Origin of the sequence: Streptomonospora sp. PA3 (assembly GCF_009728995.1) — a bacterium.
Taxonomy (GTDB): domain Bacteria; phylum Actinomycetota; class Actinomycetes; order Streptosporangiales; family Streptosporangiaceae; genus Streptomonospora.
Window position 1 is genome coordinate 516,970 of record NZ_VTZW01000003.1, and the last position, 56,270, is coordinate 573,239.

53 protein-coding genes (2 of these 53 only partly in view) are annotated in these 56,270 nt (G+C 72.6%); 43 read left to right on the forward strand and 10 right to left on the reverse strand.

Going from position 1 to position 56,270, the window contains the following annotated elements; all coding sequences use genetic code 11:
- From FZ103_RS02590 to FZ103_RS02650, 13 genes are all read left to right on the forward strand, one after another.
- Positions 1-780, forward strand: the 3' portion of a protein-coding gene (locus FZ103_RS02590) for an L-threonylcarbamoyladenylate synthase (RefSeq protein ID WP_186355705.1). The gene continues 84 nt to the left of window position 1, outside the view; only the last 780 of its 864 coding nucleotides appear in the window; the start codon falls outside the window, past its left edge; its stop codon occupies positions 778-780.
- Positions 781-2,871: 2,091 nt separating this feature from the next.
- Complete coding sequence (locus FZ103_RS02595) at positions 2,872-4,026, forward strand: MraY family glycosyltransferase (protein WP_186355706.1); 1,155 nt, start codon at positions 2,872-2,874, stop codon at positions 4,024-4,026.
- A 336-nt stretch (positions 4,027-4,362) separates the two neighbouring features.
- Positions 4,363-4,770 carry a hypothetical protein gene (locus FZ103_RS02600; RefSeq protein ID WP_155998393.1) on the forward strand — a complete coding sequence of 136 codons (408 nt, stop codon included), beginning with the start codon at positions 4,363-4,365 and terminating at the stop codon, positions 4,768-4,770.
- A 337-nt stretch (positions 4,771-5,107) separates the two neighbouring features.
- On the forward strand, positions 5,108-5,965 hold the full coding sequence (gene atpB / locus FZ103_RS02605; protein ID WP_186355707.1) for a F0F1 ATP synthase subunit A: 858 nt from the start codon (positions 5,108-5,110) through the stop codon (positions 5,963-5,965).
- A gap of 93 nt (positions 5,966-6,058) precedes the next feature.
- Entirely contained in the window at positions 6,059-6,271 is a 213-nt protein-coding gene (gene atpE / locus FZ103_RS02610) for an ATP synthase F0 subunit C (protein ID WP_155998395.1), read from the forward strand.
- A gap of 39 nt (positions 6,272-6,310) precedes the next feature.
- Entirely contained in the window at positions 6,311-6,853 is a 543-nt protein-coding gene (gene atpF / locus FZ103_RS02615) for a F0F1 ATP synthase subunit B (protein WP_155998397.1), read from the forward strand.
- On the forward strand, positions 6,853-7,659 hold the full coding sequence (locus FZ103_RS02620; RefSeq protein ID WP_155998399.1) for a F0F1 ATP synthase subunit delta: 807 nt from the start codon (positions 6,853-6,855) through the stop codon (positions 7,657-7,659). The genes atpF and FZ103_RS02620 overlap by 1 nt, the downstream gene beginning before the upstream one ends.
- 77 nt (positions 7,660-7,736) lie before the next feature.
- Positions 7,737-9,380 carry a F0F1 ATP synthase subunit alpha gene (atpA, locus tag FZ103_RS02625; RefSeq protein ID WP_155998401.1) on the forward strand — a complete coding sequence of 548 codons (1,644 nt, stop codon included), beginning with the start codon at positions 7,737-7,739 and terminating at the stop codon, positions 9,378-9,380.
- Between the two features lie 3 nt (positions 9,381-9,383).
- Positions 9,384-10,304, forward strand: coding sequence for a F0F1 ATP synthase subunit gamma (locus tag FZ103_RS02630; protein WP_155998403.1), 921 nt, complete (start codon positions 9,384-9,386; stop codon positions 10,302-10,304).
- Positions 10,305-10,308: 4 nt separating this feature from the next.
- A complete protein-coding gene (gene atpD, locus FZ103_RS02635; protein ID WP_186355708.1) occupies positions 10,309-11,751 on the forward strand; it encodes a F0F1 ATP synthase subunit beta in 1,443 nt (480 codons plus the stop codon).
- Positions 11,752-11,827: 76 nt separating this feature from the next.
- Positions 11,828-12,235: a F0F1 ATP synthase subunit epsilon gene (locus FZ103_RS02640; protein ID WP_186355709.1), complete on the forward strand. Its 408-nt coding sequence runs from the start codon at positions 11,828-11,830 to the stop codon at positions 12,233-12,235.
- A gap of 38 nt (positions 12,236-12,273) precedes the next feature.
- Positions 12,274-12,759, forward strand: a complete 486-nt coding sequence (locus FZ103_RS02645) for a DUF2550 domain-containing protein (RefSeq protein ID WP_186355710.1) — start codon at positions 12,274-12,276, stop codon at positions 12,757-12,759.
- 79 nt (positions 12,760-12,838) lie between these two features.
- On the forward strand, positions 12,839-13,138 hold the full coding sequence (locus FZ103_RS02650) for an MTH1187 family thiamine-binding protein (protein WP_155998407.1): 300 nt from the start codon (positions 12,839-12,841) through the stop codon (positions 13,136-13,138).
- A gap of 101 nt (positions 13,139-13,239) precedes the next feature.
- Here FZ103_RS02650 and FZ103_RS02655 read toward each other — a convergent pair whose 3' ends face one another.
- From FZ103_RS02655 to nucS, 3 genes are all read right to left on the reverse strand, one after another.
- Complete coding sequence (locus FZ103_RS02655) at positions 13,240-13,839, reverse strand: cob(I)yrinic acid a,c-diamide adenosyltransferase (RefSeq protein ID WP_155998409.1); 600 nt, start codon at positions 13,837-13,839, stop codon at positions 13,240-13,242.
- A 337-nt stretch (positions 13,840-14,176) separates the two neighbouring features.
- On the reverse strand, positions 14,177-15,706 hold the full coding sequence (locus FZ103_RS02660) for a M20/M25/M40 family metallo-hydrolase (protein ID WP_394350067.1): 1,530 nt from the start codon (positions 15,704-15,706) through the stop codon (positions 14,177-14,179).
- A gap of 229 nt (positions 15,707-15,935) precedes the next feature.
- Positions 15,936-16,613, reverse strand: coding sequence for an endonuclease NucS (gene nucS / locus FZ103_RS02665; RefSeq protein WP_186355711.1), 678 nt, complete (start codon positions 16,611-16,613; stop codon positions 15,936-15,938).
- A 302-nt stretch (positions 16,614-16,915) separates the two neighbouring features.
- Between nucS and FZ103_RS02670 the strand changes: the two genes are divergently transcribed.
- From FZ103_RS02670 to FZ103_RS02685, 4 genes are all read left to right on the forward strand, one after another.
- Entirely contained in the window at positions 16,916-17,302 is a 387-nt protein-coding gene (locus FZ103_RS02670; protein WP_155998411.1) for an SCO5389 family protein, read from the forward strand.
- A gap of 127 nt (positions 17,303-17,429) precedes the next feature.
- Positions 17,430-18,620, forward strand: a complete 1,191-nt coding sequence (locus tag FZ103_RS02675; protein WP_155998413.1) for a 3-hydroxybutyryl-CoA dehydrogenase — start codon at positions 17,430-17,432, stop codon at positions 18,618-18,620.
- A 73-nt stretch (positions 18,621-18,693) separates the two neighbouring features.
- On the forward strand, positions 18,694-19,011 hold the full coding sequence (locus FZ103_RS02680) for an ATP/GTP-binding protein (RefSeq protein WP_186355712.1): 318 nt from the start codon (positions 18,694-18,696) through the stop codon (positions 19,009-19,011).
- 71 nt (positions 19,012-19,082) lie between these two features.
- The gene (locus FZ103_RS02685; protein WP_155998415.1) at positions 19,083-19,820 is read left to right on the forward strand and encodes an alpha/beta hydrolase; all 738 of its coding nucleotides are present in this window, start codon (positions 19,083-19,085) and stop codon (positions 19,818-19,820) included.
- Between the two features lie 138 nt (positions 19,821-19,958).
- On the opposite strand, the gene FZ103_RS02690 is transcribed toward FZ103_RS02685, so the two are convergent.
- Together FZ103_RS02690 and mce are read right to left on the reverse strand one after the other, a co-directional pair.
- Positions 19,959-21,302 (reverse strand): DivIVA domain-containing protein, encoded by a 1,344-nt coding sequence (locus FZ103_RS02690; RefSeq protein WP_155998417.1) that lies wholly within the window; start codon positions 21,300-21,302, stop codon positions 19,959-19,961.
- Between the two features lie 551 nt (positions 21,303-21,853).
- On the reverse strand, positions 21,854-22,309 hold the full coding sequence (gene mce, locus FZ103_RS02695; RefSeq protein WP_255429690.1) for a methylmalonyl-CoA epimerase: 456 nt from the start codon (positions 22,307-22,309) through the stop codon (positions 21,854-21,856).
- A 133-nt stretch (positions 22,310-22,442) separates the two neighbouring features.
- On the opposite strand from mce, the gene FZ103_RS02700 reads away from it, so the two are divergent.
- The 4 genes from FZ103_RS02700 to meaB all read left to right on the forward strand — a co-directional run bounded on the left by FZ103_RS02700 (position 22,443) and on the right by meaB (position 26,205).
- Entirely contained in the window at positions 22,443-23,636 is a 1,194-nt protein-coding gene (locus FZ103_RS02700; RefSeq protein ID WP_155998419.1) for an acetyl-CoA C-acetyltransferase, read from the forward strand.
- A 97-nt stretch (positions 23,637-23,733) separates the two neighbouring features.
- Positions 23,734-24,303, forward strand: a complete 570-nt coding sequence (locus FZ103_RS02705) for a nitrilase-related carbon-nitrogen hydrolase (protein WP_255429691.1) — start codon at positions 23,734-23,736, stop codon at positions 24,301-24,303.
- A gap of 227 nt (positions 24,304-24,530) precedes the next feature.
- Entirely contained in the window at positions 24,531-25,100 is a 570-nt protein-coding gene (locus FZ103_RS02710) for a DinB family protein (protein ID WP_343233340.1), read from the forward strand.
- 160 nt (positions 25,101-25,260) lie between these two features.
- On the forward strand, positions 25,261-26,205 hold the full coding sequence (meaB, locus tag FZ103_RS02715) for a methylmalonyl Co-A mutase-associated GTPase MeaB (RefSeq protein WP_155998421.1): 945 nt from the start codon (positions 25,261-25,263) through the stop codon (positions 26,203-26,205).
- Positions 26,206-26,290: 85 nt separating this feature from the next.
- On the opposite strand, the gene FZ103_RS02720 is transcribed toward meaB, so the two are convergent.
- A complete protein-coding gene (locus FZ103_RS02720) occupies positions 26,291-27,964 on the reverse strand; it encodes a glycosyl hydrolase family 18 protein (protein ID WP_155998423.1) in 1,674 nt (557 codons plus the stop codon).
- Positions 27,965-28,340: 376 nt separating this feature from the next.
- Between FZ103_RS02720 and FZ103_RS02725 the strand changes: the two genes are divergently transcribed.
- Positions 28,341-28,916, forward strand: coding sequence for a MarR family transcriptional regulator (locus FZ103_RS02725; RefSeq protein WP_186355713.1), 576 nt, complete (start codon positions 28,341-28,343; stop codon positions 28,914-28,916).
- Positions 28,917-28,943: 27 nt separating this feature from the next.
- Here FZ103_RS02725 and FZ103_RS02730 read toward each other — a convergent pair whose 3' ends face one another.
- Positions 28,944-29,954 (reverse strand): hypothetical protein, encoded by a 1,011-nt coding sequence (locus FZ103_RS02730; RefSeq protein WP_155998425.1) that lies wholly within the window; start codon positions 29,952-29,954, stop codon positions 28,944-28,946.
- A gap of 214 nt (positions 29,955-30,168) precedes the next feature.
- On the opposite strand from FZ103_RS02730, the gene FZ103_RS02735 reads away from it, so the two are divergent.
- From FZ103_RS02735 to FZ103_RS02790, 13 genes are all read left to right on the forward strand, one after another.
- The gene (locus tag FZ103_RS02735) at positions 30,169-31,896 is read left to right on the forward strand and encodes a methylmalonyl-CoA mutase (RefSeq protein ID WP_155998427.1); all 1,728 of its coding nucleotides are present in this window, start codon (positions 30,169-30,171) and stop codon (positions 31,894-31,896) included.
- A gap of 155 nt (positions 31,897-32,051) precedes the next feature.
- A complete protein-coding gene (locus FZ103_RS02740; RefSeq protein ID WP_155998429.1) occupies positions 32,052-32,996 on the forward strand; it encodes a co-chaperone YbbN in 945 nt (314 codons plus the stop codon).
- A 346-nt stretch (positions 32,997-33,342) separates the two neighbouring features.
- Positions 33,343-34,068, forward strand: a complete 726-nt coding sequence (locus tag FZ103_RS02745; RefSeq protein ID WP_155998431.1) for an AAA family ATPase — start codon at positions 33,343-33,345, stop codon at positions 34,066-34,068.
- Between the two features lie 332 nt (positions 34,069-34,400).
- Positions 34,401-35,846 carry an NAD-dependent malic enzyme gene (locus FZ103_RS02750; protein WP_186355714.1) on the forward strand — a complete coding sequence of 482 codons (1,446 nt, stop codon included), beginning with the start codon at positions 34,401-34,403 and terminating at the stop codon, positions 35,844-35,846.
- Between the two features lie 73 nt (positions 35,847-35,919).
- The gene (locus tag FZ103_RS02755; RefSeq protein ID WP_155998433.1) at positions 35,920-36,507 is read left to right on the forward strand and encodes a YqgE/AlgH family protein; all 588 of its coding nucleotides are present in this window, start codon (positions 35,920-35,922) and stop codon (positions 36,505-36,507) included.
- 54 nt (positions 36,508-36,561) lie between these two features.
- Positions 36,562-36,807 (forward strand): DUF3039 domain-containing protein, encoded by a 246-nt coding sequence (locus FZ103_RS02760; RefSeq protein WP_155998435.1) that lies wholly within the window; start codon positions 36,562-36,564, stop codon positions 36,805-36,807.
- A gap of 414 nt (positions 36,808-37,221) precedes the next feature.
- The gene (locus tag FZ103_RS02765; protein ID WP_155998437.1) at positions 37,222-38,022 is read left to right on the forward strand and encodes a class E sortase; all 801 of its coding nucleotides are present in this window, start codon (positions 37,222-37,224) and stop codon (positions 38,020-38,022) included.
- A 7-nt stretch (positions 38,023-38,029) separates the two neighbouring features.
- Entirely contained in the window at positions 38,030-38,200 is a 171-nt protein-coding gene (locus FZ103_RS24805; protein WP_186355715.1) for a hypothetical protein, read from the forward strand.
- 119 nt (positions 38,201-38,319) lie between these two features.
- The gene (locus tag FZ103_RS02770) at positions 38,320-40,038 is read left to right on the forward strand and encodes a DEAD/DEAH box helicase (RefSeq protein WP_155998439.1); all 1,719 of its coding nucleotides are present in this window, start codon (positions 38,320-38,322) and stop codon (positions 40,036-40,038) included.
- 2,339 nt (positions 40,039-42,377) lie between these two features.
- Positions 42,378-43,439, forward strand: a complete 1,062-nt coding sequence (locus FZ103_RS02775; protein ID WP_255429692.1) for a zinc metalloprotease — start codon at positions 42,378-42,380, stop codon at positions 43,437-43,439.
- A 243-nt stretch (positions 43,440-43,682) separates the two neighbouring features.
- Complete coding sequence (locus tag FZ103_RS02780) at positions 43,683-45,608, forward strand: serine/threonine-protein kinase (protein ID WP_155998441.1); 1,926 nt, start codon at positions 43,683-43,685, stop codon at positions 45,606-45,608.
- A 91-nt stretch (positions 45,609-45,699) separates the two neighbouring features.
- Positions 45,700-46,710, forward strand: coding sequence for a tryptophan--tRNA ligase (locus FZ103_RS02785; RefSeq protein WP_155998443.1), 1,011 nt, complete (start codon positions 45,700-45,702; stop codon positions 46,708-46,710).
- 220 nt (positions 46,711-46,930) lie between these two features.
- Positions 46,931-47,707, forward strand: a complete 777-nt coding sequence (locus FZ103_RS02790; protein WP_155998445.1) for an FkbM family methyltransferase — start codon at positions 46,931-46,933, stop codon at positions 47,705-47,707.
- Between the two features lie 87 nt (positions 47,708-47,794).
- Here FZ103_RS02790 and FZ103_RS02795 read toward each other — a convergent pair whose 3' ends face one another.
- The gene (locus tag FZ103_RS02795; RefSeq protein WP_155998447.1) at positions 47,795-48,370 is read right to left on the reverse strand and encodes an isochorismatase family protein; all 576 of its coding nucleotides are present in this window, start codon (positions 48,368-48,370) and stop codon (positions 47,795-47,797) included.
- Positions 48,371-48,500: 130 nt separating this feature from the next.
- Entirely contained in the window at positions 48,501-49,817 is a 1,317-nt protein-coding gene (locus tag FZ103_RS02800; RefSeq protein ID WP_155998449.1) for a nicotinate phosphoribosyltransferase, read from the reverse strand.
- Positions 49,818-50,047: 230 nt separating this feature from the next.
- On the opposite strand from FZ103_RS02800, the gene clpS reads away from it, so the two are divergent.
- The 7 genes from clpS (at position 50,048) to FZ103_RS02835 (ending at position 54,845) form a co-directional block, all read left to right on the forward strand.
- Positions 50,048-50,338, forward strand: coding sequence for an ATP-dependent Clp protease adapter ClpS (gene clpS / locus FZ103_RS02805; RefSeq protein WP_155998451.1), 291 nt, complete (start codon positions 50,048-50,050; stop codon positions 50,336-50,338).
- Positions 50,339-50,415: 77 nt separating this feature from the next.
- Positions 50,416-50,979: a DUF2017 domain-containing protein gene (locus FZ103_RS02810; RefSeq protein ID WP_155998453.1), complete on the forward strand. Its 564-nt coding sequence runs from the start codon at positions 50,416-50,418 to the stop codon at positions 50,977-50,979.
- A 64-nt stretch (positions 50,980-51,043) separates the two neighbouring features.
- A complete protein-coding gene (locus tag FZ103_RS02815; RefSeq protein WP_155998455.1) occupies positions 51,044-51,466 on the forward strand; it encodes a Mov34/MPN/PAD-1 family protein in 423 nt (140 codons plus the stop codon).
- A gap of 201 nt (positions 51,467-51,667) precedes the next feature.
- Positions 51,668-51,946, forward strand: a complete 279-nt coding sequence (locus FZ103_RS02820) for a MoaD/ThiS family protein (RefSeq protein ID WP_155998458.1) — start codon at positions 51,668-51,670, stop codon at positions 51,944-51,946.
- An 8-nt stretch (positions 51,947-51,954) separates the two neighbouring features.
- The gene (locus FZ103_RS02825; protein WP_155998461.1) at positions 51,955-52,902 is read left to right on the forward strand and encodes a PLP-dependent cysteine synthase family protein; all 948 of its coding nucleotides are present in this window, start codon (positions 51,955-51,957) and stop codon (positions 52,900-52,902) included.
- A gap of 136 nt (positions 52,903-53,038) precedes the next feature.
- Positions 53,039-53,848, forward strand: a complete 810-nt coding sequence (locus FZ103_RS02830) for a thioesterase family protein (RefSeq protein ID WP_155998464.1) — start codon at positions 53,039-53,041, stop codon at positions 53,846-53,848.
- 226 nt (positions 53,849-54,074) lie between these two features.
- The gene (locus FZ103_RS02835; protein ID WP_186355716.1) at positions 54,075-54,845 is read left to right on the forward strand and encodes an MBL fold metallo-hydrolase; all 771 of its coding nucleotides are present in this window, start codon (positions 54,075-54,077) and stop codon (positions 54,843-54,845) included.
- 114 nt (positions 54,846-54,959) lie between these two features.
- On the opposite strand, the gene FZ103_RS02840 is transcribed toward FZ103_RS02835, so the two are convergent.
- On the reverse strand, positions 54,960-55,745 hold the full coding sequence (locus FZ103_RS02840; RefSeq protein WP_155998467.1) for a hypothetical protein: 786 nt from the start codon (positions 55,743-55,745) through the stop codon (positions 54,960-54,962).
- Between the two features lie 201 nt (positions 55,746-55,946).
- Here FZ103_RS02840 and rph point away from each other — a divergent pair, with 201 nt between their 5' ends.
- Positions 55,947-56,270 carry the 5' portion of a ribonuclease PH gene (rph, locus tag FZ103_RS02845; RefSeq protein ID WP_155998470.1) on the forward strand. Its footprint extends 396 nt past the window's final position, so 324 of the gene's 720 nt are visible here — the first part of the coding sequence; it begins with the start codon at positions 55,947-55,949; its stop codon lies beyond the right edge, outside the window.

Below are 56,270 nucleotides of genomic sequence, written 5' to 3' on the forward strand. Positions count from 1 at the left end.
CTGGTGGTGCTGCCCACCGACACGGTCTACGGCATCGGAGCCGACGCGTTCAGCCCGGGAGCCGTGTCGGGGCTGCTGGAGGCCAAGGGGCGCGGCCGCGACATGCCGCCGCCCGTGCTCGTGGGTTCCGTGCGCGCGGCGCACGCGCTCATCGAGGACCTGGGCAACTACGGCCAGGACCTCATCGAGGAGTTCTGGCCGGGCCCGCTGACCATCGTCTGCACCGCGGCCCCGAGCCTGTCCTGGGATCTCGGCGACACCAAGGGGACGGTCGCGGTGCGCATGCCGATGCACCCGGTCGCCTTGGAGCTGCTCAAGGAGGTCGGCCCGATGGCCGTGAGCAGCGCCAACCTCTCGGGGCACCCGGCGGCCACGACGGCGCAGGAGGCCGAGAAGCAGCTCGGCGACAGCGTGGCCGTCTACCTCGACGGGGGCGCGTGCGACGACGACACCCCCTCCACGATCGTCGACCTGACCTACGCGGTGCCGCGCGTGCTGCGCGACGGCGCGATCTCGGTGCAGCGGCTGCGCTCGGTCTGCGGCACGGTGATCGGCGTGCCCAAGCGGCGCTCGGAGACCGGCGAGGACGCGGCCGAGGAGGGCGCTGAGGGGCCCGAGGGCGCCGACGCGGGCGAGCCCGCGGAGACGGCCGAGGGGCCTGTCGGCGAGCCGGCCGACAAGGCCGGCACGGCCGAGGGGAGCGCCGGGCAGGACGAGACGCCGGAGGCGCCGTCCGCGGAGGCCGCGAACCCGGACCCCGAGCGCCGCGACACCGCCTGAGGCCGCGGTCCGCAGCGGCGCCACAGCGAGGAACCCCCGGGATCCACACGAAACGGCCACCACGGGCGGCTGCGGCAATGGGCGTGTCTCGCGTAGCGCGGCCCGCCCGTCAGCCCGCCGCCGCCCCATCGGAGACGCTGCGCGTCACGTGTTTGCTTGCCGCCGAGCGCACGCGATCCTTTCCAGGTGGAGCCGTGCCACCGGTGGCGGGTCTCAAGCGCAAAGGTGCACCGCCGCTCGGCGGCAAGCCGGCTCTGAACAGGTACGTGGCGCGCAGCGCCTCCGTTAGGGGCGGTGGCGGGTGACGGGTGGGATTCGCGCATCCCGGCCCCATTGCCGCAGCCTCTCGGGTTCCGGCTGCGCGTGGTTCTCGGGGGTTCCACAGCGGCGCCACAGCGAGGAACCCCCGGGATCCACACGAAACGGCCACCACAGGCGGCTGCGGCAATGGGCGTGTCTCGCGTAGCGCGGTCGCAGCTTGCCGCCGAGCGCACGCGATCCTTCCCAGGTGGAGCCGCACCACCGGTGGCGGGTCTCAAGCGCAAAGGTGCGCCGTGCGCTCGGCGGCAAGCTGGCGCACAGCGCTTCGCGCATCCCGGCCCCATTGCCGCAGCCTCTCGGGTTCCGGCTGCGCGTGGTTCTCGGGGGTTCCTCAGCGGCGCCACAGCGAGGAACCCCCGGGATCCACACGAAACGGCCACCCCAGCGGCTGCGGCAATGGGCGTGTCTCGCGTAGCGCGGCCCGCCCGTCAGCCCGCCGCCGCCCCATCGGAGACGCTGCGCGTCACGTGTTTTCTTGCCGCCGAGCGCACGCGATCCTTTCCAGGTGGAGCCGTGCCACCGGTGGCGGGCCTCCGGCACACAGGTGCACCGCCGCTCGGCGGCAAGCTGGCGCGCAGCGCTTCGCGCATCACAGCCCCATTGCCGCAGCCTCTCGGGTTCCGGCTGCGCGTGGTTCTCGGGGGTTCCTCAGCGGCGCCACAGCGAGGAACCCCCGGGATCCACACGAAACGGCCACTCCAGCGGCTGCGGCAATGGGCGTGTCTCGCGTAGCGCGGTCGCAGCTTGCCGCCGAGCGCACGCGGTTCTTCCCAGGCGGAGCCGCACCACCGGTGGCGGGTCTCAAGCGCAAAGGTGCGCCGTGCGCTCGGCGGCAAGCCGGCCCGGAACAGGTACGTGGCGCGCAGCGCCTCCGTTAGGGGCGGTGGCGGGTGACGGGTGGGATTCGCGCATCCCGGCCCCATTGCCGCAGCCTCTCGGGTTCCGGCTGCGCGTGGTTCTCGGGGGTTCCTCCTTGGTCCTTCCCCGGCTTTGCCACCGGCGCCCGGGAGTGGCCCGCTGTGTGCCGGACTAACGCGGCCGGGCGCTAAGAAAGCGCAAAAAATGGCCGTCCTGCACTGGGCGGCGGCTACGGAGCGCGTCCACTGCCGGCGGGGCGCTGCCGCGGTGGGCGGCCTCCGTTCTACGTCCGGCGGCGGCGTGCAGCAGCGGCGGCGACTGGGGGCCGAGCCCGCCCGCAGTGACGCCGGCGCCATGCCGCGCCCGCGGACAGGCCGGGCGCGCTCGTGGGCGCGCGGCGGCCGATCGACCTGCTGTGCAGCGGCTGCGCCGCCGTCCGCCGTGCTGTACTCTGCGGTCCCACCGCGTCGCCTGCATCCCTCCGTCGAAAGGCGGACGCCGATGCGGCCGAGCAGCGCGCGGCCCGGCGATCCCGGGCCGCTCCCGGCTCGTGCGGCGGGGCGCCCGGGTACGGCCGCCCTCCGGATCCCTGGGGCGGGCCGCACATTTCTTACTCTGCGTAGTCGAGTCGTATTGCCGCGGCCGGCTCGCGGGTAGTGCTAGTTTCGACTGCACCGCGGTCTGTCGAAGCGGCAACCGTGTCCGACATCGCTCGCACCGCGGTCGCGACCACCCGCCCGCGCTCGCGCCGAGCGGCTGGTGGCAGACCGCCGTCCCGCCGATCGCCGGTTCGCGGCAGCCCATCCGGCGGCCGCCGCAGCAGAGAAGTCGCCAGTCCAGCGCCGAGACGCCGACCGCCCCCGCCGGCTCCCCGCCGTCGGCGCGCAATCCGAGGAAGGCACCAGACACGCTGTGCGTGAGTACGCGCTCACCTTCGTCATCGCCGTGGCGGTCACCTATCTGCTGACCCCCTTCGTGCGGCGTTCGGCGATCGCCTTCGGCGCTGTGCCCCCGGTGCGCGACCGCGACGTGCACACCGAGCCCATCCCGCGCATGGGCGGGATCGCCATCTACGGCGGCTTCGCGGCGGCCCTGCTGATCTCCTACCGGCTGCCGCACCTGCAGGACGTCTTCATCTACAACACCTGGCGCGGCCTGCTGCTGGCCGGCGGCGTCATCCTGGTCATCGGCATCATCGACGACCGGTGGGGTATGGGCCCCATCCCCAAGCTCGCCGGCCAGACGCTGGCGGCCGGGATCATGGTGTGGTCGGGCGTGCAGATGCTGTGGCTGCCGGTGCCGGGCACCCAGCTCTCCCTGGGACCGTGGCTGGGAGCGCTGATCTCGATCCTGCTGATCGTGGTCACGATCAACGCGGTGAACTTCGCCGACGGGCTCGATGGCCTCGCCGCCGGGATCGTGGCCATCTCCTCGTTCGCGTTCTTCGCCTACTACTACGTGGCGGCCGTCGACCAGGGGTTCGAGCGGCAGTCCTACCCCGCCATGATCGCCATCATCCTGGCCGGGGTCTGTATCGGCTTCCTGCTGCACAATTTCAATCCCGCGCGGGTGTTCATGGGCGATACCGGCGCGATGCTGCTCGGGCTGCTGCTGACCTCCATCACCATCACGGTGACCGGCCAGTTCTACCCCGACGGCCGCACCAGCGTGCACGGCGTCGCCCTGTTCCTGCCCGTGGCCCTGCCGCTGCTGGTGATCGCGCTGCCGCTGGCGGACCTCGTACTGGCCGTGGTGCGCCGCACGATGGCCGGCAAGTCGCCCTTCGCCCCCGACAAGAAGCACCTGCACCACCGGCTGCTGGAGCTGGGCCACTCCCACGCCCGGGCGGTGCTGCTGATGTACCTGTGGGCCGCGATCATCGCGTTCGCCTCGGTGTCGCTGTCGATCTTCGATACCCCGCTGGTGGTCCTGACGGTGACCCTGCTGGTGGCGGCCTGCGCAGTGGGCCTCATCACGCTGCCGCGGCTGCGCCGCCGTGCGCGGGCCCGCGCACGCGCCTCCGGCGGGCGGAAGTCCGCCGCCGCGGGTGCGCCGCCCCCGTCGTAGCCGGAGCGGGTCGCAGGGGCGCGGCGCCGTCTGGACTGACGAGCGAGGGAGCGAGGAGGGAAGACGGCGCGTCTAAGCGCCCCGAAGGCCCGCGGAAAAACACGCACCCCACCGAGAACCCGCCTGAACCCGGAGGTCGAATCCAGCCGAACGGAACATGACCCGCGGCCGAACGGCCGTGGTGACAAACGCGACAACCTGCGCGGTCAGTCGGTGAACACGACTTCGCGGGAGGTGCGGGGGTGGCCGCAAGGGCCACCCGTGCTCGGATGCCCGAATCCTTGTGATAGCTTTCACGAGCAAGCACCCCCCACGTTCACTACCGGAGCCGAACCAATGCAGGGACACGACGCCCGGATCCTCCGCGGCGCCGCGATTCCAACCGCCGTCGCGGGTGTGGCGGCCATGGCCGTCGCGGGAGCCGCGGCGGGACTGCAAGCGCTCCTGGGCGCCGCGCTGGGGGCCATCCTGGCCCTGGTCTTCTTCGGACTGAGCTTCCTCGTGGTCACGTGGGCGGGCAACAGGAGGCCCAAGCTCATGTTCCCCGCGGCCATGGGCACCTACGCCGGAAAGATCGTGCTGCTCGGCGTGCTGCTCGTGGCCTACGGCGACACCGCCGTGCTCAGCAGTACCGCGTTCGCGATCACCGCCTCGGCATGCACCGCGGTGTGGATGGGCGCCCACCTGTGGGCCCTGAACACGGCGAAGATCGTCTATGTCGAGCCGGCGGAGGAGGGGACGTGAGCGCCGCCGGCGTAGCGATACGCGGATCGTCCCCCGTCTCCCGTGCGTACCGGGGCGGAGCCCACCGGGACGCAGGCGGCCGCCCCGCGTCGATCATGGGCTTTTCGCACGGTATGTTCGTCTCGGTTGGCATCGGCCGGGCCGCCGATTGGGCCGCCGTTCTGCGGGCGCTGTCCTTATCAAGCGGTGATGCGCCCGGATCAGCGCAAGCGGAGTAGGCGCCGGCCGCCCGCGAGCTGCCATCCTGACCAACCACTCCGGTGCTCCGCCGCGCAGGGACGGCGCGACACCGCCAACCACGAACGAGGTTTGAGTTGTCACGACGAAAGGATTCGCCGTGAGTGCTGAAGCGCGCCTCCTCGCCGCCGGGGAGGAGAGCTGCCATCTCTTCGGAGAGAACAACTGCGGGTTCGGTGAGGTCGTCCCCGGCGCGGAGATCTTCTTCCCGGAGCCGTGGTTCAGCTTCGGCATCCCCGGCACTTCCGGCTTCACCAAGTACACGGTGCTGCTGATCATCTGCGTCCTGCTGGTGCTGGCCTTCAGCTACTTCGTCCTGCGCCGGGCCAGCGTGGTCCCCGGGCGCGTGCAGGCCGCGGGCGAGCTGGTCATCGAGTTCATCCGCAGCAACGTGGTGCGCCAGCAGATCGGCAAGCGCGGCGACAAGTACATGCCGCTGATGATGACGCTGTTCCTGTTCATCTTCGCGATGAACATCATGGCGATCATCCCCGGACTGCAGCTGCCGGTCACGAGCCATCTGGCCTACCCCATCGTGCTGGCGGTCTACATCTACGTCGTGTGGAACTACATCGGTTTCCGCGAGCACGGCTTCCGCGGCCACGTCATCGCCAAGCTCGCGCCCCCTACGGTCCCCAAGTGGGTCCTGCCGATCTTCGCGCCGATCGAGTTCTTCTCGACCTTCCTGATCCGGCCGTTCACCCACGCGGTCCGGCTCTTCGCCACCATGCTGGCGGGCCACCTGCTGCTCGCGGTGTTCGCGGCGGCCGGGTGGTACATGCTCAACCTCAACGCGGGCGGGGTCCTCACCGTCGTGTCGGTGGCCTACTCCGCGCTCGCGCTCGTGGCCTTCCTCGTCTTCACCGCCCTGGAGCTGTTCATCATGGCGCTTCAGGCGTACGTGTTCGTGACGCTCGCCTCCAACTACATCGGCGAATCCATCGAGGGCGGGCACTGATCGCGCCTCCTCTCGACCACCCCAGCCCGGTAACCAACGTCAGTTCGACGGCGCGAATGCCCGTCGGCGGGTTCTAAGTAAAGGAAAGCAGTAATGGACATCACCGGTAACCTCAACGTCATCGGCTACGGTCTCGCCGCCATCGGCCCCGGCATCGGTGTGGGTCTGGTCTTCGGTCTGGGCGTGCAGGCCATCGCCCGCCAGCCCGAGGCCCGCGGCATCCTGCAGGGCCAGATGATCATCGGTTTCGCCCTGTCCGAGGCGCTGGCCCTCATCGGCCTGGTGCTCGCCTTCGCGCTGCAGTAACCGGCGGTTGTCAATGGAAACAGCGAAGGGAAGCCAGCCATGATGTTCTTGGCCGCCGAGGAACCGAACGTCCTCCGCGTCCATTGGGACGAGGTGGTCTTCGGGGCCATCGCCTTCTTCCTGCTCCTCGCCGTCATCCGCCGGATGTGGCCGCGCTTCACCGCCATGCTCGACGAGCGCACCAACCAGATCGAGGGCGGCATCGAGCGGGCGCAGAAGGCCGAGGCCGAGGCGGAGGAGATCCGCCAGCAGTACCGCGAGAAGCTCGACGAGGCGCACCGCGAGTACGCCCGCGAACTGGAGAAGGCCAAGGAGCAGCGGGCCGCCATCATCGCCGAGGCGCGCGAGGAGGCCCAGGCCGAGGCGCAGCGGGTCCTCGACGCCGCGCACGCCCAGATCGAGGCCGACCGCCAGCACGCCTTCGCTCAGCTGCGCGGTGAGATCGGGGCCCTGTCCACCGATCTCGCCGAGCGGATCGTCGGCGAGACGCTCGGCGACAGCGCCGCCCAGAACCGCGTCATCGACCGGTTCCTGGAGGAGCTGGAGCAGAGCGAGAGCGCTTCCCAGGCCGAGGTGCGCTGATGCGGGGCATCAGCCGCGCCTCTCTGGAGGCGGTCACCGAACGGCTCGGCACCGTGCTGGAGTCGGCCGACACCGCCGCGCTGGGCCGCGAGCTCTTCGAGGTCGTGGCCCTGCTGGAGCGCGAGCACACGCTCCGGCGGTGGCTGGCCGACCCGGCCAACCCGGCCGAGGCCAAGTCCGGGCTGATCGGCGAGCTGCTGGAGTCCCAGGCGTCGCCCTCGACCGTCATGGTGGTCGGCGACGTCGTCCAGGCCCGCTGGTCGCGGCAGCGCGACCTCATCGACGCCGTCGAGCGGGCGGCCGTCTTCGCGACGATCGCCCGGGCCGAGACCGAGCAGCGGCTCGGCGAGCTGGAGGACGAGCTCTTCCGGTTCGGCCGGGTGCTCGCCGGCGAGGGCGAGCTGCGGGCGGCGCTGACCGACGAGGCGGTGTCCGCCGAGAGCAAGAGCGGCATCGTCCAGGCGCTGCTCGGCGACAAGGCCGACCCGGCGACGACCACGCTGGTCACGCAGCTCGTAACACACCCGCGGGGCCGTACCCTGGAAGACGGCCTGGAGTACTACGGGCAGCTCGTGGCCGAGCGCGCCCAGCGCTACGTGGCGCTGGTCCGCACGGTCGTCGCGCTGAGCGAGGACCAGCAGGAGCGGCTGCGCTCGGCGCTGGCCCGGATCTACGGGCGGCCGATCCACCTGAACATCGACGTCGACCCCTCGATCATGGGCGGCCTGTCCATCCGGGTGGGCGACGAGGTCATCGACGGCACGATCGCCGGGCGGCTCAGCGAGGTCCGGCGTCGCCTGGCCTGAGGCGACGATCCACCCCCAAGCAGAATGCACCGGCGCCGGGGAACGCGGCGCCATACGAGAGCAAGGACTTACGTGAGATGGCGGAGCTGACGATCCGGCCGGATGAGATCCGGAACGCGCTGCAGCGCTTCGTCCAGTCGTACGAGCCCGACGCCGCCGCGCGCGAGGAGATCGGCACCGTCACCTACTCCGGTGACGGGATCGCGCGCGTGGGCGGCCTTCCCTCGGCGATGGCGAACGAGCTGCTGCAATTCGAAGACGGCACGCTGGGCCTGGCCCAGAACCTGGAGATCGGCGAGATCGGCGCGATCGTCCTCGGCGAGTTCTCCCAGATCGAGGAAGGCCAGTCGGTGCGGCGCACCGGCCAGGTGCTCTCGGTGCCGGTGGGCGACAACTACCTGGGCCGGGTCGTCGACCCCCTGGGCAACCCCATCGACGGCCAGGGCGAGATCGAGACCACCGAGCGCCGCGACCTGGAGCTGCAGGCCCCCTCGGTCATGCAGCGCCAGCCGGTCGGCGAGCCGATGCAGACCGGCATCAAGGCCATCGACTCGATGACCCCCATCGGCCGCGGCCAGCGCCAGCTGATCATCGGTGACCGCCAGACGGGCAAGACCGCCATCGGCATCGACACGATCATCAACCAGAAGAGCAACTGGGAGTCCGGCGACCCCGCGAAGCAGGTCCGCTGCATCTACGTCGCCGTCGGCCAGAAGGGCTCCACCATCGCCGGCGTGCGGGGCGCGCTGGAGGAGGCCGGCGCGATGGAGTACACCACCATCGTCGCGGCCCCCGCCTCCGACCCCGCCGGGTTCAAGTACCTCGCGCCCTACACCGGTTCGGCCATCGGCCAGCACTGGATGTACGACGGCAAGCACGTGCTGATCGTCTTCGACGACCTCACCAAGCAGGCCGAGGCCTACCGAGCGGTCTCGCTGCTGCTGCGCCGCCCGCCGGGCCGCGAGGCCTACCCCGGCGACGTCTTCTACCTGCACTCCCGCCTGCTGGAGCGCTGCGCCAAGCTCTCCGACGACATGGGCGCGGGGTCGATGACCGGCCTGCCGATCATCGAGACCAAGGCCAGCGACGTCTCGGCCTACATCCCGACCAACGTCATCTCCATCACCGACGGCCAGGTGTTCCTGGAGACCGACCTGTTCAACCAGGGCCAGCGCCCGGCCATCAACGTCGGCGTCTCGGTCTCCCGTGTCGGCGGTTCGGCCCAGACCAAGGCGATGAAGAACGTCACCGGTTCGCTGCGGCTGGGCCTGGCCCAGTACCGCGAGCTGGAGGCATTCGCCGCCTTCGGTTCGGACCTGGACGCGGTCTCCAAGGCCCAGCTGGAGCGCGGCCAGCGCCTCATGGAGCTGCTCAAGCAGGGCCAGTACGCGCCCTTCCCGATGGAGAAGGAGGTCGTCTCCATTTGGGCCGGCACCACCGGCCAGATCGACGACGTCCCCGTCGAGGACGTGCGCCGCTTCGAGGGCGACTTCCTGGACTACCTCTCCCGCGAGCACTCCAAGATCCTCGACAACATCCGCGAGAGCGGGAAGTTCGAGGACGAGACGGAGGCCGCCCTCAAGGAGGCCGTCGCGGAGTTCAAGCGGACCTTCCAGACCTCGGCCGGCACCGTGCTGGGCACCGAGGAGGAAGCCGAGGCCCTGGATGAGAGCCAGGTCGGCCAGGACACCATCAAGGTCGCAAAGAGCACCGGGAAGTAGCCCATGGGAGCACAGCTTCGCGTCTACCGCCGGAGGATCCGCTCGACCAAGTCGATGGCGAAGATCACCCGCGCGATGGAGCTCATCGCCACCACCCGCATCACCAAGGCGCAGCGGGTGATGCAGGCGGCCGAGCCCTACGCGCGGGAGATCACCCGGTCGGTCTCCGCCCTGGCCCAGCAGGTCAAGGACCACCCGCTGCTGACCGAGTCGGAGAACCCCACCCGGGCCGCCGTCCTGGTCATCACCAGCGACAAGGGGCTCGCCGGCGCATTCACGGCCAACGCGATCAAGGAGTCCGAGCGCCTGAACGCCCTGCTGGGCAACCAGGGCAAGGAGGTCCTCCAGTACGTCGTGGGCCGCAAGGGCATCGCCTACAACCAGTTCCGGCAGCGCCCGATGGAGCGGACCTGGGAGGGGATCACCGAGCGTCCGACCTACCTGGACGCCAAGGAGATCGCCACCGATCTGATGGACCGCTTCACCAAGGACAGCCGGACCGAGGACGGAGTGGATGAGATCCACATCGTCTCCACCCACTTCGTCTCCATGCTGACGCAGAACGCGGGCTCGCACCGTGCGCTGCCGCTGGAGGTCGAGGAGGTCGAGCCGAAGGTCCTCGAGGCCGAGCAGGGCGGCCCCATGCCGCTCTACGACTTCGAGCCCTCCGCCAAGGAGGCGCTGGACCAGTTGCTGCCCCAGTACGTGGCCAACCGGATCTATTTCGCGCTCCTGGAGTCGGCCGCCTCGCAGCAGGCTTCGCGCCGCAACGCGATGAAGGCGGCCACCGACAACGCCGAGGAGCTTGTCCAGAACCTGACCCGCCAGGCCAACCAAGCCCGCCAGGCGGAGATCACCAACGAGATCAGCGAGATCGTCGGCGGCGCCGACGCGCTCGCTGGTGCCAGCGCGGGAAGTGAGTAAGAAAGTGACTGCGACTGCTGAAGGGACGGCCGCGCCTGGCACGGCCACCGGGCGCATCGCCCGGGTCACCGGCCCGGTCGTCGACGTGGAGTTCCCGGTCGGCGCCCTGCCCCCTCTGTACAACGCCCTCAAGACCGATGTCACCCTCGGCGGCGAGACCAGGACGCTGACCCTGGAGGTCGCCCAGCACCTGGGCGACAACCTGGTGCGCACCATCAGCCTCAACCCCCAGGACGGCCTGGTCCGGGGCGGCGAGGTCCGCGACACCGGCGAGCCCATCAGCGTGCCCGTGGGCGACGGAGTCAAGGGCCACGTGTTCAACGCCCTGGGCGAGTCCCTGGACGTGCCCAGCTCCGAGCTGCAGGTCAACGAGCGCTGGCCGATCCACCGCAACGCCCCGGCCTTCGACCAGCTCGAGTCGAAGACCGAGATGATGGTGACCGGCATCAAGGTCATCGACCTGCTCACGCCCTACGTGCGCGGCGGGAAGATCGGCCTGTTCGGCGGCGCCGGTGTGGGCAAGACGGTGCTCATCCAGGAGATGATCACCCGTATCGCCCGCAACTTCGGCGGTGTGTCGGTGTTCGCCGGCGTCGGCGAGCGCACCCGTGAGGGCACCGACCTGTTCCTGGAGATGGACGAGATGGGGGTCCTGCCGGACACCGCGCTCGTCTTCGGCCAGATGGACGAGCCCCCCGGCACCCGTCTGCGGGTGGCGCTGTCCGGGCTGACCATGGCGGAGTACTTCCGCGATGTGCAGAACCAGGACGTGCTGCTGTTCATCGACAACATCTTCCGGTTCACCCAGGCCGGCCAGGAGGTCTCCACGCTGCTGGGCCGCATGCCCTCGGCGGTGGGCTACCAGCCCAACCTGGCCGACGAGATGGGTGTGCTGCAGGAGCGGATCACCTCGACCCGCGGCAACTCGATCACCTCGATGCAGGCGATCTACGTGCCCGCCGACGACTACACCGACCCGGCGCCGGCGACCACGTTCGCCCACCTGGACGCCACCACCGAGCTCTCGCGGCCGATCTCGCAGAAGGGCATCTACCCGGCGGTGGACCCGCTCGCCTCGACCTCGCGCATCCTCGACCCGCAGTACGTGGGCCAGGAGCACTACGACGTCGCGCAGCGGGTCATCGGGATCCTGCAGCGCAACAACGACCTGCAGGACCAGATCGCGATTCTGGGCATCGACGAGCTGTCCGAGGAGGACAAGATCATCGTCGAGCGGGCGCGCCGCCTGGAGCGGTTCCTGTCGCAGAACATGTTCGTCGCCGAGAAGTTCACCGGCAACCCGGGCGTGTTCGTCCCGCTGGAGGAGACCATCGCCTCGTTCAAGGCGGTCTGCGACGGCGAGTACGACCACCTGCCCGAGCAGGCGTTCCTCGACGTCGGCAACATCGAGATGGCCGTCGAGAAGGCCAAGACGCTGCAGGGCTAGACGTTCAGCGGGGCGCGGGCGGCTTTCGGCCGGCCGCGCCCCGTGAGACCGCCCACTAGCAGAGGAGTTTGTGGCAGTGTCGAAGAAGCTTTTCGTCGAGATCGTCTCGCCGGAGCGGGAACTGTGGGCCGGCGAGGGCGACATGGTCATCGCCAAGACGGTCGAGGGCGAGATCGGTGTGCAGCCGGGCCACACGCCGGTGCTGGCCCTGCTGGCGCCGGGCGCCGTCGTCCGGGTGCTGGGCGGTCGCGAGACCGGCGAGGTCCGCGCAGCGGTGCACGGCGGATTCATGGTCGTGACGCTGGGGGACCGGGTGTCCATCCTGGCCGAGATCGCCGAACTCGCCGAGGACGTCGACGTCGAGCGGGCCAAGGCGGCGCTGCGCGACGCCGAGTCCGAAGGCGGGGCGGCCGAGGACGAGGACGCCCAGGCGCGCGCCGCGCGGGCGCGCAGCCGCCTGCAGGCCGCCGGAGTCAGCGTATGAGCGGCGCCGGCAGGCGCTGAGCAGGGGGAGATGCGCCGGTGGAGGAGCTCGTATTCGGCCAGTCGTGGCTGAGAGCGGCCGAATGGCTGTTCATCGCGCTCCTCATCGCCGCCCTGGCCGCCCTGCTCGCCGTCACCGGTCGGCGCTACGCCCTGGAACGCGGAGGCGGCGCCGTCGAGTGCTACCTGCGGGCGGGGTCGGACTCCCAGCGGCTTCCCTGGCGCATGGGACTCGCCCGGTACGGAAGCGAGGAACTGCGCTGGTACCGCCTTTTCTCACTGTGGCCGCGGCCGGCAGCCGAGCTGTCGCGCCGCGGCCTCGTCGTTCTCAGCCGCCGCGAACCCACGCCCGGGGACCTGCGGGAGCTGACCCTGGATCTGGTCGTGATCGAGGTGGGCTGGACGGCCCCCGACGGCACCGATCCCAAAGAGCCGGTCTACGAACTGGCCATGAGCGACGGCGCGCTGACCGGTTTCCTGTCCTGGCTGGAGTCGATGCCGCCCGGAAGCCACTGGCGGTCCTGAGCGCCGGCGCGCCGCTTCGCCCCCCGCGCCCGGGCCCGCCACGCAGACAGGCGCCTTTCCGTCAGCCTAGGCTGGATCCATGATCGTGGCATTCTCAGTGAGTCCGATGGGATCCGGCGACGACTCGGTCGCCCCGGCGGTGGCCCGCGCGGTGCGGGTGGTGCGCGAGAGCGGACTGCCCAACCGCACCGACGCGATGTTCACCAGCGTCGAGGGGGAGTGGGACGAGGTGATGGACGTCGTCAAGCGCGCCGTCGCCGCCGCGGGCGAGGGCGCCCCGCGGGTCAGCCTCACGCTCAAGGCCGACATCCGCGAGGGAGTCACCGACGGCCTCGACAGCAAGGTCGCGGCCGTGGAGCGCGAACTCGGCAACGCCTGAGCCGCTCCTGCCGGCGCCGGCGGCGCGCCCGCCGCGGGGCGCCGCCGGCGCCGGGCAGGGGCGCACGCGCCCGCTCCCGGCGCCCTGCGCGGGCGGGTGCCTCAGCGCTCGCCGCCCGGCTTCCACAGCACCTCCGAGCCGTCCGCGCCCAGCACCCGGCACAGGATGAACAGCAGGTCCGAGAGCCGGTTCAGGTAGCGCGCCGTCAGCGGGTTCACTCCCTCGCCGTGCGCCTCCAGCGCCGCCCACGCGCTGCGTTCGGCGCGGCGCACGACGACGCGCGCCTGGTGCATCAGCGCGACCGCCGGCGAGCCGCCGGGCAGCACGAAGCTGCGCAGCGTGGGCAGGTCGGCGTTGTAGCGGTCGCACTCGGCTTCGAGGCGCTCGATGTAGGAGGGCTCAACCCGCAGCGGCGGGTGCTCGGGCTCCTCGCCGGGCGGTGCGACGGGGCAGGACAGGTCGGCGCCGACGTCGAACAGCTCGTTCTGGACGCGCGCGAGGAGGCCCCGCAGGTCGTCGGGGACGTCGCCGAGGGCCAGCGCGGTCCCGACGGCGGCGTTGGCCTCCTCGACGTCGGCGTAGGCGACCAGGCGCGCATCGGTCTTGGCGGTGCGGCTCATGTCGCCGAGGGCGGTGGTGCCGTCGTCGCCCACACGCGTGTAGATCTTGGACAGTACTACCGGCGTATCCCGTTTGGTCATGGGGCCACTCTAGATACCGGCGCCCCTCGCGGGATCGTCGGCGTTCGGGGTGTGGGCGCGGCGTGATCCTGATACTTTTTGCAGTGAAGCAAGCACCCAGGGTCATTCCCGGGTGACGGGGCGCTCCGGGTCGGGTGCGATGGCGGGGGCCATCCGACGGCCGGCGCGGGCGCCGCGTCCGCGCGGCAGGGCGCGGGACCGGGTCGGGGGGCCGGGCCTCCCGCGGAGCCCGCAGTGCGGATTCGGCGGCCGATCAGCGGCACACCAGCCGCAGGAACGCCCGTGGGCGAGGAGGCGTCTCCTCGCCCACGGGCGCCCAATGGGTGCGGTAGGACGGTTACCGCAGCCAGAGGTCTCCCACCCGGTCGGGGCGGAACTCCTGGGCCTGGAAGGTCCGAGGTGCCACGCCGTTGACCGGAAGGGTGCTTTCGGAGTAGGTCTCGACCGCGTAGGCGACGCCGTCGGACAGCTCGTCGAGCGCCTTCCAGCTGATGTTGTCGATGTCGTCCTGGGCGGTGTGGTAGTTGGGGTCGAAGTCGATGCCGGCGGTGCCGCCGTAGTACTCGACCTGCTGCTCGGTCTTGGTGCCGTCGCCGCCGCTGAACAGGCCGCCGGAGGCGATCCCGGCCTCCATGAAGGCGCTGTAGTCGGAGCGGCCGCTGAAGGCGGTGGGCTCGGTGATCAGCCCGCGCTGCTCGTAGTAGTCCTCGAACATCTTCTGGATGGCGCCCGAGCCCGAGGGCGGCGGCAGGGAGCCCTCCAGCTCGCCGCGGCCGTCGTAGATGAAGCGGCCGTAGTTGGGCGAGCCGAGCATGTCGAAGTTGAGGTAGAGGGCGATGCGCTCCAGTTCGCGCTCCTTGAGGCCCTCGACGTACTTCGTGGACCCGATCAGGCCCTGCTCCTCGGTGCCCCAGAAGGCGAACCGCACGCGGTTGTTCGGGTCGTCGAGCTTGGCCAGCTGCTGGGCGGTCTCCAGGATCGCGGCCGTGCCGCTGGCGTTGTCGTTGATGCCGGGGCCCTCGGGGACGCTGTCGAGGTGGGCGCCGACCATGACGACGTTGTTGCGCGCGCCGCCGCGGGTCTCGGCGATGATGTTGTAGGAGGTGCGCTCGGCCACCGAGGCGTCGACCTTCAGCCGCAGCTCCAGGGCGTCGCCGGCGGCCACCAGCGCGTCGCCGGTCGCGGTCGTGGCGCCCACCACGGGTATGGCGGACTCCTCGCTGACCGTGCCGTTGAGCGGGCCCTCGACGTTGTTGACGATGACGGCTCCGACGGCACCGGCGTCGGCGGCGTTGGCCGCCTTGGCCTGGAAGGTGCAGCTGCCGCGCTTGATGACGGCGATCGCGCCCTGCGGGAAGCCGGCGAAGTCCTCGGCGGTGCAGCCGCTGTCGGCGCTGTCGTAGTCGACGGGCACACCCGGGCCGGTGGCGTCGCCGGCGCCGGAGTAGGACATGGTGATGAAGTCCTCGCCGGGGGCCAACTCCCGCCGCTCGGGCGCGAGCTGGGTGAGCACGGCCTCCGAGTGCTCCTGCCACAGCTCGTAGTCGTAGGTGTCGCGCTTGGGCCGGTAGCCGGCGCGCTTGAGCTGGTCGACGACGTAGTCGGCGGCGACGTCGTAGCCGGGGGTGTTGGTGGCCCGGTTGCCGCCGTTGTACTCGGCGATCGTGCTCAGGTTTTCGACGTGCTCCCGGATGCCCTCGGTGGTGACCAGGGTCGGCAGCACCGCGTCGTCGGCGGCGGCGGTCCCGGGGGCGAGCCCCAGGCCCAGTACCAGCGTGGCCGATGCGCCCGCACAGGCGAAGCGCTTGACGGTCGGCGGAAGGTGCCGCCGGGTTCTGGGGGATCGTCCGGGTTGGCTTGTGGGCACTGGCGTCCTCCTGCTGCGGACGCCCGTCTACTCGGGGTGATGAGACGGGCGCGAATCGTGCGAGGTATCGGGCAGCCTGTCACCGCTGTGTGCCGCAGAGCAAGGCGGTACGCCCGTCGTTGCCACATTCAGCCACAGATCTTCCGCTGTGACGGTGGTGTGTGGTGTTATGGACGGTTTTCCCGGATGTTCCCGATGTGGGGGTCGTGCTGTTTCGCCGGGAGTGGAGCTAGAACAGGCGCGGGGTGTCGGGCTCGATGCCGCGCAGCGCGTCGTAGTCCAGCGTCACGCAGCCGATGCCGCGGTCGGCGGCCAGGACGCGGGCCTGCGGCTTGATCTCCTGGGCGGCGAAGACGCCCCTGACCGGGCTGAGCGAGGGATCGCGGTTGAGCAGTTCCAGGTAGCGGGTGAGCTGCTCGACGCCGTCGATGTCGCCGCGCCGCTTGAGCTCGACGGCGACGGTGCCGCCGTCGCCGTCGCGGCAGAGGATGTCGACGGGGCCGATCGCGGTGGGGTACTCGCGGCGGATCAGGGTGTAGCCGTCGCCGAGCGTGGTGATGTGCTCGGCCAGCAGCTCCTGCAGGTGGGCCTCGACCCCGTCCTTCTGCAGCCCGGGGTCCGCGCCCAGGGTGTGGGTGCTGTCGTGCTGGATCTCCTCGATGCGCAGCACCAGCTTCTCACCGGACTTGCCGTGGGTGACCGTCCACAGCTCGGTGCCGTCCTCGTCGGTCGACTCCTTGACCGAGCACGGGGGGTTCATCCAGTTCAGCGGCTTGAACGCGCGGTCGTCGGCGTGCACCGAGACCGATCCGTCGGCCTTGAACAGCAGCAGCCGGGGAGCCATGGGCAGGTGGGCGGTGAGGCGTCCGACGTAGTCGACGCTGCAGCGGGCGATCACGAGTCTCACGCTGCACGATCCTAGCTGCGGCGCGGGGGCGGTGCGGGCGGGCGGCGCAGTCGGTACGGGCTCTCGGACGGGGGCTGCGGCGGCGGTTTCCCCGAATCGGTGGCGCAGAACGGTAATGATAACTATTTTCATATAGCGCCGGGGGCAGCCAGGTGTGGCCCCTCGGTCCCGTGACTCTCCGCGGCCCGGAGAGCTAACGTCGCAGACCGGTGCGCGAGATGCCCGGCTCCGGCCGCACGGCCGGCCGGGACCCGCCGCCGCGCCTTGCGCGCCGGTCGCCCGCCAACCAGAGAGGGACGCCCATGTCGCTGACGGTTTCGCCGGAACTCCTGCACAAGGCCGAGCAGGGCCCTGTCGACAACGCCGACTTCATCGCCTGCATCCGCGAGTCACTGCCCTACGCCTGGAGTGTGGTCAGCGGCCTGGCCGAGCGGGCCGCGGCCGGCGGCGCCGAGTATGAGGCCAACGAGGTGCCCCCGCCCGGCGAGGCCGAGCGCGGGCAGTTGCTGCGCCTGCTCGCCAGCGACGCCATGCGCGCCGCCGTGGAGCGCCACTTCGGGATGCGGCTGGCCTTCCAGAACTGCCACCGGGTCGCGCTCTTCCGGCCCGGGGCCGACTCCGCCTACGCGGAGTTCACCTCGCCGCGCGCCCAGCTGCTCAACCAGTCGCCCGAACTCGTCGACTGCTGATCCGCGCCGCCGCGGCAGCGCGGTCGGCGGGCCCGGCCCCGCGGGGCCGGGCCCGCCGACCGCCCGCCCGAGGAGCCGTGCGGAGTCCCTTCCCAGTACGGCCGGGGCGAGCGCGTAAGGTGGGCGCATGCAGGAATTTGACAAGGTCGGAGTTGTCGGACTGGGCACCATGGGCGCCGGCATCGCCGAGGTTTTCGCCCGTGCCGGATTCCAGGTTTGGGGGGTGGAGGTCGACGGCGACGCGCTGGAGCGCGGCCGCGGCCACGTGCGCAGGTCGCTGTCCAAAGCCGTGGAGAAGGGCAAGCTCAGCGCGGACGAGCAGAGCGGCATCCTCGGCCGCATCTCCTTCACCACCGATCGCGAGGAGCTGCGCGACGCCGACTTCGTCGTCGAGGCGGTCCCCGAGCGGATGGATCTCAAGCGCGAGGTGTTCGCCGACCTCGACCGCATCTGCCCGCCGGGCACGATCCTGGCGACCAACACCTCCTCGCTGTCGGTCACCGAGATCGCCGCGCTCACCGAGCGGCCGGACAAGGTCGTCGGCCTGCACTTCTTCAACCCGGCCCCGGTGATGAAGCTGACCGAGGTCGTCGGCACCATCAGCTCCGCGCCGGCGACCGTCGCCATCGCCGCCGAGGTCGCCAAGCGCATCGGCAAGACCCCCGTCGCGGTCACCGACCGGGCCGGGTTCGTCGCCAACGCGCTGCTGGTCCCCTTCATCAACGACGCGATCTCCGTCTACGAGCGGCGCATCGCCTCACGCGAGGAGATCGACAACGCCGTCACCAAGGACGCCGACCTGCCGATGGGGCCCCTCACGCTGGCCGACCTCGTGGGCGTGGACGTGTGCCTGGCCGTCATGGACGTGCTGTGGGAGGAGTTCCGCACCCCCCGCTACGCGGCCGCCCCGCTGCTGCGCCGCATGGTCTCCGCCGGGCGCCTGGGCCGCAAGAGCGGGCGCGGGTTCTACGACCACACCGGCGCCCAGGACCCGGCCGAGGAGCTGCCCACCGGCCCGCTCGCCCAGGCCGTGCGCGCCGGCAGCTTCGGATTCGACCTGGCGGCGATGCTGCTCGTGCCGCACGTCAACGACGCGCTGCGGATGGTCGGCGACGGCTACGCCTCCGCTCAGGACATCGACACCGCCATGCGCTTCGGCTGCGGCTACCCCAAGGGGCCGATCGAGCTGTTCGAGGAGCGCGGCCTGCCCTGGTTCGGCGCCGTGCTGGAGGCCCCCATCCCGGCCCGGCTCACCACCGCCACGGCCGCCCCGGTGCTGCTGGCCATGGAGGTCAGCGGGCAGCAGAGGCTGCGCTGAGGCGGCCCGGTCCCGCTGCCGGGGCGCCGCACCGGGGTGAGGCGCGGCCGGCGCCTGCCCCTACCCTGGAGGGGTGAGTCCGCGCCGCAACAGCCCTCGCCGCCGCAAAGGGGGACGCCGCCCGCCCGAGGACGAGGACGCCGTCTTCCAGCGCGTCACCGGGGCCGAGCGCCGCGAGAACGGACCCGACGGCGAGTGGGCCGTCCGCCGCATCAGCGGGGCCGCCGCGACCAAGGCCTACCGCTGCCCGGGCTGCATGCAGGAGATCCCCCCGGCCATGCCGCACGTGGTCGCCTGGCGGCCGTTCGGCGACGGCGAGGACCGCCGCCACTGGCACAGCTCCTGCTGGGAGCACCGGACCCGCCGCGGCGCCCGCTTTCCCCGCCGCTGACCCGGCGGCGCCACGCCGGGCCGCACGGGCCGCTGCGCACCCGCCACCGCCACTCTGGAGCTGAAGGACCGATGCAGATCCGCGCCACCACGGTGCTGCCCGCCGAGCGCCGACCCGTCACCCTGCACACCGCCGACGGCCTGGAGCTCGTCGGCGAGCTGGCTCTGCCGCAGGACCGCGCCCCCGCGGCCACCCTCGTATGCCTGCACCCCCTGCCCACCGCCGAGGGCATGATGGACAGCCACGTGCTGCGCAAGGCCGCCTACCGGCTGCCCGCCCTGGCCGGGCTGGCGGTGCTGCGCTTCAACACCCGCGGCACACAGTCCCGGCACGGCAGGAGCCAGGGCGAGTTCGGCGAGGGCGAGACCGAGCGCTACGACGTGGCCGCGGCCATCGAGTACACCGAGTTCGAGGAGCTGCCCCGGCCGTGGCTGCTGGGCTGGTCGTTCGGCACCGAGCTGGCGCTGAAGTGGGGGTGCGACCCCGAGGTGGAGGGCGCCGTCCTGCTGTCGCCGCCGCTGCACCGCGCCACCGACGCCGACCTGGACGTATGGGACCGGTCCGGCAAGCCCCTGGTGGCGCTGGTGCCGGAGTTCGACGACTACCTGCGGCCGGAGGAGGCCCGCAAGCGCTTCGCGCGCGTCGGGCGGGCCGAGGTGATCGGGGTCGAGGGCGCCAAGCACCTGTGGGTGGGGGAACCCTATGTGCGCACCGTGCTGAACACGGTCGTCGAACGGATCGTCCCCCAGGCCGCGCCGCTGCCCGCGGAATGGGACGGCCCCTACGAGCGCGACACCTTCACCGGCTGAATCTCCGCCGGCTCCCGCCCCGCCGGCGCCGGCCCGCCCGGCGCATAAGCAGGCCCCGGCCCCCGGATCGCTCCGGGGCCGGGGCCTTCGGGTGTCAGCGCCGCCGGGCCGCGCGGAGGCGGCCCGGCGGGCGGAGGCTCACTCCTGCCACCAGTCCTCGTCGTCGTCGGCCTTGGCGCTGGAGGCGGCGCCGGCCGGCTGCTTGGCGGACTGCCCGCCCGAGCGCTGCTGGCCCTGCTTGCCGCCGCCGTTCTGCGACTCGATCGCCGCGGGCTGCTCGGAAGCGGCGGCCACCTGGGCGGGGGCGGGCGCAGCGGGAGCCGCGGCCGCGGAGGGGTCCCCGCCGCCGCCGAGGAGCTGGCGGAGCTGATCCAGGTGCGACTGGATGCTGTCGCGCTGGCGGCTCTTCTCCTCGACCTCCTGCTGGGCGATGCCCATGATGCGGTCGGCCTCGGACTTGGCGTCGCTGACCATGTGCTCGGCCTTGGACTTGGCCTCGGCGGTGATCTGGTCGGCGTTCTTCTTGGCGTTGGCCACGAGCTGCTTGGCGTGCTGCTCGGCGTCGCGGCGGGTCTGCTCGGCCTGGGTGCTGGCCTTGGTGGCCCGCTGCTCGGCGCTGGCCGCGCGCTCCTCGGCCTCCGAGACCAGCTTCTGCGTGGCGGCCTGGGCGGCGGCCAGCCGCTCGGCGTCCTGGCGCTCGGCCTCCTCGCGGCGGCCGGCGAGCTGGATCTCGAACTCGGCCTCCTCCTGCGCGCGCTTGGCCTCGCTCTCCTCCAGCGTGCGCTGAGCCTGGGCCCGCATCTCGTCGGCCTGGCGCTTGGCCGTCTGCAGGGTCTCGTCGCGCTCGCGCTTGGCCGAGGCCCGCGCCTGGGCGCACTCGCGCTCGGTGGTGGTGCGCAGCTTGGCGATCTCGCCCTCGAAGGTCGCCCGCTTCTCGGCGATCTCGTGGTCGACGGCCGAACGCTTCTTCTGCACCTCGCGCTCGGTGGTGGAGGTCAGCTCGTCGGCCTCGCGTCGGGCGGTCGTGCGGATCTCCTCGGCCTCGCTCTCGGCGGAGGAGCGCATCTCGTCCGCTTCGCGCTGGGCCGTCGTGCGCAGGTCGTTGGCCTCGTTCTCGGCGGCCGAACGCATCTCGGCGGCCTCGATCTTGGCCTCGGACTTGATGTCGTTGGCCTCGGCGCGGGCGCCCTGGACGAGTTCGGTGGCCTGCTCCTCGGCGAGCCGGAGCAGCTGCTCGATGCGTGCGCCCAGGCCGGAGTAGGTGGGCCGCTCCTGCTCCTGCAGCTGGCGCTTGGCCTCGGCGAGGTCGTGCCGGCTCTGCTCGGCCTCTTCGCGGGCCTGCTGGAGCTCGGTTTTGAGCTGGTCGACGAAGCTCATCACCTGCGACCGGTCGTAACCGCGCAGTACCACGTCGAACTCGGTGGCCTGGTTGCCTTCCTCGAAGAAATTGGTGAGCTGGGCTTCAATATCGGACGACGACATGTGGCGGAATCCTGAACGAGTGACGAGACGGCTACTTACGGGTGTTCGTGTCGAGTCGGGGCGCACGCGGGACCGGCGTCGGCGCAGTGCGGCCGCTCCTCTCGCCACGATCCAGCGGCTTCGCGAGTACTCCCGGCGAGGGTACTCCGGGAACTGCGCACCCGTGGGCGGTTCGCTCCATTGGTGCGGAATGCGGAGCAGAGGAGACTTGCCGCTGAAACGGACGCTGTGCGCAGCGTGCCCGACTCGGCAGACCGTGACGGGCTGAGGACGGGTCGTACCGGATGTCCCGGTAGCTAGCAGACTTTATCAAGCTCAACGCCCCGCAGAGGAGGGTTTGCGGCATTCGGATCGGATTCGGAGGTCCATGCAGGCGCGGGACGTGCGACGACGCCGATGTGACGGTTCCGTCGCGGTCCGCAGTCGCGCGCGACGCGCGCATGAAGACGCCGCGGAGACGGGGGACGGGGGTCGCGGCGCGGCTCCAGCATAACCGGGCGGGCAGCGCCCCGTCTCCCCGGAGGCGGGCGGGATTCCGGCCGGACCTGCGCCTACTCCGAGGCCGCGGCGTCCCCGCGGCGCTCGCCGCCCGCGGCCTGCACCAGCTCGGTCAGCACGCCTCCGCAGTCCTTGGGGTGCAGGAAGGCGATGGAGGAGCCCATCGAGCCCGGCCGCGGGGTCTCGTCGAGCACCCGCACGCCGTGTGCGCCGATCGCGGCGGCCGCACCGGCCACGTCGCCGGTGCCGAAGGCGATGTGGTGCACCCCTTCGCCGTGCCGGGCCAGGAACTTGGCGACCGGGGAGTCCTCGCGCACGGGCTCCAGCAGCTGCAGGTAGGTCGCCTGGCCGTCGTCGGTGCCGTTGACGCGCAGCATGGCCTCGCGGACTCCCTGCTCTTCGTTGACCTCCTCGTGCGCGACCTCCAAGCCGTGCACCCGGCGGTAGAAGTCCGCCGTGGCGTCCAGGTCGAAACAGGCGATGCCGACGTGGTCGATCCGGGTCAGCAAGGTGCCTCCCTCCTCCGGGAACGCGCCGCCGGCGAGCGGAGCCGAGCACTCCGACAACCGCCGAACAAGCGCCGAACAGGGTGTATGTATCGTGTCAGACAAGGTGTGGCACGAACGTAACGGAGGCTCGCCAATGCCCGGATCCGTCATCGTCAGCGGGGCGCGGACCCCCATCGGCCGGCTGCTCGGGTCCCTTTCCGGCTTCTCGGCGGTGGAGCTGGGCGCGGTCGCCATCGAGGCCGCCCTGGAGCGCGCCGGGATCGGCGGCGACCAGGTCGACTACGTCGTCATGGGCCAGGTGCTGCAGGCCGGCCAGGGCCAGATCCCCTCGCGCCAGGCGGCGGTCAGGGCCGGCGTCCCGATGAGCGTGCCGTCGCTGACGATCAACAAGGTGTGCCTGTCCGGGCTCGACGCCGTCGCGCTCGCCGACCAGCTCATCGCCGCGGGCGAGTTCGACGTGGTCGTGGCGGGGGGCATGGAGTCGATGACCAACGCCCCGCACCTGCTGCCCAAGGCGCGCCAGGGCTACAAGTACGGCTCGGTCGAGGTGCTCGACGCCACCGCTCACGACGGGCTGACCGACGCCTTCGACGGCGACTCCATGGGCGCCTCGACCGAGCGGCACAACGCCCGCCTGGGCATCGGCCGCCAGGAGCAGGACGAGTTCGCCGCGCGCTCCCACCAGCGGGCGGCCGCCGCGATCAAGGACGGGCGCTTCGAGGCCGAGATCGTGCCGGTGCGGGTTCCCCAGCGCAAGGGCGAGGACCGGCTGGTCACCGAGGACGAGGGCGTGCGCGCCGACACCACGCCCGAGAGCCTGTCGCGGCTGCGCCCGGCCTTCGACGAGGACGGCACCATCACCGCCGGGTCCTCCTCGCAGATCTCCGACGGCGCCTGCGCGCTGATCGTGATGAGCCGCGCCAAGGCCGAGGAGCTGGGCTGCGAGATCCTCGCCGAGGTCGGCGCGCACGGCAACGTCGCCGGTCCCGACAACGCGCTGCAGTCCCAGCCCTCCAACGCCATCCGCCACGCGCTGGGCAAGGCCGGCGCGGAGGTCGCCGACCTGGACCTGATCGAGATCAACGAGGCCTTCGCCAGCGTGGCCGTGCAGTCGATGCGGGACCTGGGCATGGCCTCGGACGCCGAGGCGGTCAACCCCGACGGCGGCGCGATCGCGCTGGGCCACCCCATCGGCATGTCGGGCGCCAGGCTGGCCCTGCATCTGGTCTACGAGCTCCGCCGCAGGGGCGGCGGCCTGGGAGCGGCGGCCCTGTGCGGCGGGGGCGGCCAGGGCGACGCCCTGCTGTTCAAGGTCCCCGGGGCCTGACCGCCGGCGGCGCCGACGGCCGCGCGCAGGCACCCACCGCGCGGTGCGGGTGCCGGCGGCGGCGGGACGACGGGCGGAGGTGAAAGGCGGGCGGCCGATGCGCAAGCCGCTGGTACTGGCGGTCGCCCAACCGGTGTGCGTTGCGCACGACGTCGCCGCCAACGCGGCCGCGCACGCCGATGCGGTCCGCGCCGCCGGCGCCCGCGTGGTGGTGTTCCCCGAGCTTTCACTGACCGGTTACGAGCTGGACGCGGCCCCGGTGGCCGCCGACGATCCGCGGCTGGCGCCGATCGTGCGGGCCTGCGCTCACACGGGCGCGCTCGCGCTCGTGGGAGCCCCCGTACGCGGCGAGGGCGGCGCCGAGCACATCGCGATGCCGGCCGTCGACGGCGGCGGGGCCGCCCACGCCTACAGCAAGACGTGGCTGGGCGGGGCCGAGCCCGAGCGGTTCGCGCCCGGCTCCGGCCCCGCCGGCTCGACGTCGACGGCCACCGCCTCGGCCTGGCGATCTGCAAGGACTTCGGTGTCGCCGCCCACACCGCCGGCACCGCGGCCCTGGGCATCGACGTGTACGCGGTCGCCGCCGTCGACCACGCAGGCGATGCGGCCGTCCAGTGGGAGCGCGCCACGAGCGCCGCCGCGGCCTACGGCGTGTGGGTCGCGGTGAGCAGCTTCGCCGGGCCGACGGGCGGCGACTACCTGCGGACCCTCGGGCGCTCGGGGGTGTGGCGGCCGGGCGGCGGCCTCGCCGTGCGGGCCGGTGCGCACGCCGGTGCCGTCGTCCGCACGGGTGGCGGCCTGAGCCGTATCCGAAGGCGAGCGTGTCCGCCGCCTGGCCGCTGCCGGCCGCGGGGGCGGGTTCGGCGGGTGGGCCGGCCGCCGTAGATTCGTCGTGTGAACAATCCTGCTGACACCGAAGCCCCGACAGACGGCGACGCCGTGTTCTCCGACCTGCGGTCCGCGCAGATGGCGCTGCTCGGCCGGGCGGCCGGAGGCGAGCGCGAGGTGCTCGACGTCTTCCTCGACTACCTGCGCTGGGTGGTCGCGCAAAAGGTGCGGGGCCTGACCGAGGAGCAGGCGCGCCGTAGCCTGGTCGCCTCCGAGACCACCCTGGCGGGGATCCTGCACCACCTGATGCTGGTCGAGCGCAACTGGTTCCAGCGCATCGTCGGCGGCCGCGGCTCCGCCGAGCTGGAGCTGCCGCCGAGCAACGCCGAGGACACCTGGGACGTCCCCGCCGGGGCGACGCTCGACTCGCTGATCGCGGACTACGAGCGCGAGTGCGCCCGCTCCCGCGAGACCGCGGCGCGCTTCGGCCTCGACGACGTCTTCGAGCACGAGGAGGTGGGCGGGCTGTCGCTGCGCTGGATCCTCGTGCACATGATCGAGGAGACCGCCCGACACGCCGGCCACGCCGACATCCTCCGCGAGCAGACCGACGGAAGGACGGGCGACGGCGACTGATCGCCCGTCCGGCCGCGCACCGCTGGCAGAGCGGCGACCGACCGGCCCCGCCCGGCCCCGCGCCGCAGGCGGGGCCGGGTGGGGCCGCCGCGTGCGCCGGGGCCGGGCGGTTGCGATACTTGGACGTCCAAGCGGATGCGGCGAGCGCGGAGGGAGCCCGATGGACGTCGGCAGCCTGGTCGAGCGGGTGCTGAATGGGGACCGCCGAGCGGTCGCGCGGGCGATCTCGCTGGTGGAGGAGTCCGCACCGCAGCTGCGGGAGATCGTCGCCGGCCTTGCCGCACACACGGGCCGGGCGCGGATCGTCGGGCTGACCGGGGCTCCCGGCGTGGGCAAGTCCACCTCGACCAGCGCGCTGGTCAAGGCGCTGCGGGCGCGCGGGGAGAGCGTGGCGGTGCTCGCCGTCGACCCGTCGTCCCCCTTCACCGGCGGCGCCCTGCTCGGCGACCGGGTCCGCATGCAGGAGCACGCCACCGACCCCGGCGTCTACGTCAGGTCGATGGCCACCCGCGGGCACCTCGGCGGGCTGTCGTGGGCCGCGCCGCACGCCCTGCGCGTCCTCGACGCCGCGGGCTTCTCCGCGGTGCTGGTCGAGACGGTCGGCGTGGGCCAGGCCGAGATCGACATCGCCGCGCACGCCGACACCACCGTCGTGCTGTCGGCGCCCGGCATGGGCGACGGCGTCCAGGCCGGCAAGGCCGGCGTGCTGGAGGTCGCCGACATCCTCGCCGTCAACAAGGCCGACCGCGAGGGCGCCCGCGCCGCGGTGCGCGACCTGCGCCAGATGGTCGCCCAGGTCGACCGGGAGCCCGGCGAGTGGAAGCCGCCGGTGGTGAGCATGGCGGCCGCGGACGGCGAGGGCGTCGCCGACCTGCTGGAGCGCATCGACGAGCACACCGAGCACCTGCGCAGCTCGGGCGCGCTGCGGGAGCGCCGCCGCGCCCGCGCCCGGCGCGAGATCGAGGGGATCGCGGTCGAAGAGCTGGCCCGGCGGCTGGCCGACGTGCACGGACACGCCACCCTCGACAAGCTCGCCGACGAGGTGGCCACCGGAGGCGACCCCTACGCGGCGGCCGAGACCGTGCTGGCCGCCCTCGACGGCTGAGCCCTGTCCCCGAGCACCCCCAGCGCGTCGCAGGGGCCGGCCGGCGCCGCGGCGCCGGCCGGCCCTCGTTGCGGCCGTGCGGCGGTCAGCCGCGGCCGTTGAGCTCGCCGTCGATCGCGCGCACCAGGCTGCCGCCGGCGTCGTCGCCGTCCAGCGACCAGGCCATGACACCGGAGAGCCCGGCCTCGCGCGCCCAGGCGGCCTTCTGCGCGATGGCCGCGGGATCGTCGAAGTTCCAGAACTCGGTGCCGTTGTAGAGCCAGGCGGTGCCCGCGTGTTCGTCGCGGTGGAGCCGGAACCCGTCCTCGCCGGCGTAGTCCTTGAGGACCTTGTAGTCGTTGAACCCGGGCTCCCACGTGCCGTCCGCGGCGCCGCCGGAGGCTTCGGCCCACAGGCCGTCGCCGCGCGGGCCCGGCTCGACGCCGCTCCAGCCCCGGCCGTAGAAGGGGACGCCCATGACCAGCTTCTCCGGTTCGGCCCCGCGCTCCAGGTAGGCCTGGACGACGGTCTCGTAGCTGCGCGGAGTGCCGGCGGGGTCTCCTTCGGGCACCCGCACGTTGGACTGGTGGCCGGTGGTCGGGCTCCACGCGCCGGTGAAGTCGTAGCCCTGGACGTTCATGAAGGTGAACTCGTCGGCGAGTTCGTCGACCTCGTACCCGGCGTCGATGGCGGCCGTGCTCGCCGGGACGAACGCCGTCAGGTCGAATTCGCGGCCCTTCTCCCGCTCCAGCGCGTCGAGTTGGTCGCGGAACTCCCGGACCAGAGCCGTGAAGTTCTCCTTGTCCTCGGGGCGGACCACGTTGCCGGGCTCGCCGGGCGTGGCGGGCCACTCCCAGTCGAGGTCGATGCCGTCGAACACCCCGGCCGCGGCGCCCTTGCCGCCGGCGCCGTCGAGCTTGGGCAGATCGCCGCGCAGGAACATGTCGATGCAGGACTTCACCGCCGCTTCCCGGTTCTCCGGCAGCGCGGCGTCGGAGAAGTGGTCCGACCAGGCCCAACCGCCGATGGCGATGCTCACGCGCAGGCCGGGGAAGCGCTCCTTGAGCTCGCGCAGCTGGTTGAAGCTGCCGCGCAGCCGCTGCTTCGGGGTGTCGGCGACGCCGTCGACGGACTCCTCGGCCGAGTAGGCCCGCCCGTAGTCCGCATAGGCGTCGCCCCGGCCCTCCTCGTCGGACATGAAGCAGCGGCCGTTCTCGTCGAGGTTGGCGAACGCGTAGTTGAGGTGGGTGAGGCGCTGGGCCTGGCCGCTTTCCACCAGGTCCTCGACGTGGAAGCCGCGGTCGGCGGCGCCCCACTGGGTGAAGTAGCCGACCTGGCGGTAGTCGTGGCCGGAGCAGGGGTCGCCGTTGACGGTGCAGGCGGTGAAGTCGGTGTCGCGGCCGGAGCGGCGGCCGTTGTAGCCGAAGGTGTAGCTCTCCCCGGCGGGGATGGCGGCGCCCCAGCTGGGCGGGGTCGCGGTGTAGCCGTCCCGGCTCTCGCGCAGGTCGGCGTTCCACATCCGGTCGACCTGCGCGCCGTCGGGCAGGGAGAACTCCACGGTCCAGTCGCGCAGCGGGGCACCGGTGCCGTTGGCGACGGTGATCTCGGCCTGGTAGTCGCCGGGCCAGCGGGCGTTCTCCACGTGGGTGACGGTGACCTTCCCGGAAACGGTGTCGGCCGCGGCCGTCGCCGCCTGCACGGCGGAGAGCAGCGGCACGACGAGAAGGACCGCGGCGGCTGCGCACAGCCGTGCGGGTCGTCGGAGGCGGGGGGTGGGCATGGTGGCCTCGCTCTGTCCTGGGGCTCGAATTTTTAGGAAACTTTACTTATTGCTTCCCCAGGGTCAAGACCCGAGGCCGGGCAGGCCCGGACCCCGATGTGGAGCGGCGCGCCGCGCCGGGCGGTCGGCCGCCGTGTGCGGACACCCCGCCTGAATCGGCGCGCCGACGAGGTGGCCGCCGAGGACCTCTGCGGCGGCCGAGCCCTCGGCGGCCGTGCTGGAGCGCCGACAATGCGGCGGAGGCGGCCGGAGGCGGGATAGGGTCGCACCAGCAGCGGCGCCGTTGGCGCGTCTGCACTGCTAGCTGCGGAGACTCCGATATCTGGGCATTTTGCCGGTTGGGTACCGGTTGTCCCCGGCTCGGTACAGTATCCGGGTGGGTAACCCGCTGAATCTTCCGTTCGACCCCATTGAACGCGCGCACGACAACTGGACGCGCCGCTGGGGCGCGAACCCGTCGATGGCCGCCGTCACCTCGATCATGCGCGCCCAGCAGATCCTCATCGGCCAGCTCGACGCGGCGCTCAAGCCCTACGAGCTGACCTTCGCGCGCTATGAGGCGCTGGTCCTGCTCACCTTCAGCGCGACGGGCGCCCTGCCCCTCGGCAAGATCGGCGAGCGGCTGATGGTGCACCCCACCAGCGTCACCAACACCATCGACCGGCTGGAGCGCCAGGGCTTCGTGCGCCGCAAGCCCAACCCCAGCGACGGCCGCGGCACCCTCGCCGAGATCACCGACAGCGGCCGCGAGGTCGTCGAGCAGGCCACCCGCGACCTGATAGCCATGGACTTCGGCCTGGACTGCTACTCCGACGAGGAGGCCTGGCAGATCCACTCCATCTTCGCCAGACTCCGCGTCGAGTTCGGCGACTTCCCCGCGGCCCAGCGCGGCGACGCGGGCCGGAGCGACCCCGCGAACGAGGACCGGCCCGACGTCGGCGCGGACGAGTAGCCCGGTCCCAGCGGCCCCTCGGTGCGCTCACCCACTGCCGCGCCGCGATATGCCCGCCCTCCGCCGGGCGAGATCGAGGCGGCTGCGCAGGTGGTCGGTGGTCCACGGGGACGCGTCGTGAGCGGCGGCCTCGGCCAGGGCCTCCTCCAAATCGGCCACGGCCTCCTCGGCGCGCCCGGCCCGGGCCAGAGCCTCGCCCCGGTTGGCGCGAGTGGCGAGCAGCTCCTCGTCCCCCGGCCGGAGCACGCGGGTGCGGTCGGCCAGCAGCGCGTCGTAGTGCCGCGCCGCCTCCTGGGCCCGGTCGTCGCCTTGGGCAAGGAGCGCTCCTCCGAACTGCTCCCGTGCCGACAGCGCGTCCTCGGAGTCGGCGCCGGACACGCGTGCGCAGTCGTCGTGCAGCCGCTGCCAGAACCCGAGTTCCTCATCGGCCGAATACAGCGGGGACTCGCGCATCACGTGGCCGACTGCGAAGAGCAGGTCGGCGTCCTGCTCTACCAGGGCGTCGCCGACCGCGTCGTACAGAGCCGCCGCGCAGGCGAGCACGACGCGGTCGACTTCGGCGGTTTCCTCGGCACCGGGCGTCGACGGACCACCGGCGGCGCCGGGCGGGGCGTGGGAGAACGCGTCCAGCAGTTCGTGCAGCGCTCCGGCCGCGTGGCCCGCGGCACGGGCGAGCGATTCTCCGGCCAGGCCGGCCAGCACGTCGCGGCGCGTGGGCTCGGCGACGCGCACGAATCCTTCCTCGGGTTCAGCGGTATGCCCGTGCGCTCGGAGCTCGGCGAACGCTGCGTCCACCGCTGCGGGGCCGGCGCGTCCGGTGAAGAGCCCGCGCAGGCGCCTCCCGAGCCCTCCCCGCCGCGACTCCCCGGCTGCTCGGTCCATGTACCGGCGGACCGAGCCCGAGGCGGCGAGGGCGTCCGCGGGAACGCCGCCGGGATCCAGCAGGGATGCGATCTCCAGGAGTCCGCGGGCTCCTGGAGAAAGGGCGTCGAGGGGCGGGGGGACCTCCGCGGGCTCCCCGGCGGCTGAACGGCTCACGGTCATCGTTCTTTCCGTGTTCGGGGGATCGGCGGTCAATGCTTCAGCCCCGGCTCGGCGGAGTCAACCGGCGGGGAAGCGGCGTAGTCGGCTGCGTGGGGGGCTCCGATCCCGGCGGCCGGTCCGGTCCGCCCGCGGGCGTGCTGATCGGGGATGTCCGCAGCCGCCGCCGCGCCTCTATGCACGGGTAGTTGGACGTCCTACTATTGGGGCCATGGCCAACGCTGAAGACATCTCTGCGGGCCGTGCCCGCTGGCAGGCGCGGTACGACTCGGCGCGTATCCCCGGGTCGGGCGGGCGGGGTGCCGCCCCCGAGGCGCGGACGACGATCTCCGGGCAGCCGGTGGAGCCCGTCTACGGACCGCCCGAGGGCGCGGAGGTCCCCGGGTTCGAGCGCATCGGGTGGCCGGGGGAGTTCCCCTTCACCCGCGGACTGTACGCCACCGGATACCGCGGCCGGCCCTGGACCATCCGCCAGTTCGCCGGGTTCGGCAACGCCCGCCAGACCAACGAGCGCTACCGGATGATCCTGGAGTCCGGGGGCGGCGGGCTGTCCGTGGCCTTCGACATGCCCACACTCATGGGCTACGACTCCGACCACTCCTTCGCGCTGGGCGAGGTCGGCCACTGCGGCGTGGCCGTCGACTCCGCCGCCGACATGGACGTCCTCTTCGACGGCATCCCGCTGGCCGAGATCACCACGTCCATGACCATCAGCGGCCCGGCCATCCCCGTCTTCTGCATGTACCTGGTCGCCGCCGAACGCCAGGGCGCCGACGTCTCCGCGCTCAACGGCACCCTGCAGACCGACATCTTCAAGGAGTACATCGCGCAGAAGGAGTGGCTCTACCCGCCCGAGCCGCACCTGCGCCTCATCGGCGACCTGATGGAGTACTGCGGCGAGAACATCCCCGCCTTCAAGCCGCTGTCGGTCTCGGGCTACCACATCCGCGAGGCCGGCGCCACGGCCGCGCAGGAGCTGGCGTTCACCCTCGCCGACGGGTTCGGCTACGTCGAGCTGGGCCTCTCCCGCGGGCTGGACGTCAACCGCTTCGCCCCCGGCCTGTCGTTCTTCTTCGACGCCCACATCGACTTCTTCGAGGAGATCGCCAAGTTCCGCGCCGCCCGCCGGATCTGGGCCCGCTGGATGCGCGACCGCTTCGGCGCCACCGACGAGCGCGCCCAGTGGCTGCGCTTCCACACCCAGACGGCCGGGGTCTCGCTGACCGCCCAGCAGCCCTACAACAACGTGGTGCGCACCGCCGTGGAGGCGCTGTCGGCCGTGCTCGGCGGCACCAACTCGCTGCACACCAACGCCCTGGACGAGACCCTGGCCCTGCCCACCGAGCGGTCGGCCGAGATCGCGCTGCGCACCCAGCAGGTCCTGCGGGAGGAGACCGGGGTGGTCAACGTCGCCGACCCGCTGGGCGGCTCCTACTACGTCGAGGCGCTGACCGACCGCCTGGAGGAGGAGGCCGAGCGCGTCTTCGAGCGCATCGAGCGCATGGGCGGCGGCGCCGACGCCGAACACGCCATCGGCCCCATCACCTCGGGCATCCTCGCCGGAATCCGCAACGGGTGGTTCACCTCCGAGATCGCCGAATCCGCCTTCCAGTACCAGCAGGCCCTGGAGAAGGACGAGAAGCGCATCGTCGGCGTCAACTGCCACACCGCCTCGGTCACCGGCGAGGTCGAGACCCTGCGCATCAGCCACGAGGTCGAGCGCGAGCAGAAGCGGGTGCTCGCCGAGCGCCGCGAGCGCCGCGACCAGGCCGCCGTGGACGCGGCGCTGGACGACCTGCTCGCCGCCGTAGGCGACCCCGCCGGCCCCAACCTGATCCCGGTCATCCTGCGCGCCGTCCGCGCCGAGGCGACGCTCGGCGAGATCTGCGGCACCATGGGCCGGGAGTTCGGCACCTATACCGAGGATCCGCGCCTGTGACCGGGCGCGGGGCCGCGACCTCGCCGCGGCCCCGACCGCGGTCCTGACCGCGGCGCCGTGCCGCCGGGCGCCCCCGGCGGCACGGCGGCCGGAGCCGGTCGACCCGCAGTGCGCAGACTTCACCGCCGCCGCGCGCTATGGGGCAGGATGGAGGTATGCAGCCTTCGGACTACTCCATGCAGAGCGCGGTCGACCTCGGAGCTCGCAAGGCGGCCTTGGAACGCGAGGCCAAGCGGCAGGCCGAGGCGTCGTCCGGAAACGCCAACCCCTACGCCGTCGACATCACCGAGGAGAACTTCCAGCAGGAGGTTCTCGAACGCTCGATGAACGCGCCCGTCGTCCTGGCGGTCCTCCAGTCGCGTTCCGAGCAGTCGGACCAGGTCGAGCGGGCCCTGGACCGGCTGGCGGTCGAGGCCGGCGGCCAATGGGCGGTCGCCAAGGTCGACGTGCAGGCCAGCCCGCAGATCGCCCAGGCCATGCGCGTGCAGGCGGTCCCCACCGTCGCCATGGTGATCGGCGGCCAGGTGGTGCCCGGACCGGGCGGGCCGGCCACCTACGACCAACTGCGCGACTGGCTGAGCCAGATCTTCGACGGCCTGCGCCAGCAGGGCGTCCTGCCCCAGGAGTACTCCGGCCTGGGCGAGCCGCAGGAGGGCGGCGAGGAACCGCAGGGCGCCGGCGGCGAGCAGAGCGCCGCCGACGTCGAGGCCCAGGAGGCCCTGCAGCGCGGGGACTTCGAGGCCGCCGAAGCGGTCTACGCCAAGGCGGTCGAGGAGAACCCCAAGGACGAGGAGGCCAAGCTCAAGCTGGCCCACATCCGCCTCGTCGGCCGCGTCCGGCTGCTCGACGCCAACGAGCGCCGCCAGGCCGCCGCCGACAACCCCGAGGACGTCCAGGCACAGATCGACGTCGCCGACATCGACATGTACGGCGGCAAGATCGAGGACGCCTTCGACCGCCTCGTCGCCACGGTGCGGCGCACCAGCGAGGACGACCGCGACCGGGCCCGCCAGCACCTGCTGTCGCTGTTCGATGTCCTGCCGCCCGGCGACCCGCGCGTGGGCAAGGCCCGGCGGGCGCTCACCTCCGCGCTGTTCTGACACGCCCACCGGTCCCACTGGGCTGCGCCGGACCACCGGGCCGAAGGGGCGCCGCGCCCCTTCGGCCCGCGGAGAACCCGGGAGCGGGTCGGAGGGGCGCGTCCAAGCATCCCCGGGCCGCCTGCGGGAGCGAGGCCTTGAGCGGGTCGGAGGGGTGCGGCGCCGTCTGGACCGACGAGCGAGCGAGCGAGGAACGAGCGACCGAGCGAGGAGGGAAGGCGGCGCGTCGAAGCACCCCGGAGGCCCGCGGGGAAACAGCAGGTGGCAGGGCGCCCCTCGCCGGGTACCACCGGGGCACAGGTGCCGGACCGCGTCGGCACCGGGGCCGATTCTGGCGGTGAGTGCGATGGCGTATCTGGTGACGATCTCCGCGGCGTTCGGGGCCGGCGGCAGCGTGATCGGCCCGGCCCTCGCCGACCGGCTCGATGTGCCCTTCGTCGACCGTGCCATCCCCGCGGCGGTCGCCCGCGACATCGGCTGCTCCCTTGAGGACGTGCTCGAACACGACGACCGCGCGCCCACCGGCCTGCAGCGCCTGCTCGCCGGCGCGGCGCGGCTTCCGGCGGTCACGCCGGGAAGCATCGACATGACCTATGTGCACGCCGTCGAGGGCAGCGGGCGGCTGCTGTTCGACGAGGAGTTCGTGGAGCGCACCGAGCAGGTGATCCACGAGGTCGCCGGGGACGGCGGCGTGATCCTCGGCCGCGCCGGCGCCTGCGTGCTCGCCGACCACCCCGGCGCCCTGCACGTGCGGCTCGACGGCCCCGCCGAGGGCCGGCTGCAGCAGGCGGCCGAACTGCGCGAGGAGGCCCACGGGCCCGACTCCGGCCGGGATCCGGCGGATGCGGACACCTCCGGCGAGGGCGGCGCCGAGCAGCAGTGGAACCCGCCCACCATGCGCGACCTGCGCGACAACGACCGCGCGCGCTCGGCCTACGTCCGCCGCTTCTACCGCGTCGACCCGGCCTCGCCGTCCCTGTACCACGTGGTCCTGGACACCACGGCCTTCGAGTTGGAGACCTGCGCCGACATCATCGAGCGCCTGGCGCGGGAGCGCGCTCCCCGGACCTGATCCGCCGCACCTCCGCCGCGCCCCGCCCGCTCCGGCCGGCGCCCGCCGGACCGATCGCCGGACCGGCCGGACGCGGGCGCGGTGCCGGGATGTCCGTTTTCTCACCTGGGAACCGCGCAGAAAGATCAAAGGTGATGGCACTATGAGAGGTGCGCTCCGGTGCCGCCGTCCGACCGACAGCGTCCCCGCCGCCCAGCGCTCCGCTGCGGCCGGCCCCCGGCACCGGCGCCTGGCATGACCGCGCGGCCCTACCTCCGCCGTTCTTTCTCCCCCGTCGGCACGGCAGGCCGGCGGCAGCCCTGCGGCTGTCCGTTTTTCACAAGGAGCATTTCGTGGCCACCCTTCCCAGCGTTTCCTACTCGATCACGATTCGTCTGGAGCTCGACGGGCACGGCAGTGCGGTAGGCAGCCTCACCACCGCCGTCGAGCATGTGGGAGGCGTGATCACGGCCCTGGACGTCGCCTCGGCCGGCCACGAGCGCATCCGCATCGACGTCACCTGCGCCGCGCGCGACACCGACCACGCCCAGGCCATCGTCGACGCGCTCGGCGCGATCGAGGGCGTCACGGTGCACAAGGTCAGCGACCGCACCTTCCTGCTGCACCTCGGCGGCAAGATCGAGATGAAGTCGAAGGTGCCGCTGCGCAACCGCGACGAGCTGTCCATGGCCTACACGCCCGGTGTCGCGCGGGTCTCCCAGGCCATCGCCGCCAACCCCGACGACGCGCGCCGGCTCACCATCAAACGCAACAGCGTGGCCGTGGTCACCGACGGCTCGGCGGTGCTGGGGCTGGGCAACATCGGCCCGCAGGCGGCCATGCCGGTCATGGAGGGCAAGGCGGCGCTGTTCAAGCGCTTCGCCGACATCGACGCCTGGCCCATCGCCCTGGACACCCAGGACGTCGACGAGATCGTGCGCACCGTGCAGGTGCTGGCCCCCGGGTTCGGCGGCATCAACCTGGAGGACATCTCCGCCCCCCGCTGCTTCGAGGTCGAGGAGCGGCTGCGCGACCTGCTGGACATCCCCGTCTTCCACGACGACCAGCACGGCACCGCGATCGTGGTGCTGGCGGCGCTGCGCAACGCGCTGCGGGTGGTGCGCAAGGACCTCGGCGAGGTCCGCATCACGATGTCGGGGGCCGGGGCGGCGGGCACCGCGATCCTCAAGCTGCTCATGCACGCCGGCGCCAAGCACATCGTCGTCTGCGACGTGCACGGCGCGGTGCACTCCGGTCGCGACGACCTCGACCCCAACCTGGCCTGGATCGCCGAGAACACCAACCCCGAGGGCTACGACGGCGACCTGCGCGGCGCGGTCAGCGGCGCCGACGTGTTCATCGGCGTCTCGGCACCCAACGTGGTCGACGGCGCCGACATCGCCGAGATGAACGACGACTCCATCATCTTCGCGCTGGCCAACCCTGACCCCGAGGTCGACCCGGAGGTGGCCCACCTGCACGCGGCCGTGGTCGCCACCGGGCGCAGCGACTACCCCAACCAGATCAACAACGTGCTGGTGTTCCCCGGCGTCTTCCGCGGCCTGCTGGACGCCCAGAGCGACCACGTCGACTCCGACATGATGGTGGCCGCCGCAAAGGCACTCGCCGACGTGGTCACCGACGACGAGCTCGGCCCGCACTACATCATCCCCAGCGTCTTCCAGCCCGACCTGGCCCACCAGGTGGCCACCGCGGTGCGCGACGCCGCGCTGCGCGAGCAGGCCCAGCGCGCCGAGCGCCGGGCGGGCGGCGGCCGGGCGGCGCGGCCCGGCGCCTGACCCGCGGGCGGACCGCGTCCCCAGGTCCCCGGAGGCACTGGATTCCGCTCGGCGATGCGGGTAGACGTGGAGCATGGAAGAGCCGACTCTGACCGGGAGCCTCCTGGTGGCGACACCCCTGCTGGAGGATCCCAACTTCCGGAAGGCGGTCGTGTTCGTCGTCGACGACGATCCCGACGAGGGCACGCTCGGCGTGATCGTCAACCGCCCCCTGGAGCTGGCGGTGGGCGAGGTGCTGGTGGACTGGAGCGGGTTCGCCACCGAGCCCGCCGTGATGTTCTCCGGCGGTCCGGTGGGTACCGGAGCCGGCCTGGCCCTGGGCATGCCCGGCGGGGACCACGCCCCGCTGGGTTGGCGTCCCCTGGAGGGCACGCCGCACGAGGGCTCCCGGGTGGACGGGCTGGGAGTCGTCGATCTCGACACCCCGCCGGAGATCCTCGGCGATGCTCTGGGCCGCTTCCGCGTCTTCGCCGGGTACGCGGGGTGGGGATCGGGCCAGCTCGCCGGCGAGATCGAGGAGGGCGCCTGGTATGTCGTCCCCGCGGTGGCCGACGACGTGTTCTCCGCCGACCCGGGTTCGCTGTGGCAGCGGGTGCTGCGCCGCCAGGGCGGGGATCTCGCCTTGGTATCGACCTTTCCCGACGACCCGACTCTGAACTGAGCGCCGGCTCCGCCGGATACCGTGGAACGAGCATGGAGGAGGTGTGAGGGCCCGATGGCAATGGACGTTGTCAACAAGGTGCTTCCGGAGAGCGAGACCCGGCCTGACGTTTCGCACGACGACGGCGACCGCGAGCGGTTCGCGCATTACGTGCAGAAGGACAAGATCACCGAGAGTGCCGTCACCGGCAGCCCCGTGATCGCCCTGTGCGGCAAGGTGTGGGTGCCCAACCGCGACCCCAAGAAGTTCCCGGTCTGCCCGGAGTGCAAGGAGATCTACGAGGAGATGATGAAGGCCTGAGACCCGCTCGGCCCCTCTCGGGGGCCTGCTAGCGGGTCGCCGACCTGGCGCGGACGCGGGCGGCCGGGGTCCGCATGCTGCCCGGATACCCGTGCCCCGGCGGCGCGGTCGGCCCGCGCGGCGGGCGGCCGGAGTAGCGGGCGCGGCCGCGCGATGCCCCGCGCCCTCGGCGTTTGCGGGCTGCGGCCGATTGCGGCGCTACGGCTGTCTCGGGGCGGCGCGCACGGTACGCTCCACTGTGGACCGATCGCCGCATTCGGCCGACTCGTCCCGCGACCGCGACGCGTCCGTGTGCCGAATGCGCCCTGCGGTCACCCGACTCCAACACGTACCGCCTCGCCCGCAGCAACGCGGCACACCTCCCCGCTCACCGTGCGCGGGCACTCGGCGCGGCGGCAACCAACGGTAGGTCACATGGTCTCCACTAGTGAACGGCATTCGCGCCCCGCCGGGCGCCGGGGCCACTTTCGGGGCCGCCGCAGAAAACCCCCTCAGCGGCGCTACACCGGCGGCGACATCGCCCGCGGGATCGTGCGGACCATCGGCGAGCTGCTGTTCACCGCCGGCATTCTGATGCTCTTCTTCGCCGCCTACGAGGTCTACGGCAAGCAGTTCAAGACCGACCAGGAGCAGCAGCAGCTCGCCCAGGGGCTGGAGGAGCGCTGGTCGGAGCAGGAGGAGCGCGGCCCCGACGCCGGGGCGATGCCCGGCCAGGCCAACAGCCGCCTCTACATCCCCGAGCTCGACCTGAAGTGGGTGGTCGTCAACGGCGTCTCCCAGGAGGACATCCGCTACAGCCCCGGCCACTACGGCGACGACGACGTCTCGGGCGGCGACGCCGCGGCCCCCGGCGAGAAGGGCAACTACGCCGTTGCCGGGCACCGCACGCCCGGCATCTTCTGGGACCTCGACCTGCTGGAGGACGGCGACTCCATCGTTCTCGAGGACGGCGAGAACTTCTACACCTACGAGGTCATCGAGGAGCGCACCGTCACCCCCGACCACGTCGAGGTGGTCGACCCCGACCCGTTCGACCCCGAGAACAACGACGACCCCGAGCGCGCGCTGCTGACCCTGACCACGTGCGCGCCCAAGCTGAACAACACCCACCGGCTGATCATCCACGCCGAGCTGACCGACACCCGTCCCAAGGAGGACGGCATGCCGGACAGCATCGCCCACATGGCGCCGGAGAACCAGGCAGAGGGGGAGTGACCGGCTGATGTACGCACTGATCTGGCGCGCCATCCCCGGCCCCTGGCCGGTGAAGCTGCTGGTGGCGCTGGCGCTGGTGGCGGGTGCCGCAGCGGGGCTGTGGTACTACGTCTTCCCGGCCATCGACCCCTACATGCCCTTCAACGACGGCGCCGTCGAGACCCAGGGCGGGCCCTGAACCCCCGGGGCGCGCAGCCGCCCGGCGCCGCGACGTGACGGACGCACCAGCGGGCGCGCCGCATGCCGCCGGGCGCAGCGGGATACCCTCGTCCCCGTGAGCATCAGGGGAATCGCGGCATGACACTCGTCGACACCAACACCGAGGAGCGCCTCAGCGGTCTGCGGCAGTGGCAGCGCGAGGCCTACGAGGAGTACTTCCGCCGGGAACCGCGGGACTTCCTGGCGGTGGCCACCCCCGGCGCGGGCAAGACCACCTTCGCGCTCACCCTGGCCGCCGAGCTGCTGGCCCGCCGGGTCGTCCGCGCCGTCACGATCGTCTGCCCCACCGAGCACCTGAAGAAGCAGTGGGCCGAGGCGGCGGCCGCCTTCGACATCCCCATCGACCCCGACTTCAAGAACGGCCAGGGCGCGCTGGGCAAGCAGTACATCGGCGCCGCCGTCACCTACGCCCAGGTCGCGGCGCACCCCATGCTGCACCGCAACCGCACCGAGGCCCGCCGCACGCTGGTCGTCTTCGACGAGATCCACCACGCCGGCGACGCCCTCTCCTGGGGCGAGGCCGTGCGGGAGGCGTTCGACCCCGCGGCGCGGCGGCTGTCGCTGACGGGCACGCCCTTCCGCTCCGACGTCAACCCGATCCCGTTCGTCGACTACGTGCAGGACCACAACGGCGTACGGCGCTGCGCGTGGGACTACAGCTACGGCTACGCGCCGGCGCTGGCCGACGGCGTCGTGCGCCCCGTCATGTTCATGGCCTACTCCGGCGAGATGCGCTGGCGCACCAAGGCGGGCGACGAGCTCGCGGCCCGGCTGGGCGAGCCGCTGACCCAGGACGCGCTCGCCCAGGCGTGGCGGGCGGCCCTGGACCCCAAGGGCGACTGGATCAAGAAGGTGCTGGCCGCCGCCGACCGCCGGCTGACCGAGGTGCGCAACAGCCACCCCGACGCGGGCGGGCTGGTCGTGGCCACCGACCACGAGAACGCGCGCGCCTATGCCCGCATCCTGCGCCAGATCACGGGGCGCGGCGCGACCGTGGTGCTGTCCGACGACCCCACCGCCAGCAAGAAGATCAAGCGGTTCGCCGAGTCCGACGACCGGTGGATGATCGCGGTGCGCATGGTCTCCGAAGGTGTGGACGTGCCCCGGCTGATGGTGGGGGTCTATGCCACCACCACCAGCACGGCCCTGTTCTTCGCCCAGGTCGTGGGCCGCTTCGTGCGGGTGCGCCGGCGCGGCGAGCTGGCCTCGGTGTTCCTGCCCTCGGTGCCCACGCTGCTGGAGTACGCCGGAGAGATGGAGCGCGAACGCGACCACGCGCTCGATCGGCCCATCCGCGAGGGCGACTTCGACCCCGAGCAGGACATGGTCGACGAGGCGCGCAAGAAGCGGGACACGCCCGACGCCGGCGAGGAGATCCCCTTCGAGACCATGGAGGCCTCGGCCGAGTTCGACCGCGCCCTCTACGACGGCTCGGAGTTCGGCGGCGGCGCTCCGGACTCGCCCGAGGAGGAGGACTTCCTGGGCCTGCCCGGTCTGCTGGAGCCCGAGCAGGTCAGCCAACTGCTGCGCAAGCGCAAGGCCGAGCAGAAGGCCGGCGAGCGCAAGGCCCCCCGGCAGGAGGAGTCCGGGCCGCCGGCCCACGAGGTCATCGCCGAGCTGCGCAAGGAGCTGAACGCGCTCGTGGGGGCCTGGCACCACCGCACGGGCCAGCCGCACGGCGTGATCCACAGCGAGCTGCGCCGCGTCTGCGGCGGCCCGCCGATCGCCCAGGCCAGCGAGGAGCAGATCCGGGCGCGCATCGCCAAGATCCGCGCCTGGGCGACCGGCCGCCGCTAGGCGGCGCGAGCGCCGGTCGGTCGGCGGCCGGTGGCCCGGGGTCCGGGGTGCGGGGGGTCCGGGGCCCGCAACGGGGGCGGTGGGGTGGCGGGGGCGGCGTGGGGTGCAGCCTGTGCGGATCGGTGCGGGTGCCCGCCGGTTGCGCGTGCGACGAGGGTGGCGGGGGCGGCGCGGGGTTCGGGTCGGCGATCATCGGTTGCCGCCCTCGGATGGCCGGTCACCCGACGAGGCGGCGACGGCCGCGGATGGCTCAGCCCGCGCGGATCGGTTCGGGTGCCCGCCGGTGCGGCACGCGACGAGGGCGGCGAGGACGGCGGATGGTCGGGCCGGGCGGTCACCGGTTGCCGACGGCGCGTGGCGGGTCGCCCGACGGAGCGGCGACGGCCGCGGTGGGCTCGGGCCGCGGGGATCGGTTCGGGTGCCCGCCGGTTGAGCATGCAACGAGGGCGGCGAGGACAGCGCGGGGTTCGGGTCGGCGATCATCGGTTGCCGCCCTCGGATGGCGGGTCGCCCGACGGGGGCGGCGAGGTCGGCGGGTGGCTCGGCCCGCGGGGATCGGTTCGGGTGGGCGCCGGTGGCGCGTGCGACGGAGGCAGCGCGACCGGCGGGCATTCCGGTACGCCCCACCCACCCGCGCGCCCAACCCGAAACCCGGAACGCCCGATTTAATCTAACTCCCCAACGGCGATCTTGTACCTGTGGTCATTGTGAGCGCTAAAAAGTGACCACAGGTACAAGATCGCCGCCGCTGGGAGCGCCGATCCCGAGCATTTGCCTCCGATGTCCCGGTTCGTCCGCCGGGTCGGCTGCCGGACCGCACCCCGGACCGCGTCGAGGGTGTCGGTGGGGCCACACTCGGCGCCGAGCGTGGCCCCACCGACACCCTCGACGCGGACTCCGGACGCAGAAGCCGGACATTCGACACCTTCGGGGCGGCGGCGGGACGACGAGACGCGCCCCGCGACCGCCGGGGCGGGCTCCGGCCGCGCGGAGGGTCGTCCGCGGCGTCGAATCCTCCCGCGATGTCCGGTATGCGGGGGCGCCGGGGCGGCCCGCGCGGCCGGGATCGGCGATGATCATGGCGTTTGGACCGGGGATCCGCGCCCGAAGCGATCCAAACGCGCACCTCGTGGCACCCCGGCCGCCTTCACCGCCGCCACAGGCGGGCATTGCGGGCAAACCACCCCGGTTTCCTTCCGCATCCCGGAAGATCCGGGGTTGGGGTGCGCCGCGCAGCCCCACCGCGCACCATCGGCGGGCATCGTCGACCCGCGCAAGGCGAAATGCCCGAAACGTCCCCGACCAGACCGTCTGCAAGAACGGGAGGGGCCGCTTTCCAGGAACCCACCAGGCACCCCCTGGGGCGGCCACCAGCGAGGCTGCGGCAATGGGTGCGCCTCGCGTAGCGCGGTCACAGCTTGCCGCCGAGCGCACGCGGTTCTTCCCAGGTGGAGCCGTACCACCGGTGGCGGGCCTCCGACGCAAAGGTGCACCGCCGCTCGGCGGCAAGCTGGCGCACCGCGCTTCGCGCATCACAGCCCCATTGCCGCAACCTCCTGTGGTGACCGACTTCTTAATCAGGACGTAGGCGGCCCCCACCTCCGACCTCGCCGCCCCCGCCGGGCGACCCGCCACCCACCTTCGGCAACCGGTGACCGCCGACCCCGGCCATCCGCCGACCTCGCCGCCCCCGTCTCCCACCGCAACCGGCGGGCACCCGGACCGATCCCCGCGGGCCAAGCCCTCCGCCAACCTCGCCGCCCTCGTCGCATCCTGCACCGGCGGGCACCCGCACCGATGCGCGCGGGCTGAGCCCTTCGCCGTCCTCGCCGCCGCGTCGGGCGACCCGCCATCCGCCGCCGGCAACCGGTGACCGCCCACCCCAGCCCTCGTCGGCCGTCGCCGCCTCGTCACACGCCCAACCGGCGGGCACCCGAACCGGTGGGCGCGGGCCCAACCCCGCGCCGCCGTCGCCGCCTCGTCACACGCCCAACCGGCGGGCACCCGAACCGGTGGGCGCGGGTTGAGCCACCCGCCGTCCTCGCCGCCCGCGTCGGGCGACCAGCCATTCTCCACCGGCAACCGATGACCGCCGACCCCCGGCCCCGTCGCCGCCTCCCGTCACGTGCCGCGCCGGCGGGTGCCGGAACCGGCCGGAACCGGTGGTCGCCGACCGTGGCCAGGACTCCTGGTCGTACGAAGCCCCGTGCGCAGCCCTGCGCGCACCCCTGCACGCCCCCCCCTGTGCAGACGAGGTTTGCTCAGGAACCGGCAAACTCTTCGCAAGCTCGGGCATGCCGCAAAAGAGTAGCGTTACCGACTGACTACTGTCCGTGTCCATGGACTACGGTGGAAAATCCCTGAACAACGCCACGAGCGGCAAATCGGGAACCGCGCTGCGCCTGTGGGGCGCCCTGCTGATCGGCGCCGGCGTGATGGCGGGGGGCGCGGCGGCCGCCTCGCCCGCCGCGGCCGACGCGGTCGTCCAGCACCGCGCCGACTGCCCGCCCGAGGTCGGCCACGGGGGCGGCCACGGGGGCGGCCACGAGGGCGGCGAGCAGCCCCGCCGGGACTCCCACGGCCACCTCACCGCCGAGGAGGCCGCGGCCTACGAGCGCGAACTGCGCGACGCCCTGCGCGACCAGCAGGGCCCGCAGACGCAGGACTCCCAGCAGGAGCCCACGGTCGCCGTGGCGGTGCACATCGTGCACGCCGAGGACGGTACGGGCGACCTCGCCGACAGCACCGTCAAGGACCAGATCGCAGTGCTGGGCAAGGCGTTCGGGGGCGGCTTCTCCGGCGTCGACACCGGATTCGGCTTCCGGCTGGCCGAGATCGACCGCACCGCGAACGACGCCTGGTTCCAGGACTTCCAGGCCCACGAAAGCGAGATCAAGGCCGAGCTGCGCCAGGGCGGGGCCGCGACGCTCAACCTCTACATCACCAATATGGGCGAGGGCATCCTGGGCCAGGCCACCTTTCCCCAGGACTACGAGGACGATCCCCAGAACGACGGCGTGGTCGTGGACTACCGCACCGTCCCCGGCGGCGGGCGCGAGGGCTTCGACCTCGGCTACACCGCCGTCCACGAGGTCGGCCACTGGCTCGGCCTCTTCCACACCTTCCAGAACGGGTGCACCGATCCCGGGGACTACGTCGACGACACCCCGTACGAGGCCGAGCGGTCCTCCGGCTGCCCCGAAGGCCGCGACACCTGCCCCGACCGCCCCGGCGACGACCCGGTGCACAACTTCATGGACTACAGCGACGACCGGTGCCTGAACAACTTCACCGCAGGCCAGGACCGGCGCATGGACGAGCACTGGACCGCCTTCCGCGCCGAGCAGGCCCGCGACCAGCAGGACCCGCGGCAGTCGCCGGATCCGCTGCTCCGCCGGTAGCGCCCCGGTGGAAGCGGCCGTGCGCCCCGGAGTGCCCAGACCAGGGCCGCTCCGGGGCGCACCGCTGTGCGCCGCCGGAAGCCGGGGGCGAAGCGGCGGCTTTCGCCCCCGGCGGCGCGCGCATGAGGCCGCAACCGGTCAGGGGGCGGCGGCGTCCCCGGCGGGAGGGCGGGGTATGCCCTGGGCGATCTCCGGCGCGCACCCCGCACACGGCGCCGACCCAGGCCGAGCAGACGGATCCCCATGGCAACCTCCCCTCCGCCCCAGCCCCCGCCCTCCGACGACGCGCACGCCACAGCCCGGCCGCACTCCCGCGGACACACCGGGCCCTCCGCACTGCCGGCCGGGTTCACGCCGCTGGAGCCCGGCGACCCCGCCTCGGTCGGCCCGTTCCGGCTGGTCGGGCGCATCGGCTCCGGCGGTATGGGCGCGGTCTACGGCGCGCTGGACGACTCCGGCCGGCACATCGCGCTCAAGGTGATCCACCCCCGCCACGCCCAGGACCCCGCCTACCGCGCGAACTTCGCCCGCGAAGCCGAACTGCTCGCCCGGGTCGACGCCGAGTGCGCCCCCGGCTTCCTCGGCGCCGACACCTCCGCGCCGCTGCCGTGGCTGGCCACCGAGTTCGTGCAGGGCGACACCCTGAGCCGGCACACCGCCCACCGCGGCCCGCTCGACGGCACGGCGCTGACGGCGTTCGCCGCAGGCACCGCCGAGGCGCTGGCGACCGTGCACGCCGCCGGAATCGTGCACCGCGACATCAAACCCGCCAACGTCATCCTCGGCACCGGCGGTCCCCGCGTCATCGACTTCGGCATCGCGCGGGCCCTCGACGACACCGGCCCCGAAGAGGGCGTCTACGGCACGCCGGGGTGGGTGGCCCCCGAACGCCTCGGCGGAGCCGCCGCCACCGCGGCCGCCGACGTGTTCGCCTGGGGCGCGCTGGTCGTACACGCCGCCACCGGCCACGGCCCCTTCGGCTCGGGCGACGTCGAGACCCTGCTCAGGCGCACCCGCGAGGGCCGGTTCGACGTCGACGGCGTGCCCGAGGACCTGCTGCCGCTGGTGCTCCGGGCGCTTTCGGCCGATCCGGCCGAGCGGCCCTCGGCGACCGAGGCGTTCGAGGAGGTCCTGCGGCTTCCCGCCGCGCGGTCCCTCGCAGCCCGAGCCGAGGCCGTCGGAGCCGGGTCCGGGGCCCGCGACCGGCTGCGCGCTCTGCTGGGGGCGGTCTGGCGGGGCTTCGGCACCACCGGACGCGGCGCGGGCCCGTGGGTGGCCGCGGCCGCCGTCCTCACCGCCTCCGCCGCCGCAGCGGGCGGAGGGTCGGCGGCCGCGGGAGGCGCCGCCGCGGGGAGCGCCGCGGGAGCGTCCGCCGCCGGCGGCGCCGGTGCGGCGGGTGCCGCGGGGGCCGGAGCCGCCGGTGCGGGCACCGTCGCGGGAATGAGCAAGGGCGTCGCCATGGCGGCGGCCGGAGCGACCGCCGCCGCGGTGGTCGGCGGCGGCTGGGTGGCCGGGAGGGTGCTCACCGACCAGCCGCTGCTGCCCGGCGCCCAGGCCGAGGCGTCGCCGAGCCCCACGGCCTCACCCTCGCCCAGCGAACCGGCGTACCCCCAGCAGGTGGAGTTCCGGTCGATGACGGTCGGCTTCCCCGCGGACTGGAACGTGCAGCGCGTCCAGGACGACTTCGCCTACCTGCCCGACGACCCCTCCATGCCGGGGGAGTGGGTGGCCGTCTTCCCCGGCGGCGGCTCCTGCGACACCGAGCTCACCTGGACCACGGTCAGCACCGAGGGCTGCGAGCACATCAAGATCCTGGGCCCCCAGGGCATCGACCGCGGCGGCCCCGGCCTCGCGCCCGTCGACGAGCAGACCTACTACATACCCAGCACCGACGTCCCCCCGTGTCCCGAAGGGGTCGAACTCGCGCCCTTCGACCGCACCCAGGCCGAGAGCGGGCCCACCGACGACATCCCCACCGCGCCCATCGGCGGACTCGACGCCTACTACAACGAGTTCGCGGTGCCCTGCTACAACCTGGAGACCAACGCCTTCGACACCACCTACACCCAGCGCCTGTGGCTGCTGCCCGACTCCGGCATCCTGGTCGTCGACAACGTCGGTGTCCCCGAACTCGGCGACATGCTGGCCCGGGCGCAGACGGGCGGATAGCGGAGCGAGCGCTCGGCGCCCCGGCCGCCCGCCGTCCACAGGGCGGCGGCGGGCGCCGGATGCGGCGCCGCGCGCCGATAAACTCGGCGGCATGGCAGCGACCAAGACCTACCTGACGGGCATCCAGACCTCCGGCATGCCCCATCTCGGCAACTACTACGGCGCGATCCAGCCCGCGCTGGCCGCCGCCGAGTCCAACGACACCCTGTACTTCCTCGCCGACTACCACTCGCTGAACTCGGTCAAGGACCCGGCGAAGCTGCGCGAGGACATCCGGTCGGTCGCCGCCACCTGGCTCGCCTGCGGGCTCGACCCCGAGCGCACGGTGCTCTACCGCCAGTCCGGCGTCCCCGAGGTCTTCGAGCTGGCCACCATCCTGGCCAGCGTCACCGCCAAGGGGCTGATGAACCGGGCGCACGCCTACAAGGCCGCCCGCGACCGCAACGAGGCCGCGGGCAGCACCGAACTCGACGCCGGGATCAACATGGGGCTGTTCAACTACCCCATCCTCATGGCCGCCGACATCCTGGTCATGGAGACCGACGTCGTTCCGGTCGGCCGCGACCAGGCCCAGCACATCGAGTACACCGCCGACATCGCCCGCGCGTTCAACCACCTCTACGGCGAGCACTACAGCTTCCCGATCCCCGAGGGCGCCTACCCGCAGGGCGAGGGCAGCATCCTGCCGGGCATCGACGGCCGCAAGATGAGCAAGTCCTACGACAACCACATCCCGCTCTTCATGCCGGAGAACAAGCTCAAGAAGCTGATCCGGCGCATCCCCACCGACTCCACCCCCGTGGAGGAGCCCAAGGACCCCGACACCTCCGTGCCCTTCCAACTGCTGGCCTACTTCGCCGATGCCGAGCGCACCGAGGGCGTCCGCAAGCGCCTGGAGGCCGGGGGCATGGGCTGGGGCGAGCTGAAGAACGAGCTGTTCGAGGAGATCAACAGCCGGTTCGGCCCGATGCGGGAGCGCTACGACGAGCTCGTGGCACCCGGAAGCGACCTCGACGACATCCTGGAGGCCGGCGCGCAGCGCGCCCGCCGCCGCGCGAGCGCCACCCTGGCCAAGGTGCGCCGCGCGATCGGTATCGACTAGGTCGCGTTCAAGACCGGCGGGGCGCCGCTTTCCAGGAATCCCCCGGGTGCCACCTGGGGCGGCCGCCATCGGGGTTGCGGCAATGGGCGCGGTTCGCGCATCAGGCCCCATCGCCGCAGCGCGCGGTGGCGTCCGATTTTTTGAACAGGACGTAGCATTGGTCGGCGCGTCGCCCGTGCGGCCGCTCCGGTCCGACCACCACAGGTTTCTGCGAGGGCGCATGACCTCTGACTCGCTCCGGCCGACCGGCCCCGCCGGCCCACCGGGAGTGCGCGCGGTCGCCGCGGTGCTGCGCGGCATCTCCCCGCACGCGTTCTTCATCGAACGCGAGATCGCCGGGCTCGCCGAGGTGGTCCGCCCCGGACACGTATGCCTGGACATCGGCGCCGAGTACGGCCTCTACACGTTCACGCTCGCCGACCTCGTCGGACCCGCCGGGCGCGTCTGCGCGATCGAACCGCTGCCCGGCCCCGCATCGTTCCTGCGCACCGCCGTGCGCACGCTCGGCGCCGGCAACGTCCGCGTGCTGCGGCGCGCAGTCGGCGCCGAGGACGGCGCCGGCACGCTCAGCCTGCCGCTGCGCCGCGGCCTGCCCGTGCACGGCCGCGCGTTCCTGACGACCGGGGCACGCGGGGTGGGGCCCAACGCCGAGTTCCGCGCCCGGCGCAGCGTCGCCGCGCGCGTCACCACCCTCGACTCCCTGGTCGCCGAGCTCGGGCTGGACCGGATCGACTTCATCAAGGCCGACGTCGAAGGCGCCGAGCTGGCCGTCCTCGACGGCGGCCCGGCGACCCTGCGCGACCACCGGCCGGCGCTGCTGGTGGAGATCGAGGACCGCCACCTGGCCAAGTACGGCGCCCGCGCCGCCGACCTCGTCGAGCGGCTCGCCGGCCTGGGGTACGGCATGCGCGTGCGGGTGGCCGGAGCCTGGCGGAGGGCCGACCGGGTCCGCGAAGGCCACCGCAACTACCTGTTCACCGCCGAACCCGGCGCCTGATCCCGGCGACGGCGCGAGGCCGCTGCGCCGCCCCGGATCGGGCGCGGCCGATCCGGAGCGGCGGGCACTCGCCGCACCCGCCGCCCCTCACGCCGCGACGACCGGCTCGCCCTCCAAGCGCACGCCGCGCTCGGCCATGCCCGCGCGGGCGGCGTCGGTGGTCTCCCGCGAGACCCCCGCGGTCAGCCCCAGCAGCACCCGGGTGTCGAACCCGGCCGCCGCCGCGTCCAGGGCCGTCGCCCGCACGCAGTGGTCGGTGGCGATGCCCACGATGTCGACCCCGGTGGCGCCCGTGTCGCGCAGCCACTGCTCCAGGCGCCGGCTGTCGTCGGTCTCGCCCTCGAATCCGCTGTAGCCGGAGCTGTACTGGCCCTTGCGGAAGACGGTGTCGACGCCCGCGGTGTCGAACCGGGGGTGGAAGTCGGCGCCGGGGGTGCCCGCGACGCAGTGCGGGGGCCAGCTGTCGACGAAGTCGGGATTGTCGGAGAAGTGGGGGCCGGGGTCGATGTGGTGGTCGCGGGTGGCCGCGATCCCGGCGTACTCGCCGCGGTGCTCGGCGATGTAGCGCGACACCTCCGCGGCCACCGCGGCGCCCCCGGCGACGGCCAGCGCCCCGCCCTCGCAGAAGTCGTTCTGCACGTCGACGACGATCAATGCCCGCATGGCGGTGCCTCCTTCCACCGGGCGGGCCGCTGCGCGGCGGGGATCCCGGCGCCGGCGGCGTCCGCCGGTCCCCGGCGCAGCGGCCGCACCCGAGTCTGCCTGTGCTCTTCCTGCCCGCGGTGCGGCGGGTTCAGACCTGGGCCGGGTCCTCGAAGCGCGTCGGGATGACGGGCTCGGCCCGGTGCATGCGGTGGACGGTCTCGGGGAGTTCGGCGATGGCGCGGGTGTGGCGCTCGCGCGCCTCCTCCAGCGGTTCGCGGCCCACGACCTCGCCGCCGGCGACCAGCCGCCGCAGCAGCGGACGCAGCCGCGGCTCCTGCCGGGGCTCCTTCTCGTGGACGAACTCGGCGTCGGCGGTGCCGGCCGCGTCCAGCCGCCGCGACGCCCACTTGCGCCCGCCCCGGCTGGGCTTGCCCACCGAGCGCTTGGCGACGGGCATCAGCTCGCCGCCGCCGGATGCGCCGGTGGAGCGGGCGACGAGCTTGTAGACCAGCGAAGCCGTGGGCGCGCCCGACCCCGTCACCAGCGCGGTCCCGACCCCGTAGCCGTCGGCCGGCGCCACGGCGAGGGCCTGAATGGCGTGCTCGTCGAGGTCGCCGGTGACGATGACGCGGGTGTCGGCGGCGCCCAGGCCGTCCAGCTGCTCGCGCACCCGGAAGGCGGTCTTGCTGAGGTCGCCGGAGTCGACGCGCACCCCGCCCAGCCGGGAACCGCCCAGCTCCACGGCGGTGCGCACGGCCTCCTCCACGTCGAAGGTGTCCACCAGCAGCGTGGTGTCGCCGCCCAGGGCCCGCAGCTGCGCCTCGAACGCCTCGCGCTCGGTGTCGTGCACCAGCACGAACGCGTGCGCGCTGGTTCCCGCCGTGGGGATACCGAAGCGGCGGCCGGCCTCCAGGTTGGAGGTCGAGGCGAACCCCGTCAGGTAGGCGGCCCGGGCCGCGGCCACCGCCGACATCTCGTGCGTGCGCCGCGAGCCCATCTCGATCATGGGCCTGCCGCCGGCCGCCAGGGTCATGCGCGAGGCGGCCGAGGCGATGGCACTGTCGTGGTTGTAGATCGACAGCGCGATGGTCTCCAGCAGCACGGACTCGGCGAAGGTGCCCTCGACCACGAGGATCGGCGAGCCGGGGAAGTAGCAGTCGCCCTCGCCGTAGCCCCACACGTCGCCGGAGAAGCGGTAGTCGGCGAGCCACTGCAGGGTGGCGTCGTCCAGGCCCCCGGCGTCGGCGAGGTAGTCCAGGGCCGCCGAGTCGAAGCGGAACCGCTCCAGGGCGTCCAGGAACCGCCCGGTGCCGGCGACGACTCCGTACCCGCGGTTCTCGGGGAGCCGACGGGCGAACATCTCGAACACGGTCCGCCGGTTCGCGGCCCCGCTTTGCAGGGCCCCTTGCAGCATCGTCAGCTCGTACCGGTCGGTGAGGAGCGCGCTGCTCGCATCGTCGGTCATAGCGGACCAGCCTAGTTTGCGACTCTCGGGAGAAAAACGGGACACCTGCTATGACACTGCCCACGAGAACCGCCCTCCAACAGTGGCACCATGGAGGGGAGCGGGGCGGAAACCCGCGGCGGCGGCCGAGCGTTGCCCACGGCGAAGGGTTTCGTGTGCGGGAGCGCCGCGCGGCGGCCGACCCGCGCGGGCGAGCCGCAGCGGCGGACGAGGAAGCAGGTGAACCACCCATGAGTACGGCGCCGGTCGAGCTGGAGCGGCCGGAGACCGAGGGGCACGTACAGCCGGATCTCCCCTGGGTGACGATCGTCTGGAACGATCCGGTCAACCTGATGTCGTATGTGACCTACGTCTTCCAGACCGTCTTCGGCTACCCCAGGAGCAAGGCCCACTCCCTCATGCTCGACGTGCACCACAAGGGCCGCGCGGTCGTCTCCAGCGGCAGCCGCGAGGAGATGGAGCGCGACGTCTCCATTCTGCACGAGTACGGGCTGTGGGCCACCCTGCAGCAGGACAAGTAGCGCCGCGCGCGCCCGCGCCGGATGCGGGTGCGCGCGCGGACGGACGACGAAGCCAGGCGGAACGGCGGAGCTCCCAGATGACACGAGGATTCCAAGCCGTCGGCGGCGGCGTGGCCATCGACCTCGACCCCGACGACGCCGAGATCCTGCGGGCCATGGCCGGCCTCGTGCTCGAACTGGTCGATCCGCCGCCCGAGAAGGACGAGTTCGAGCGGATCGTCGGCATCGGCACCAGCACCGAGAAACCCGACGACCCCGTCCTGGCGCGGCTGTTCCCCGACGCCTACAGCGGCGACGAGGCCGACTCCTCGGCCGACTTCCGGCGCTACACCGAGGACGGCCTGCGCCTGCACAAGCGCGAGAACGCCCGGTCCCTGATGGAGGCGCTGCCCGCCTCCGGCGGCGGCCGGGTCGAGTTGGACCTCGGCACCGCCCACGCGTGGATGAAGTCGCTGAACGACGTCCGCCTGGCCCTGGGCACCCGGTTGGGCATCGACGAGGAGACCCAGGAGGCCTACCAGCGCGGCGAGGCCGCGGTACCCGAGGCCGACGCCACCGCGATGCACCTCTACGACTGGCTGGGCGTGCTGCAGGAAAGCCTGGTCCAGGCGCTGTTCGACGCCCAGCGGCACAGCGGCTGAACGGCCCGCGACAAGCCATACCCAGTGGGTGGGTAGGGAAATTTCCTGGGCTAGGCTGAGTCCCATGCTGAGGATCAACCGCGCGATCTACGACAGGATCGTCGCCCACGCGCGCCGCGACCACCCCGACGAGGCGTGCGGCGTCGTCGCCGGCCCGGAGGGCACCGACCGGCCCGAGCGGTTCATCGAGATGGCCAACGCCGAGCGCTCCCCGACGTTCTACCGGTTCGACTCCAAGGAGCAGCTCAAGGTCTGGCGGGAGATGGACGACCGCGACGAGGAACCCGTGGTCATCTACCACTCCCACACCGCCACCGAGGCCTACCCCTCACGCACCGACATCTCCTACGCCTCCGAACCCAACGCCCACTACGTGCTGGTCTCCACCCGCGATCCGCAAACCGAGGAGTTCCGCTCCTACCGCATCGTGGACGGAGAGGTGACCGAAGAGCCGGTCGAGGTGGTCGAGACCGAACACGCCTCCTAGAAGGCGCAGGCCCGCCGCCGCTCGGATCGGACCCGGCCCGCCGGGGGCGCCGCGGCGCGGAATCAGCGGCGGGGCCCTCCTGTTGGAAACCAGAGGCGAAGGAGTGCGCGCCCGCGCGCGGTCCCCGCGGGTGCTGCGGCCGGCTCCGCATGCCCGCGACACCACACAGACGCAGACGTCCACACGCTACGGAGAACTCTCATGGCCATCGAGGTCCGCATCCCCACCATCCTGCGCAACCTGACCGGCGACGCCAAGGCGGTCGAGGGCGAGGGCTCCTCCCTCGGCGAGCTCATCACCGACCTCGACAAGCGCCACCCCGGTCTGCAGGAGCGCCTGGTCGACGACGGCAAGCTGCGCCGGTTCATCAACGTCTACCTCAACGACGAGGACGTCCGCTTCCTGGGCGGGCTGGAGGCCCCGGTCGCCGACGGCGACACCGTCACGATCCTGCCCGCGGTCGCGGGCGGCATGCGCTGACCGCCGCTATGCGATTCGACTCCCTGCTGGACTCCCTGGGCCGCACCCCGCTGGTGGGCCTGCCCCGGCTCTCGCCCTCGCCCGGCGTGCGGCTGTGGGCCAAGCTGGAGGACCGCAACCCCACCGGCTCGATCAAGGACCGCGCCGCCTTCTACATGATCGAGCAGGCCGAGAAGGACGGGCTGCTGACCCCGGGCTGCACCATCCTGGAGCCGACCTCCGGCAACACCGGGATCTCCCTGGCCATGGTCGCCAAGCTGCGCGGCTACCGCATGGTCTGCGTGATGCCGGAGAACACCTCGGCCGAACGGCGCCAGCTGCTGGAGATGTGGGGCGCGCGGATCCACTACTCCCCGGCCGAGGGCGGCTCCAACGAGGCGGTGCGGGTGGCCAAGGGCATGGCCGCCGAGCACCCCGACTGGGTCATGCTCTACCAGTACGGCAATCCGGCCAACGCGCGCGCCCACTACGAGACCACCGGGCCCGAACTCCTGGCCGACCTGCCCGAGATCACGCATTTCGTGGCCGGCCTGGGCACCACCGGAACGCTCATGGGGGTGGGCCGCTACCTGCGCGAGCAGCGGCCCGGCATCAAGATCGTGGCGGCCGAGCCCCGCTACGGCGAGCTCGTCTACGGACTGCGCAACCTCGACGAGGGGTTCGTTCCCGAGCTCTACGACGAGTCGGTGCTCACCACGCGGTTCTCCGTGCCCTCCGACGCCGCGCTCAAGCGCACCCGCGAACTGCTGGAGAACGAGGGCATCTTCGCCGGCATCTCCACCGGCGGTGCGCTGCATGCGGCGATGGGCATGGCCGCCAAGGCGGCCAAGGCCGGCGAGGAGGCCGACATCGCCTTCGTCATCGCCGACGCCGGCTGGAAGTACCTGTCCACCGGCGCCTACGAGGGCACCCTGGAAGAGGCCGAGAAGCGCATCGAAGGCCAGCTCTGGGCGTAGGGCGCGGTTGACGCCGACGCCGCCGAATCGGGCGAGCGGGCGGGCACCCGGGCGAGAGCCGGGTACCCGCCCGCGTGCACCCGCCCGGACCAGGGGCGGCTGCGCGGACCGAAACGCCGTTCGGTTCAATGGGCCCATGACCCGATTCGACACCGCCACCGCCGTCTCCCCCTCATCCGAGGGCCGCTTCACCGCCGACCTCGACCCCGGGTACCTCATCGGCAAGGCGATGAACGGCGGCTACCTCATGGCCGTCATGCAGCGCGCCGCCCTGGAGGCGGCACCCCATCCGCACGCCGTCTCCTCGTCGTTCCACTTCATGCGCCCCGCCGCGGCCGGGACCGCCGAGATCGAGACCGACGTGCTCAAGGCCGGACGCACCGTCGCCACCGTGCGCGTCACCCTCCGCCAGGAGGGCAAGGCGTGCGTGACCGGGACCATCGCCACCGCCGAACTCGACGCCGGCGCGGTCCCCGACTACGCCGCGCCCGCGCCGCAGGTGCCGCCCGTCTCCGAGTGCCGCCGCTACGACCCCCGCGCCGACGTCGAGAACGCCCCCGCCTTCACCCGCCGCGTCGCCCAGTTCTACACCGAGGAGTCCTGGCAGCGGCTGCTCGGCCGCGCCCCCGAGCCCGTCCCCGACCTGTCCGGCCACGTGCACATCAGCGAGGAGGACGGCGGTCCCGCCGCCGACGACCCCGCACTGTTCCTCCCGCTGGCCGTGGACGCCCTGCCGCCCGTCGTCACCGTCTTCGGCACCTGGCGCTGGGCGCCCACCGTCGAGCTCACCTGGCACATGCGCGCCGTCCCTCAGCCCGGCCCGCTGACCTTCCGCGCCCGCGCGGGAGCCGTCAACGACGGCTGGTTCGACGAAACGGTGGACGTGTGGGACGTGAAGGGAACGCTCGTGGCGCAGAGCCGCCAGCTCGCGCGCGCCGGACGGTAGCAGGCGGGTGTAATACCGCTTTGACCGGGGAAGACACGGTTCGTTGGTAATTGTGAACTACTCACATGTGACTCAACACGCGTGAGACTCGGCCCACATTCGGTACCGCCGGTGCGGTGATTGGGGTAGACCCGTAACACGGAGAACACGCAGCGGCCCACCTCGCGATACACCGGCTTCACGTGTGCGTCTCCGCGGAGGCACCCCATCGAAAAGGCAATGCACCGTGCGACTCACCATCATCGGCTCTTCGGGAAGCTTCCCCGGCCCGGCCAGCCCCGCTTCCTGCTACCTGGTGGAGGCCGACGGATTCCGGCTCCTGCTGGACATGGGCAACGGGGCGCTCGGCGTGCTGCAGCGGCACGCCGACATCTACGGGATCGACGCCGTCTACCTCAGCCACCTGCACGCGGACCACTGCTTCGACCTCTGCTCCTACTGGGTCGCGCGCACCTATCCCCACGGGGGCCCGAAACCCCCGATCCCCGTCTACGGCCCGCCCGGCGTGGCCGACCGCATGGCCGAGGCCTACGGGCTGGAGCCCGACCCCGGCATGCGCGAGACCTTCGACTTCCGCGAGCTGGCTCCCGGTGAGATCGCCATCGGCCCGATGACCGCGCGCCTGGACCGGGTGAACCACCCCGTCGACGCGTTCGGCATCCGCCTGGAGCACGGGGGCAGCAGCCTCGCCTACAGCGGCGACACCGGAGCCTGCGACGAACTCGTCGAGCTCGCCGCCGGAGTCGACCTCTTCCTGTGCGAGGCGTCCTTCCACGACCACCGCGAGCACCCCAAGGACATGCACCTGACCGGCAGCGAGGCGGGCGAGCACGCCCAGCGCGCGGCCGCCCGGCGGCTGGTGCTGACCCACCTGGTGCCCTGGAACGACGACGAGTGCACCCTGTCCGAGGCGCGCACCACCTTCGACGGGCCGATCGACATCGCGCGTTCCGGCGCCGTCTACGAGGTCGGCAGCGCCGCCCTGAAACCGGTGTAGGCCGGGCGCACCGGCCGCGATGACGGGCACGCCGGCGGGGGCCGGCGTGCCGCGCTCGGCGGGCCGACCGCCGGGACGCGGATGGGGGGCGCCGGCGGCCGGACCGCCCGGTGCTCAGCCCTTCTCGGCCCCGTCCCCGTCGGGCCGGCCGCCGCCGGCGGTCCCCTGGTCGGCCTGGAGCGTGGGATCCGCCGCCTCCGGTCCGGGGGAGGCGGAGGGCGTGGCGTCCGGCTGCGGACCTTCGGCGAGGAGCTCCTGTGCCGTTGCGGCGGCGGCGTCGAGCAGTTCGCGCGTCTCGACCCGGGGGGTGTTGCTCGTGGTCGACACCAGGATCCCCGGCAGATGCAGCTTGACCCCGGAGAACATCTCGCCGCCGTCCCACTCGGCGAGGCCGCCCATCGCCGACACCGCGTCGGTGGTGAAGAACGCGGGGTCGCGCACGGCCTTCACCGGCACGTGGCCGGGGTAGGCCACCAGGCTCTTCTCCGGGGCGAACGTCACCATCACCACTTCGCTGCCCTCGTCGGGATCGAAGCCGGCCCAGGAGCATTCCAGCCGCGTTTCCGTGCGCACCTCGGTGAACTCCGGCTCCTCCAATTGGCCGATGACGCCGGCCATGTGGGCCTCGATCCCGGTGGCCGCACACGAGACCGGCAGCGGTGCCGCATCGACGCGGCGCTCCTCCACCTCCGCCTGCGCGGTGTCGGAGGTGGCCGCCGGGCCGGTCACCGCTTCGCCGCCGACCGCGGTCCAGGCCGGGGTGGGCGTGGCCGGGCTCGCCGAGGGCGACTCCTCCGAGGCCGAACCGGACTCCGGCGTGCAACCGGTGGCGGCCAGCGCGAGGACGGCCGCGCCGACTGCCCACCGCGCCCGCGACACGTCTCTCGGAACGAATCTCATCGTGTGGTGACCTCTACCATCCGGTGCGGCTCGGGCCGCCCGCGGTCCGCGACCGCGTCGGCGCCTCCCATGGTGTCACCTTCCGGACGCGAAGCGGCGCCAGGCGCCAGGACCGTAAGCCAAGGGATACCTCCGCTGCACCGGCCCTCCATGTCCGCGGAGGAGGCACGGCGGGCCGCCCGCGCAGATAGGCTTTCGCGCATGGCACGACCCGACGGACGCGCTCCGAACCAACTGCGACCCGTGACGATCACCCGCAACTGGCTGCGCCACGCGGAAGGATCCGCTCTCATCGAATTCGGCGACACCCGCGTGCTGTGCGCGGCGACGGTCGAGGACGGCGTCCCGCGCTGGCGGCGCGGCACCGGAGAGGGGTGGGTCACCGCGGAGTACGCGATGCTTCCCCGCTCCACCGACACCCGCGGCGCCCGGGAGTCGGTCAAGGGCAAGATCGGCGGCCGCACCCACGAGATCTCCCGCCTGGTGGGCCGGTCCCTGCGCGCCGTGGTCGACTTCAAGGCGATG

What these genes read in the sequence shown, in the direction of transcription:
- FZ103_RS02600 (WP_155998393.1), top strand. Translation starts at nt 4,363, where the DNA reads ATGCAGGGACACGACGCCCGGATCCTCCGCGGCGCCGCGATTCCAACC.
- atpE (WP_155998395.1), top strand. Translation starts at nt 6,059, where the DNA reads ATGGACATCACCGGTAACCTCAACGTCATCGGCTACGGTCTCGCCGCC.
- atpF (WP_155998397.1), top strand. Translation starts at nt 6,311, where the DNA reads ATGATGTTCTTGGCCGCCGAGGAACCGAACGTCCTCCGCGTCCATTGG.
- FZ103_RS02620 (WP_155998399.1), top strand. Translation starts at nt 6,853, where the DNA reads ATGCGGGGCATCAGCCGCGCCTCTCTGGAGGCGGTCACCGAACGGCTC.
- atpA (WP_155998401.1), top strand. Translation starts at nt 7,737, where the DNA reads ATGGCGGAGCTGACGATCCGGCCGGATGAGATCCGGAACGCGCTGCAG.
- FZ103_RS02630 (WP_155998403.1), top strand. Translation starts at nt 9,384, where the DNA reads ATGGGAGCACAGCTTCGCGTCTACCGCCGGAGGATCCGCTCGACCAAG.
- FZ103_RS02650 (WP_155998407.1), top strand. Translation starts at nt 12,839, where the DNA reads ATGATCGTGGCATTCTCAGTGAGTCCGATGGGATCCGGCGACGACTCG.
- FZ103_RS02655 (WP_155998409.1), bottom strand. Translation starts at nt 13,839, where the DNA reads ATGACCAAACGGGATACGCCGGTAGTACTGTCCAAGATCTACACGCGT.
- FZ103_RS02670 (WP_155998411.1), top strand. Translation starts at nt 16,916, where the DNA reads ATGTCGCTGACGGTTTCGCCGGAACTCCTGCACAAGGCCGAGCAGGGC.
- FZ103_RS02675 (WP_155998413.1), top strand. Translation starts at nt 17,430, where the DNA reads ATGCAGGAATTTGACAAGGTCGGAGTTGTCGGACTGGGCACCATGGGC.
- FZ103_RS02685 (WP_155998415.1), top strand. Translation starts at nt 19,083, where the DNA reads ATGCAGATCCGCGCCACCACGGTGCTGCCCGCCGAGCGCCGACCCGTC.
- FZ103_RS02690 (WP_155998417.1), bottom strand. Translation starts at nt 21,302, where the DNA reads ATGTCGTCGTCCGATATTGAAGCCCAGCTCACCAATTTCTTCGAGGAA.
- FZ103_RS02700 (WP_155998419.1), top strand. Translation starts at nt 22,443, where the DNA reads ATGCCCGGATCCGTCATCGTCAGCGGGGCGCGGACCCCCATCGGCCGG.
- FZ103_RS02705 (WP_255429691.1), top strand. Translation starts at nt 23,734, where the DNA reads ATGCGCAAGCCGCTGGTACTGGCGGTCGCCCAACCGGTGTGCGTTGCG.
- meaB (WP_155998421.1), top strand. Translation starts at nt 25,261, where the DNA reads ATGGACGTCGGCAGCCTGGTCGAGCGGGTGCTGAATGGGGACCGCCGA.
- FZ103_RS02720 (WP_155998423.1), bottom strand. Translation starts at nt 27,964, where the DNA reads ATGCCCACCCCCCGCCTCCGACGACCCGCACGGCTGTGCGCAGCCGCC.
- FZ103_RS02735 (WP_155998427.1), top strand. Translation starts at nt 30,169, where the DNA reads ATGGCCAACGCTGAAGACATCTCTGCGGGCCGTGCCCGCTGGCAGGCG.
- FZ103_RS02740 (WP_155998429.1), top strand. Translation starts at nt 32,052, where the DNA reads ATGCAGCCTTCGGACTACTCCATGCAGAGCGCGGTCGACCTCGGAGCT.
- FZ103_RS02745 (WP_155998431.1), top strand. Translation starts at nt 33,343, where the DNA reads ATGGCGTATCTGGTGACGATCTCCGCGGCGTTCGGGGCCGGCGGCAGC.
- FZ103_RS02755 (WP_155998433.1), top strand. Translation starts at nt 35,920, where the DNA reads ATGGAAGAGCCGACTCTGACCGGGAGCCTCCTGGTGGCGACACCCCTG.
- FZ103_RS02760 (WP_155998435.1), top strand. Translation starts at nt 36,562, where the DNA reads ATGGCAATGGACGTTGTCAACAAGGTGCTTCCGGAGAGCGAGACCCGG.
- FZ103_RS02765 (WP_155998437.1), top strand. Translation starts at nt 37,222, where the DNA reads ATGGTCTCCACTAGTGAACGGCATTCGCGCCCCGCCGGGCGCCGGGGC.
- FZ103_RS24805 (WP_186355715.1), top strand. Translation starts at nt 38,030, where the DNA reads ATGTACGCACTGATCTGGCGCGCCATCCCCGGCCCCTGGCCGGTGAAG.
- FZ103_RS02770 (WP_155998439.1), top strand. Translation starts at nt 38,320, where the DNA reads ATGACACTCGTCGACACCAACACCGAGGAGCGCCTCAGCGGTCTGCGG.
- FZ103_RS02775 (WP_255429692.1), top strand. Translation starts at nt 42,378, where the DNA reads ATGGACTACGGTGGAAAATCCCTGAACAACGCCACGAGCGGCAAATCG.
- FZ103_RS02780 (WP_155998441.1), top strand. Translation starts at nt 43,683, where the DNA reads ATGGCAACCTCCCCTCCGCCCCAGCCCCCGCCCTCCGACGACGCGCAC.
- FZ103_RS02785 (WP_155998443.1), top strand. Translation starts at nt 45,700, where the DNA reads ATGGCAGCGACCAAGACCTACCTGACGGGCATCCAGACCTCCGGCATG.
- FZ103_RS02790 (WP_155998445.1), top strand. Translation starts at nt 46,931, where the DNA reads ATGACCTCTGACTCGCTCCGGCCGACCGGCCCCGCCGGCCCACCGGGA.
- FZ103_RS02795 (WP_155998447.1), bottom strand. Translation starts at nt 48,370, where the DNA reads ATGCGGGCATTGATCGTCGTCGACGTGCAGAACGACTTCTGCGAGGGC.
- FZ103_RS02800 (WP_155998449.1), bottom strand. Translation starts at nt 49,817, where the DNA reads ATGACCGACGATGCGAGCAGCGCGCTCCTCACCGACCGGTACGAGCTG.
- clpS (WP_155998451.1), top strand. Translation starts at nt 50,048, where the DNA reads ATGAGTACGGCGCCGGTCGAGCTGGAGCGGCCGGAGACCGAGGGGCAC.
- FZ103_RS02810 (WP_155998453.1), top strand. Translation starts at nt 50,416, where the DNA reads ATGACACGAGGATTCCAAGCCGTCGGCGGCGGCGTGGCCATCGACCTC.
- FZ103_RS02815 (WP_155998455.1), top strand. Translation starts at nt 51,044, where the DNA reads ATGCTGAGGATCAACCGCGCGATCTACGACAGGATCGTCGCCCACGCG.
- FZ103_RS02820 (WP_155998458.1), top strand. Translation starts at nt 51,668, where the DNA reads ATGGCCATCGAGGTCCGCATCCCCACCATCCTGCGCAACCTGACCGGC.
- FZ103_RS02825 (WP_155998461.1), top strand. Translation starts at nt 51,955, where the DNA reads ATGCGATTCGACTCCCTGCTGGACTCCCTGGGCCGCACCCCGCTGGTG.
- FZ103_RS02830 (WP_155998464.1), top strand. Translation starts at nt 53,039, where the DNA reads ATGACCCGATTCGACACCGCCACCGCCGTCTCCCCCTCATCCGAGGGC.
- FZ103_RS02840 (WP_155998467.1), bottom strand. Translation starts at nt 55,745, where the DNA reads ATGAGATTCGTTCCGAGAGACGTGTCGCGGGCGCGGTGGGCAGTCGGC.